This window comes from Streptomyces sp. CB01580 (genome assembly GCF_001905795.1).
Classification (GTDB): Bacteria; Actinomycetota; Actinomycetes; order Streptomycetales; family Streptomycetaceae; genus Streptomyces.
The window spans coordinates 55366-112844 of sequence record NZ_LIXJ01000021.1; the positions used below are offsets into that span (position 1 = coordinate 55366).

General features: G+C 71.9%; 47 protein-coding genes and 4 pseudogenes (3 of these 51 cut by a window edge). 35 read left to right on the forward strand and 16 right to left on the reverse strand.

What is annotated here, in order from left to right; translation table 11 throughout:
• The 3 genes from AMK22_RS26525 to AMK22_RS26535 form a co-directional block, all read right to left on the reverse strand.
• On the reverse strand, positions 1-42 hold the 5' portion of the coding sequence (locus AMK22_RS26525) for a PA14 domain-containing protein (RefSeq protein ID WP_073789043.1). It extends 2016 nt beyond the left edge of the window; only the first 42 of its 2058 coding nucleotides appear in the window; the start codon lies at positions 40-42; its stop codon lies beyond the left edge, outside the window.
• A 203-nt stretch (positions 43-245) separates the two neighbouring features.
• The gene (locus AMK22_RS26530; protein WP_073789044.1) at positions 246-1352 is read right to left on the reverse strand and encodes a hypothetical protein; all 1107 of its coding nucleotides are present in this window, start codon (positions 1350-1352) and stop codon (positions 246-248) included.
• A gap of 147 nt (positions 1353-1499) precedes the next feature.
• Complete coding sequence (locus AMK22_RS26535; RefSeq protein ID WP_073789045.1) at positions 1500-2168, reverse strand: DUF4232 domain-containing protein; 669 nt, start codon at positions 2166-2168, stop codon at positions 1500-1502.
• Positions 2169-2603: 435 nt separating this feature from the next.
• Here AMK22_RS26535 and AMK22_RS26540 point away from each other — a divergent pair, with 435 nt between their 5' ends.
• Positions 2604-2936: an SCO0607 family lipoprotein gene (locus AMK22_RS26540; protein ID WP_073789046.1), complete on the forward strand. Its 333-nt coding sequence runs from the start codon at positions 2604-2606 to the stop codon at positions 2934-2936.
• 24 nt (positions 2937-2960) lie between these two features.
• Here AMK22_RS26540 and AMK22_RS26545 read toward each other — a convergent pair whose 3' ends face one another.
• The 3 genes from AMK22_RS26545 to AMK22_RS26555 all read right to left on the reverse strand — a co-directional run bounded on the left by AMK22_RS26545 (position 2961) and on the right by AMK22_RS26555 (position 4375).
• Positions 2961-3551 carry an isochorismatase family protein gene (locus AMK22_RS26545; RefSeq protein ID WP_073789048.1) on the reverse strand — a complete coding sequence of 197 codons (591 nt, stop codon included), beginning with the start codon at positions 3549-3551 and terminating at the stop codon, positions 2961-2963.
• A gap of 274 nt (positions 3552-3825) precedes the next feature.
• Complete coding sequence (locus AMK22_RS26550; protein ID WP_073789050.1) at positions 3826-4113, reverse strand: hypothetical protein; 288 nt, start codon at positions 4111-4113, stop codon at positions 3826-3828.
• Positions 4114-4138: 25 nt separating this feature from the next.
• On the reverse strand, positions 4139-4375 hold the full coding sequence (locus AMK22_RS26555) for a hypothetical protein (protein ID WP_073789052.1): 237 nt from the start codon (positions 4373-4375) through the stop codon (positions 4139-4141).
• Positions 4376-4705: 330 nt separating this feature from the next.
• Here AMK22_RS26555 and AMK22_RS26560 point away from each other — a divergent pair, with 330 nt between their 5' ends.
• From AMK22_RS26560 to AMK22_RS41180, 8 genes and pseudogenes are all read left to right on the forward strand, one after another.
• Entirely contained in the window at positions 4706-5938 is a 1233-nt protein-coding gene (locus AMK22_RS26560) for an ATP-binding protein (protein ID WP_073789054.1), read from the forward strand.
• A complete protein-coding gene (locus AMK22_RS26565; protein WP_073789056.1) occupies positions 5935-6339 on the forward strand; it encodes a roadblock/LC7 domain-containing protein in 405 nt (134 codons plus the stop codon). Before AMK22_RS26560 ends, AMK22_RS26565 begins: the two co-directional genes overlap by 4 nt.
• Complete coding sequence (locus AMK22_RS26570; RefSeq protein ID WP_073789058.1) at positions 6336-6710, forward strand: DUF742 domain-containing protein; 375 nt, start codon at positions 6336-6338, stop codon at positions 6708-6710. Before AMK22_RS26565 ends, AMK22_RS26570 begins: the two co-directional genes overlap by 4 nt.
• Positions 6685-7275 (forward strand): GTP-binding protein, encoded by a 591-nt coding sequence (locus tag AMK22_RS26575; RefSeq protein WP_073789060.1) that lies wholly within the window; start codon positions 6685-6687, stop codon positions 7273-7275. The genes AMK22_RS26570 and AMK22_RS26575 overlap by 26 nt, the downstream gene beginning before the upstream one ends.
• A 203-nt stretch (positions 7276-7478) precedes the next feature.
• Positions 7479-8879, forward strand: a complete 1401-nt coding sequence (locus AMK22_RS26580) for a cytochrome P450 (protein WP_079186414.1) — start codon at positions 7479-7481, stop codon at positions 8877-8879.
• A 782-nt stretch (positions 8880-9661) separates the two neighbouring features.
• Positions 9662-10792 carry a cytochrome P450 gene (locus AMK22_RS26585; protein WP_073789062.1) on the forward strand — a complete coding sequence of 377 codons (1131 nt, stop codon included), beginning with the start codon at positions 9662-9664 and terminating at the stop codon, positions 10790-10792.
• A complete protein-coding gene (locus AMK22_RS26590; protein WP_073789063.1) occupies positions 10789-11610 on the forward strand; it encodes an enoyl-CoA hydratase/isomerase family protein in 822 nt (273 codons plus the stop codon). Before AMK22_RS26585 ends, AMK22_RS26590 begins: the two co-directional genes overlap by 4 nt.
• Before the next feature lie 222 nt (positions 11611-11832).
• Positions 11833-11970 (forward strand): annotated as a pseudogene (locus tag AMK22_RS41180) (RNA polymerase subunit sigma); the annotation flags it as partial.
• Between the two features lie 287 nt (positions 11971-12257).
• On the opposite strand, the gene AMK22_RS26600 reads toward AMK22_RS41180, so the two are convergent.
• Entirely contained in the window at positions 12258-12710 is a 453-nt protein-coding gene (locus AMK22_RS26600) for a VOC family protein (protein ID WP_073789065.1), read from the reverse strand.
• Positions 12711-13120: 410 nt separating this feature from the next.
• On the opposite strand from AMK22_RS26600, the gene AMK22_RS26605 reads away from it, so the two are divergent.
• From AMK22_RS26605 to AMK22_RS26615, 3 genes are all read left to right on the forward strand, one after another.
• On the forward strand, positions 13121-15445 hold the full coding sequence (locus tag AMK22_RS26605; protein ID WP_073789067.1) for an MMPL family transporter: 2325 nt from the start codon (positions 13121-13123) through the stop codon (positions 15443-15445).
• A gap of 197 nt (positions 15446-15642) precedes the next feature.
• Complete coding sequence (locus tag AMK22_RS26610) at positions 15643-17079, forward strand: histidine kinase (protein WP_073789068.1); 1437 nt, start codon at positions 15643-15645, stop codon at positions 17077-17079.
• Positions 17051-17752, forward strand: coding sequence for a response regulator transcription factor (locus AMK22_RS26615; RefSeq protein WP_073789070.1), 702 nt, complete (start codon positions 17051-17053; stop codon positions 17750-17752). Before AMK22_RS26610 ends, AMK22_RS26615 begins: the two co-directional genes overlap by 29 nt.
• Before the next feature lie 73 nt (positions 17753-17825).
• On the opposite strand, the gene AMK22_RS26620 is transcribed toward AMK22_RS26615, so the two are convergent.
• Positions 17826-18920 carry an ion transporter gene (locus AMK22_RS26620; RefSeq protein ID WP_079186407.1) on the reverse strand — a complete coding sequence of 365 codons (1095 nt, stop codon included), beginning with the start codon at positions 18918-18920 and terminating at the stop codon, positions 17826-17828.
• 225 nt (positions 18921-19145) lie between these two features.
• Between AMK22_RS26620 and AMK22_RS26625 the strand changes: the two genes are divergently transcribed.
• Both AMK22_RS26625 and AMK22_RS26630 read left to right on the forward strand, forming a co-directional pair.
• Positions 19146-19943 carry a VOC family protein gene (locus AMK22_RS26625; RefSeq protein ID WP_073789072.1) on the forward strand — a complete coding sequence of 266 codons (798 nt, stop codon included), beginning with the start codon at positions 19146-19148 and terminating at the stop codon, positions 19941-19943.
• 215 nt (positions 19944-20158) lie between these two features.
• A pseudogene (locus AMK22_RS26630) lies at positions 20159-20785 on the forward strand (phosphoribosyltransferase); the annotation flags it as partial.
• 85 nt (positions 20786-20870) lie between these two features.
• Here AMK22_RS26630 and AMK22_RS26635 read toward each other — a convergent pair.
• A complete protein-coding gene (locus AMK22_RS26635) occupies positions 20871-21629 on the reverse strand; it encodes a polyprenol monophosphomannose synthase (RefSeq protein WP_073789076.1) in 759 nt (252 codons plus the stop codon).
• Positions 21630-22267: 638 nt separating this feature from the next.
• On the opposite strand from AMK22_RS26635, the gene AMK22_RS26640 reads away from it, so the two are divergent.
• Together AMK22_RS26640 and AMK22_RS26645 are read left to right on the forward strand one after the other, a co-directional pair.
• Positions 22268-23074 (forward strand): SDR family oxidoreductase, encoded by an 807-nt coding sequence (locus AMK22_RS26640; RefSeq protein ID WP_073789078.1) that lies wholly within the window; start codon positions 22268-22270, stop codon positions 23072-23074.
• A 173-nt stretch (positions 23075-23247) separates the two neighbouring features.
• On the forward strand, positions 23248-24096 hold the full coding sequence (locus tag AMK22_RS26645; RefSeq protein WP_073789080.1) for a GNAT family N-acetyltransferase: 849 nt from the start codon (positions 23248-23250) through the stop codon (positions 24094-24096).
• A gap of 195 nt (positions 24097-24291) precedes the next feature.
• Here the strand turns inward: AMK22_RS26645 and AMK22_RS26650 are convergent, their stop codons facing one another.
• Together AMK22_RS26650 and AMK22_RS26655 are read right to left on the reverse strand one after the other, a co-directional pair.
• The gene (locus tag AMK22_RS26650; RefSeq protein ID WP_073789143.1) at positions 24292-24564 is read right to left on the reverse strand and encodes a DUF1876 domain-containing protein; all 273 of its coding nucleotides are present in this window, start codon (positions 24562-24564) and stop codon (positions 24292-24294) included.
• 321 nt (positions 24565-24885) lie between these two features.
• Positions 24886-25599, reverse strand: a pseudogene (locus tag AMK22_RS26655) (alpha/beta hydrolase); the annotation flags it as partial.
• Positions 25600-26178: 579 nt separating this feature from the next.
• Here AMK22_RS26655 and AMK22_RS26660 point away from each other — a divergent pair.
• The 5 genes from AMK22_RS26660 (at position 26179) to AMK22_RS26680 (ending at position 31061) form a co-directional block, all read left to right on the forward strand.
• Complete coding sequence (locus AMK22_RS26660) at positions 26179-26688, forward strand: hypothetical protein (RefSeq protein ID WP_073789081.1); 510 nt, start codon at positions 26179-26181, stop codon at positions 26686-26688.
• 112 nt (positions 26689-26800) lie between these two features.
• Positions 26801-28273 carry a flotillin family protein gene (locus AMK22_RS26665; protein ID WP_073789083.1) on the forward strand — a complete coding sequence of 491 codons (1473 nt, stop codon included), beginning with the start codon at positions 26801-26803 and terminating at the stop codon, positions 28271-28273.
• 216 nt (positions 28274-28489) lie between these two features.
• On the forward strand, positions 28490-28960 hold the full coding sequence (locus tag AMK22_RS26670) for a cation:proton antiporter regulatory subunit (protein ID WP_073789085.1): 471 nt from the start codon (positions 28490-28492) through the stop codon (positions 28958-28960).
• A gap of 2 nt (positions 28961-28962) precedes the next feature.
• Complete coding sequence (locus tag AMK22_RS26675) at positions 28963-30222, forward strand: cation:proton antiporter (RefSeq protein ID WP_073789088.1); 1260 nt, start codon at positions 28963-28965, stop codon at positions 30220-30222.
• 383 nt (positions 30223-30605) lie between these two features.
• Complete coding sequence (locus AMK22_RS26680; protein WP_073789090.1) at positions 30606-31061, forward strand: tellurite resistance TerB family protein; 456 nt, start codon at positions 30606-30608, stop codon at positions 31059-31061.
• Positions 31062-31240: 179 nt separating this feature from the next.
• Here the strand turns inward: AMK22_RS26680 and AMK22_RS26685 are convergent, their stop codons facing one another.
• Complete coding sequence (locus tag AMK22_RS26685) at positions 31241-32311, reverse strand: PucR family transcriptional regulator (protein WP_073789091.1); 1071 nt, start codon at positions 32309-32311, stop codon at positions 31241-31243.
• Positions 32312-32592: 281 nt separating this feature from the next.
• On the opposite strand from AMK22_RS26685, the pseudogene AMK22_RS26690 reads away from it, so the two are divergent.
• From AMK22_RS26690 to AMK22_RS26710, 5 genes and pseudogenes are all read left to right on the forward strand, one after another.
• Positions 32593-33207: pseudogene (locus AMK22_RS26690) on the forward strand (hypothetical protein); the annotation flags it as partial.
• Positions 33208-33674: 467 nt separating this feature from the next.
• A complete protein-coding gene (locus tag AMK22_RS26695; RefSeq protein WP_073789093.1) occupies positions 33675-35888 on the forward strand; it encodes a hypothetical protein in 2214 nt (737 codons plus the stop codon).
• Positions 35889-36236: 348 nt separating this feature from the next.
• Positions 36237-41273, forward strand: coding sequence for a DNA repair ATPase (locus AMK22_RS26700; RefSeq protein WP_073789094.1), 5037 nt, complete (start codon positions 36237-36239; stop codon positions 41271-41273).
• Positions 41274-41395: 122 nt separating this feature from the next.
• On the forward strand, positions 41396-43426 hold the full coding sequence (locus AMK22_RS26705) for an NAD-binding protein (RefSeq protein ID WP_073789096.1): 2031 nt from the start codon (positions 41396-41398) through the stop codon (positions 43424-43426).
• A 189-nt stretch (positions 43427-43615) separates the two neighbouring features.
• Complete coding sequence (locus AMK22_RS26710; RefSeq protein ID WP_079186409.1) at positions 43616-44236, forward strand: 3'-5' exonuclease; 621 nt, start codon at positions 43616-43618, stop codon at positions 44234-44236.
• A gap of 73 nt (positions 44237-44309) precedes the next feature.
• Here the strand turns inward: AMK22_RS26710 and trpS are convergent, their stop codons facing one another.
• Complete coding sequence (gene trpS / locus AMK22_RS26715; RefSeq protein ID WP_079186410.1) at positions 44310-45413, reverse strand: tryptophan--tRNA ligase; 1104 nt, start codon at positions 45411-45413, stop codon at positions 44310-44312.
• A gap of 408 nt (positions 45414-45821) precedes the next feature.
• Between trpS and wrbA the strand changes: the two genes are divergently transcribed.
• The 4 genes from wrbA to AMK22_RS26735 all read left to right on the forward strand — a co-directional run bounded on the left by wrbA (position 45822) and on the right by AMK22_RS26735 (position 49248).
• Positions 45822-46439, forward strand: coding sequence for an NAD(P)H:quinone oxidoreductase (wrbA, locus tag AMK22_RS26720; protein ID WP_073789099.1), 618 nt, complete (start codon positions 45822-45824; stop codon positions 46437-46439).
• 280 nt (positions 46440-46719) lie between these two features.
• On the forward strand, positions 46720-47874 hold the full coding sequence (locus tag AMK22_RS26725) for an LLM class flavin-dependent oxidoreductase (RefSeq protein ID WP_073789101.1): 1155 nt from the start codon (positions 46720-46722) through the stop codon (positions 47872-47874).
• 5 nt (positions 47875-47879) lie between these two features.
• Complete coding sequence (locus tag AMK22_RS26730; RefSeq protein ID WP_391673887.1) at positions 47880-48560, forward strand: FMN reductase; 681 nt, start codon at positions 47880-47882, stop codon at positions 48558-48560.
• Between the two features lie 265 nt (positions 48561-48825).
• Positions 48826-49248, forward strand: a complete 423-nt coding sequence (locus tag AMK22_RS26735; RefSeq protein ID WP_073789103.1) for a universal stress protein — start codon at positions 48826-48828, stop codon at positions 49246-49248.
• A 197-nt stretch (positions 49249-49445) separates the two neighbouring features.
• Here AMK22_RS26735 and AMK22_RS26740 read toward each other — a convergent pair whose 3' ends face one another.
• Positions 49446-49856, reverse strand: a complete 411-nt coding sequence (locus tag AMK22_RS26740) for a hypothetical protein (RefSeq protein ID WP_073789105.1) — start codon at positions 49854-49856, stop codon at positions 49446-49448.
• A 184-nt stretch (positions 49857-50040) separates the two neighbouring features.
• Here AMK22_RS26740 and AMK22_RS26745 point away from each other — a divergent pair, with 184 nt between their 5' ends.
• The 4 genes from AMK22_RS26745 to AMK22_RS26760 are packed head-to-tail and all read left to right on the forward strand — an operon-like array spanning position 50041 to position 54488.
• Positions 50041-51051, forward strand: coding sequence for a hypothetical protein (locus tag AMK22_RS26745; RefSeq protein WP_242434143.1), 1011 nt, complete (start codon positions 50041-50043; stop codon positions 51049-51051).
• Between the two features lie 12 nt (positions 51052-51063).
• Positions 51064-52119, forward strand: a complete 1056-nt coding sequence (locus AMK22_RS26750; protein ID WP_073789107.1) for an NADP-dependent oxidoreductase — start codon at positions 51064-51066, stop codon at positions 52117-52119.
• A 23-nt stretch (positions 52120-52142) separates the two neighbouring features.
• The gene (locus AMK22_RS26755; RefSeq protein WP_073789109.1) at positions 52143-52439 is read left to right on the forward strand and encodes a DUF2630 family protein; all 297 of its coding nucleotides are present in this window, start codon (positions 52143-52145) and stop codon (positions 52437-52439) included.
• Positions 52440-52475: 36 nt separating this feature from the next.
• Entirely contained in the window at positions 52476-54488 is a 2013-nt protein-coding gene (locus AMK22_RS26760; protein ID WP_073789111.1) for an FUSC family protein, read from the forward strand.
• Positions 54489-54602: 114 nt separating this feature from the next.
• Here the strand turns inward: AMK22_RS26760 and AMK22_RS26765 are convergent, their stop codons facing one another.
• Positions 54603-55004, reverse strand: a complete 402-nt coding sequence (locus AMK22_RS26765) for an RNA-binding S4 domain-containing protein (RefSeq protein WP_073789113.1) — start codon at positions 55002-55004, stop codon at positions 54603-54605.
• Positions 55005-55665: 661 nt separating this feature from the next.
• On the opposite strand from AMK22_RS26765, the gene AMK22_RS26770 reads away from it, so the two are divergent.
• Positions 55666-57479 carry the 5' portion of a VWA domain-containing protein gene (locus tag AMK22_RS26770; RefSeq protein WP_073789114.1) on the forward strand. Its footprint extends 46 nt past the window's final position, so 1814 of the gene's 1860 nt are visible here — the first part of the coding sequence; its start codon is at positions 55666-55668; its stop codon lies beyond the right edge, outside the window.
• Positions 57459-57479, reverse strand: partial view of a sensor histidine kinase gene (locus AMK22_RS26775; RefSeq protein ID WP_073789151.1) — the 3' end only. It continues 1191 nt past the right edge of the window; 21 of the gene's 1212 nt are visible here — the last part of the coding sequence; its start codon lies off the right edge, out of view; it ends in the stop codon at positions 57459-57461. The two genes, AMK22_RS26770 and AMK22_RS26775, sit on opposite strands and share 67 nt — an antisense overlap.

The following is a 57479-nucleotide window of genomic DNA, read 5'->3' on the forward strand; positions in this document are numbered from 1 at the left end:
AGCGCAGGCCGCGGCGACCGTCGTGCCTCTGGGTCGGTTCATGCGTTCCTTCGGTGTGGATCGGCAGCCGAGAAATCCGGCCAACGACCATGACTCACGAAGTGGTTGCCTGGTTGTAGTGCTTGGTGTATTTGCCCCCGCGTCCCGGCAGGTGATCCTTCCCGAGGGGCTGCGGCCTTGTGACGTCGCCGGCCCGCGCCTGCCGCCCCTCGCCCCTTCCGGAACGCGGTTCGCGGGACGGGGCCTCAGAACGGGCGGGTGTACGGGTGCGCCAGCACCCGGTCGTGGATCTCGCGCAGCCACGGCCGTCGCACCGCCGGCAGCCGCGCCAACGTGTCGAGGAATATGTACGGGTCCGGGCGGAGGAATTGCCAGGGGCGTGGCGGCAGCGGGTCGTCGCGCAGCACACCGTCGGGCAGTCCGCCTGTCACGGGCACCAGGGAACGTTCGTCGTGGAGGGCGAGGTACGTCCAGACGTCGGCGGCCAGCGGCACCGTGTCCGCGGCGCCGGGCGGGGCCCACACCCGCCCGGTACGCGGATGCCGCGGGACCAGGGCGATGTCGGGGGCCGGGTCGGGGGAGGGCAGGCCCGGTCCGTCCAAGGTCAGCCTCCTCACCGAACGGCCCGGGACGGAGGGGGCGAGCCTCCTCGTCGGCGGGCCCGGTGGGAGCAGGGCGTCGAGAGCGTGACCGAAGGTGTCCGCGAGGAGACCGGCGGACATGGTCACCCGGTCGCCCGCCGAGGCCGCCAGCAGCTGGGCGAGGGACGCGCCGATCGCCGCCTTCCAGCGCGGGTCCCAGGCCCCGGACTGTTCGACCGGTGGCGTGCCGCCCTGCTGTTCCCGGATCAGCGTCTGCCAGTCGGCCGCCGGGCGGGGGTCCGGGCCGCCGTCGACGGGGACGCGGCGCACGGCGTGCGGAACGAGCCATGCCGTCTGCCAGTACGAGCAGTCGTCGACGCGGGTCGCCACCGCCCGCCCGCAGTTCGCACAGGCCACGTTCGGGCCGTCCCGCCCGTCCAGGCCCATGCAGGAGCCACCGAGCCGGTCCGGGATCAGGGCCGTGTCGCGCAGATCGCCCGGCGCGACGACGACCGCTCCGGGCTCCCCGAAGGACAGGCCGTGAAGCGGCGCGAACACGCCGCGGGCCGCCGCCTCGTCGGGCCCGATCTCGTTCCAGGGCCGCCAGGGCGGGCCGGAGGGCTCCGGGTCGACGGCGTACGTCCCCGATTCCATGAGGGCGGGGAGCAGTTGGTGCCCGTACGTCTGGCGGGCGTGGACGGGAAGGGCAACCGGTGACACGGGAGCGGTCAGGGCGACGCCGCACCGCGCGCACACGAACACGTCGGCCATCGGTCCTCCCCCTCTGCCGGACCGATTGTCACGGCCCGACGGAGAGGAGTCCACTCACCGGAAAGGAGTCCCGTCATCGCGAAAGCCCAGGCCGTCGGCCTGGGCTCTGCGTCATCGGGTACGCCGGTGGGCGGCTCGTGGCGCGGGTCAGCCGACCCTGCGGACCGGGCTGATCTCCAGCTTGGTGCCGTCCGGGTCGTCGGTCACGGGCAGGCTGCCGGCCGGCCAGGAGACGGTGACGGACTTGGTCTCGTTCGGCGGCGTGACCACGATCTTGGTCGGGCGGACACCGGAACCACCGGAGTTGTTGATGGGGAAGTAGATGTTGAAGGCCGCCAGGTCGCCCGTCTTGATAACGTCCCGACCCGTGGCGTCGCCGTTGCGATCCAGGGAGATCGAGGAACCGTCGGCCGTCTTGAGGTCGGCGCCGGCGAAGCCGTTCACGACGCAGTCGCCGCCGGTGTTTTTGAAGCTGACGGTCACCACTCCCTCCTTCTTGTCGGTGGTGTTGTCGGCGGCCTCGACCTGGAGCGCGTCGGTGCGGCAGGCGCCCGCCCCGGCGTCGCCCGTGCCCTTCCCGGCGGAGGAACCGGAACCGGAGGAGTCGGACGAGCCGGAGCCGGAGGAGCCCGTGGACTCCTTGGACCCCGAACCGGAGGTACCCGTCGAGTTCGAAGTTCCCGCGTTCTGGCCCGCCGTGGAGGCGGCCGGGGCGGCGGCACCATCGGCGTCGTCACCATTGCATGCGGTGAGCGAGAACGCCGCGGCCAGACCGACGGCGGCGACGACAGTCCTACGAGCACGCTTGCCGAACATTTCTCTTCCCTCTGCCGAATTGATGGACGCACCGATTTTCACGACAAGGAAATTTATACAGAGAATCCGGTCACGGAACGATCCAGGGTATGTTCGCGTTCTGTCACCAGAATTCTTCGGCGCGCCGACTTGACCTGAGCAGGGGTTTCCGCTGGTCGCAGCAAGGCAGCGTCGTCCTCGGCAGCCGTCGAAGGCCCGCCGACGCCGCCAAGCAAAGACTCTGGAACAGGAGGCCGGAATTCCTCTTTCGACTCTCGACCGAATATCCGTGGCATGTGAAATATTCGCGAAGCGATGTGTCGGATTTCGCGAACGAACCAGCCCTGGCACACACATCCCGCGCACATGCACGGATCCCGGCTGAGTATTCGGACTCACGATCGACCCTGCATCCGTCGGCCAGGCTGTTCCCAACCGTCCACAGGGAGACAGACCATGCGCACGTTCACCCGGCCCCGGCGCCGTCCCGCTTCCGTCGCGGGCCCCAGGCCGACCGCACTGACCGCACTGACCGCACTGACCGCTGCGGCGCTGCTCACCGGCTGTTCGTTCGAGGACAGCATCTGCAGCGACGGCGAGTACCCGGTCATGACCATCGGCGCCACCGGCAGCGCGTGCGTGCCGAACGACGAGCAGCCGCCCAAGGGGTACGTCCGCTACCCGGAGGGAAAGGTCCCGAAGCACGTCGACGACAAGTGGGACATGTACTGGCGAACCCACACCCTCGACACGAACGGCAAGATCATCACCGTTTCCGAGCCGGACTGATCGACCCGCCGGAATCGGCCGAGTTCAGGGAATGACGACGGGTTCGCCGCTCAGCACCACTCCCGCCCGGCGGAGCTCGTTCATCGCGGTGCCGGTGGTGTCGGCTGCCACGCCCGCGGTGTAGTCGAGCAGGACCCGTACGTCGAAGCCCTCCCGCACACCGTCCAGCGCGGTCGCCCTGACGCAGTGGTCCGTGGCGATGCCGACGACATCGAGCTCGGTGACGTCACGGGCGCGCAGCCAGTCGGACAGCGATGTGCCGTCTTCCGCCGCGCCCTCGAAACCGCTCTTGGAAGCGGAACGGGCGCCCTTGTAGAAGACCTCGTCCACTGCGCCGGAGTCCACGGCAGGGGCGAAGCCGGGGTGGAACTCGCCTCCCTCGCCGCCGACCACGCAGTGCACGGGGAAGGAGTCCACGAAGTCCGGCCGCTCGGAGAAGTGGTCGCCCGGGTCGACGTGGTGGTCACGGGTGGCGACGATGTGCACGTACCGCTCGCGGTCGCGCCGGACCAGTTCGGCAATGGCCGCGGCCCGGTCGGCGCCGCCCTTCACAGGAACGCTGCCGCCCTCGCAGAAGTCCTTCTGCACGTCGACGACGATCAGAGCACGGCTCATGGAAACGCCTTCCTCGGTACGGGTACGGGTACGGAATACGGGGGTCCGCGGGCTCGCTCGAAACTTCTGGGATTCCTCGGATCTCGTGAACCCCTCGGGCCCCTCGGGCCCCTCGGGCCCCTCGGGCTTCCAGCGGGAGCAGGCTCGGGGCGGCACTCCCGCCCGCTCATCGTCCCGCCCGCGACGGCACACGGGCGGGACGCTCGTCCTCTGTTCACCCGACCGGTCCCGCGCCGGTGCTCCACCGGTGCGCACCGGGTTCAGCGTCCGGCGGTCACGACGCCGTGACGAAACGGGAGGCGGCCCCCTCTCCGCGGTAGCGCTCCACCCGGAGCACCGCCTCCATCCACTGTCTGCGGTCCTCGTCCCTGGTGACGCCGCAGGCAGTGATGTAGTGCCGCAGCACGTCCGGCGGGCAGGCCCTGGTGCCGTTCAGTATGGCGCCGATCGTGCTGCGCGGGCCGTTCGCATGCCGGCCGGACGGGCCCGGTTCGGTTCCGGAGCGGGCGTCGTGCGGGCCGTCCGCCTCGCCAGGACCCGGCTCGCGGTCGGCGACGGACATCAGCCGTCCACCGGGAGAGCAGGAGTCACCGGCCCTCGGCCCGGGTTTCCGTTCCGGTGCCGCCCGGCTCCTCCTCGACCTCCCGGTCCGTCACGGTCGGCCGGTCGGCGGCGGCGACGAGGTCGGCGAAGGACAGGGGCCGGGCCGGTGGCCGGTCCGGGTCCGGCGGCGCAGCGGTCGCGGCGTCGGCGGCGAGCCCGTCGAGCGCCAGGTCGAGATGGCGGTGGAGGAGTCCGCCGTCGGCGTCGAGGCGGGACAGCATGTGCCCGGCCGTCGCCCCCACAGCGCGGGCCACGGCCGGGCCGGCCGCGCTGATGGGAGCGCCGGTTCCGACCCGTATGTGAACATTCCGCGCCAAGAGTGCAACTGGCAAGTCGGTCTTGACATTTACCCGAGAGCCCGATGCTAAGATCATCTTACTTCCAGTGGGCTGATGGCATGTGGGGGCATTCCGGGAGGAATGAATTCCTCGGCCCCGCTTTCGGAGGGGCCTTCCCCGCGTGACCCGACCGTGGCTCGACCAGCCCGGACCATGGGGCTCACGAGGGAGCGTCAAGCCGTTTCCACAGCCATGGCACTTGAAGTGAGTCTCATGACATTTGTACAGGGCCCGATCTTCTGGGCGCTGGTTGTCGTAGCACTGGTCGCCGTCGGCGCCGTTCTGCGGGCTCGTAAGACCAATATCGGGCTTCGCAGACAAAACTCCCAACTCCGTGGCGAGCGCGACGCGCTGCAACGGCAACGGGACGAACTCCACGCCGCCCACACCGGTCTGCTGCACCGACAGACCTCCGAACTCTCCGAGGTCCGCAAGGACGCCGAGGAGGAGACCAAGGCCGTCCTGAAGGCGGCCGTCCGTACCCTCCAGGGGCTCGCGGACGAGCAGCAGGTGGTCATCGAGAACGCCCAGAAGAAGTACGGCGACGACCCCGGCATGCTCGCCGACCTGATGGCCATCGACCACGCCAACAGCCAGCTCGGGCGCCGCGCCCAGGGCATCGCGGTGCTGTGCGGCGGCTGGCTCGGTCGCCGCGAGACCTCCGCCTCCGTCTTCGACGTGGCCCGCAGCGCCCAGGGACGCATCCGGCACTTCGACCGGGTCCGGGTCAACGGCCAGGTGAACTTCTCGGTGGTCAGCAAGGCCGTGGAGCCGGTCGCGGTGGTCCTCGCCGAGCTGCTGGCCAACGCCACCAACTACTCCGCCCCCGGCACCCCGGTCGAGATCAACATCCAGGCCGTGCCGAAGGGCGTCTGTCTCATCGTCGACGACGCGGGTCTCGGCATGGGCCAGGAGGAGAAGGACCGCGCGTCGGCCCTCCTCGCCCCCCAGGCCGCGATCAGCGTGTCCAGCCTGGGCATTCCGCCGCAGTTCGGGTTCGCCGTGTCCGGGGTGCTGGCCGCCCGCTACGGCTTCAAGGTCTCGGTGGACTCCGTTTCCCCCTATGGAGGTGTGCGCGCGGTGGTCCTGCTGCCCGACGAGCTGCTCACCGCCGACGCGCCCGCTCCCGCGCCGGCCGAGGCGGCCCCGGCCGTCCACGACCCGGGTGTGTCGACGCTGCCGCGCCGCCCCGTGGCCGCACCGGCCCCGACCCCGCTGTTCCCGCCGGCCCCCCAGTCGGCCACCGCCCCTCAGCCCGCGGCGCCCTTCACCACCGCGGGTGGTCTGCCCAAGCGTCGTCGCAAGAGCCCGGTGTCGGTGGTGCCGTCGACCGAGCCCGCGCCGGTCCGCAGCAACGAGGAAACGGCTTCCCGTCTGGGCGCGTTCCAGCGTGGAACCCGGTCCGGACGTGACACGACGACGATGGAAGGACCCGAGATCCAGTGAACCCCGATCTTTCCTGGGTGCTCAACGATGTGCTCCAGGTACCCGGAGCGCGGCACGCGATCCTCGTCTCCGCCGACGGTCTGCTGCTGGCCAACTCCAGCGAGATCGGCCGGGACGACGCGGAGACCGTGGCGGCGGCGATGAGCTCCATGCAGTCGCTGAGCCGCGCCGTCGCACCGTTCATCGGGGCCCAGACCCCCGGGCGCTGGCGCCAGACACTTCTGGAGTACGAGCACGGCTGGATCTTCCTGATCGCCGCCGGGACCGGTGCCTACCTGGCCGCGGCCGCCGCGGCCGACGTGGACATGGAAGCCATGTCGTTCCGCATGCAGCAGCAGGTCACCGCGCTGGGGAAGGCGATGACCACTCCTCCCCGCCTGAACGCCGGAAGCGACATATGACGGCCCCGGGCGAGGAGCAGTCGGTCAACAGCGGGTTCGTCCGTTCCTACGTCATCACCGGAGGACGCGGGCTGCCCAACGCGGAGAACCTCTCCCTCGTCACCCTCGTGACCATCGCCCCCGACCGGCAGCCGCCGCCGAACCCCAGCCCCGAGGTCAGGGCCATCTGGGAGCTGTGTTCGGGCGGGTATCTGTCGGTGGCCGAGGTCGCGGGCCGTCTGGGGCTGCCCGTCGGAGTGGCGCGTCTGCTGCTCAACGATTTAGCGGAACAGGGTCATCTGATGCGCCGCAAGGCGCCGCCGCCGGCTCAGCTCGTTGACAGGAAGATCCTCGAAGAGGTGTTGCATGGACTCCACGTCCGGTTCGGCTGAGAACATCTATGTGTCGGACGCGGTGCGGCGTGCGGCGAAGATCCTCGTCGTCGGACACTTCGCCGTGGGCAAGACGACGCTCATCGGCACCCTCTCCGAGATCACTCCGCTGCGCACCGAGGAGCGGATGACGCAGGCCAGCGAGCACGTCGACGACCTGCGCGGCGCGCCCGACAAGGTCACCACGACGGTCGCGCTGGACTTCGGCCGACTGACCCTCAGCGACGAACTGGTGCTGTATCTGTTCGGTACGCCGGGCCAGCAGCGTTTCGTCGAACTGTGGGAGGACATGGCGCGCGGCTCGCTGGGCGCGCTGCTCCTCGTCGACCCGGCCCGACTGGCCGACACCTTCCCGGTGATCGACCTGGTCGAGACGTACGGGCTGGAGTACGCGGTCGCGGTCAACAGCTTCGACCCGTACTCCCAGCATGCCGAGGAGGAGCTGCGCGAGGCCCTCGACCTGCTGCCGGACACCCCGGTCGTCTACTGCGACGCCCGGGACGAGAAGTCGTCCGCACAGGCCCTGATCACGCTGGTGCAGCACCTTCTCGCGCGCGTGGCCTGATCCGGCCACCGGTGCCGGCGGGCGTCCCCGCCACCCGTCGCGGTGGGCGTCCCGCCGCGTGGCCGGCCCGCCGTCCGGCGCCTTTGGGCCCGGACAGCGGGCCGGCCCCCGCTCCGACCACCGCCCTCCGATACGGGTGGCCGAGCCCCCATCTCCGTCCGTCGTGCGGGCCCATCGGCCCGCGTTCACATCGAGGAATCAACATGGACTCGTCGCCGGGAGCCACCCCGTACAACGCCCCCAGCGGGTGCCCGATGCACGGTGAGCGCCAGACGTCGCTCTACGGGCCGGAGTTCGCGGCCGATCCGCAGCGCGTGTACGACGCGTTCCGCGCACACGGGCCCGCCGCCCCGATCGAGCTGGCCCCCGGCGTGGACGCCACCCTGGTCGTACAGCACGAGGCCGCGCTCCGGGTGCTGCAGAACCCCTCGTACTTCGCCCGCGACTCACGGCGGTGGGCGGCGCTCCGGGAAGGGCGCATCGCGCTCGACAGCCCGGTACTGCCCATGATGGCGTACCGGCCGAACTGCCTGTTCACGGACGGTACCGAGCACCTGCGGCTGCGCAAGGCGGTCACCGAGAGCCTCGCCCGGCTCAACACCACCCGGCTGAGCCGGGACGTCGAGCGCATCGCCGACTACCTGATCGACCAGTTCATCGAGCGCGGCTCCGCCGACCTGCTGGGCGACTACGCCAAGCTGCTGCCGCTGCTGCTCTTCAACCAGCTGTTCGGCTGCCCCGGCGACATCGGTGACCGACTGACCCGCGGCATGTCGGGGATCTTCGACGGCGAGGACGTGCTGCGGGCCAACGCGGAGCTGACCGAGAGCCTGATGGAGCTGGTCGCCCTCAAGCGGCGGCAGCCCGGCGAGGACATCACCTCCTGGCTCATCCAGCACCCGGCCGGTCTGCGGGACGAGGAGCTGAAGGACCAGCTCGTCATGCTGATGGGCGCGGGCATCGAGCCGGAGCGCAACCTCATCGCCAACGCGCTGCTGCTCCTGTTGTCCGAGGACACGGGCAGCGCGCAGCGGCGCGGCACCGGGATGCTGGTCGAGGACGCCCTCGACGACGTGCTCTGGAACAACCCGCCGATCGCCAACTACGCGACGCACTACCCCGTCCAGGACATGGACCTGGGCGGCGTGACGCTGAAGGCGGACACGCCCGTACTGATCAGCTTCGCCGCCGCGAACACCGACCCGGCGCTCACCGACGCCCGCCAGACCCTGAGCAAGGGCGCCCATCTGGCCTGGGGCGCCGGCCCGCACGTCTGCCCGGCGAAGTCCCCGGCCCAGCTCATCGCCCTCACCGCGATCGAGCGGGTCCTCAACAGCGTTCCGGACCTGACCCTCGCCGTACCGGCCGCCGGCGTCGAATGGCGGCCGGGCCCGTTCCACCGCGCCCTGGTGTCGCTGCCCGTGCGGTTCAGCCCGAGTGCGCCGCGCCGGGTCGCGAACGTGCCGAGCACCGCGGGCACTTCGCCCGTGTCACCTCGTATCTCCCCCCTTGACGACGTCACCACGACGCGCCACGACACCGGGGAGCCCCATAAGAGGAACAAGGGCTGGTGGAGTTCCTTCCTGGACGTCTTCCGGGTGTGAGCGCGGACGACGGGGAGCGGACCGCGCCTAGTGCCGTGACCGGCAAGGTTTGCCCGGAAGGAGCGGCGTCCGGTGCGTGCGATCGCAAGGCGGCCGAAAGCCCTCGGATGGGGTCTCCCCTGCTCGAACGAAGTCGAGAGCTTGGGGAAGGGCTACGTGGGCTTTCGGCCAACGCCGAAGGGGGTCCCCCCTGGCCCTTAAGGCCTTGGGGGAGTGCGTGCCGGGCGGTGCGACGGGGCAAACGTTGCCGGTCACGGCACTAGTGCTGTGACCGGGCGCCGAGCGGTCCGCTCCCCGTGATCCGTGATCCGTGATCCGTGATCCGTGATCCGTGCAATGGTCGTGATCCATGCAACGGTCCGGGTTCGCGCAACGGTCCGTGATCCGCGGTACGATCCCGCGATCCGAGTCCGGATACCGGTCGGAAACTTCCGGCCGTCGGCTTCCGAAAAAACTCGGCTCCCGACGACCGGAATCAGCCGAATTTCGCGCATAACTTGCCTTTCCTGAAAAGGGCATTGGGCACCACTCTGCATATGACAAGAGGCCACAGGGGCATTTCTCTGTGATAGGAGCAACAGGCACGGGGGCTTGGCGAACATATACGGAGGGGTAGGTTCTGGCCGTAACCATGAGCCCGGATCAAGGAACTCTGTGTGAGCGCTGCAAGTGGTACCGAAAGGCCCGCCGACGACCGCCGTGCCCTCATCTCTCTGATACGGCGTCTCAAATCACCGGAGGGACAGGCGGATCCCTACGGCCTGCTCGCCGAGGTGAGGGCCATGGGGGACGTCGTGCGCGCCCCTTGGGACGCGTACTTCGTCACGGGCTTCGACACATGCAGTGAGGTGCTCCGCGGCCGCAACTGGCTGGCACCGGACTTCGCCTGGCAGGAACGCCAGGACGACCCCGAGCGCTGGGGAGCGGTCGCCACGCAGGAGATGACCAAGACGCTCTCCCGCCTCAACGCCCCGGAGCACACCTGCCAGCGCCGCAGCCTCGGCAACCTCTTCGACCGCTCGACCATCCAGCGGCTGACCCCGGTCATCGAGGAGCACAGCGCCCGCCTGCTCGACGACCTGGCGGAGAAGCTGCGCTGGGGCGAGGCCGACTTCGTCAGCACGGTCAGCGAGCAGCTGCCCATCAGCACCATCGGCTCCTGGCTGGGTGTCCCGGCCGCGGACCACCCCCACATCCTGGAGATCACCCACAACCAGGTGCACGCCCAGGAACTGCTCCCCACCAAGAGCGAACTCGCCGTGTCCGCCGAGGCGACCGGGCACCTGCGCACCTACTTCACCGAGATGGTGCGGCAGCGGCGCGCGGAGCCCGGCAACGACATCCTGACCGGCTGGATCCACCACTGGGACGCGCGGGAACCCGACCGCGAGACGGCCGACGAGATCCTCTACCGTCTCACCATGTTCGTCACCATCGCCTCGCTGGAGACCACCGCGACGCTGCTGTCGGCCATGGTGGGGCTGCTGCTCGGGGAGCCCGGCCGGTGGACGTGGCTCAGGGAGAACCCCGGGCACATCGACGCGGCGGTCGACGAGGTGCTGCGGTACGACCCGCCCATCCAGATCAACACCCGGGTCGCCGCCGAGGACACCGTCCTGGCCGGTGTCCCGATCGCGAAGGACAGCATGGTCCACGTCATGTACGGCGCCGCCAACCACGACCCGCGGCGCACCGAGAACCCGGACGCCTTCGACATCGAGCGCCGCGGCACCCACCTCACCTTCGGCGGCGGGGTGCACTACTGCCTGGGGGCGGCCCTCGCCCGGCTGGAGGCCCGCACGCTCCTCATCCAGCTGCTGGAACGTTTCCCCACCCTGCGGGTCACGACACCGCCCGTGTACGCGTCCCGGCTGGTCTTCCGGCGCGTGACCTCGATGGGCGTGTCGATATGAAGCTCTCGCTCTCGGAGCGCCTGTCCGGGTACCGGCGGCCGCGCACGGTCCGCACCCTGCGCGAGGGCCCGGTCCTGCGCGTGGAACTCGACCGCCCCGAGTCGGGCAACGCCGTCAACGAGGAGATGCTGGACGACCTGCTCGCGATCCTGACCGCTCCGGACCCCGAGGTCCGGGTGCTGGTGCTCGGCGCGGCCGGGGACGACTTCTCCCTCGGCGGGGACCGCAACGAGTTCGCGGACTGGCTCGAGGAGGACCAGGAGGGCCGGGGCATCCGGATCGCGGGCGACAAGGCCCGCCGCGTCTGCGAACTGCTCTCGACCAGCCGGATCGTCACCATCGCCCGGGTCCAGGGCAAGGCGATCGGCGCGGGGATGGCCCTGGCGCTCGCCTGCGACCTGCGGGTCGGTGCCGAAACCGCCAGTTTCCGGCTGCCGGAACTGGCGCTCGGCCTGCCCACCGCCTGGGGCGGCATGCTGCCGCGGCTGATCCATGAACTGGGCGCCGCCCGGACCCGGGAGATCATCCTGACCGGACGGCCCATCGGCGCCGCCGAGGCGTACGAGCTGTCGGTCCTCCAGCGCGTCGTGCCCGAGGACGAACTCGACGCCGCCGTCACCGCATGGGCCAAGCCCGTCGCGCGCCGCCCGGAGTCCGCGGTACGGATCACGAAGGCCCTGCTCAACTCGTACATGGCCGCGAACCGGATGGCCGATCCCGCGGTCCTGGACTCCGAGCTCATGGCCGCGGTCGCCGCCGCGAGCAGGCGGGCCCGGGACGCCGGGGAGAGCGCGACGGGCGCGGTGCCGGTGCGCTGAGCCCCTGCACAACGTCCGTGCGGCAGTGACGCCGTACCGCGTCCGTACGACATCTGCGTGACGCCGTACCGCGTGCGTACGACATCCGCGCGGCGCCCGCATGACGTCGTGGCGCGTCCGTCGCGCGTCCGGCGCGTCCGCACCGCATTGTGACATGAGTCACCGACGAGTCACTGGAACCTCCCCCGCGGCGCCGGACAGCCGGGGGAGGTGAGCACACACATGCGTACCCGGACAAGGGCCGGAAACCCGAGCCCGTTCGCCGAGCTGTTCGACGGCTACGCCCGCTCCGTGTACAACCATGCCTTCCGGCCGACCGCCGACTGGGCCACCGCCGAGGACGTGATGGCCCAGACCTTCAGGGCGAGCGCAGCGTCCAGGTGCGGGGCGACGGCGGGGACAGCGGCGTCGTCAAGCGCGGCACGGTGACCTTCACCAGCGCCGTCATGAAGCGGGCCGTCGTCGACGACATCAAGCAGGTTCCGGCCGACGGCAGCTGAGTCCGGCCACACCTCGGTCGGGCCGCGGCCGAAATGTGGCCTCGGCCCGACCGGCCCCGTCCGCAGGACGTCCGCCGGAGCCGTTCCCGGCCCGCGCGGGACGTCCGGCGGCGAGGACGTCCTGCGGCGGACATCCCGCGGCAGGCGTCAAGCCGCGCAGAACTCGTTGCCCTCCGGGTCCCGCATGAGCCACCAGCGCCCGGCGGGCCCCTTGTCGACCTCCTGGACACGGGTCGCTCCCAGGCCCTCCAGCCGGGCCACCAGGGCGTCGAGGCCGCCGGGTTCGCCGTGGACGTCGATGTGCAGACGGTTCTTGCCGGACTTGCCCTCGGGCACGTCCTGGAAGAGCAGCCGTCGGCCGCGCCCCACCCCGCTGGTCTCGTCGAACGGGTCCTCGGGGTGGCGGATCGCGGCGTAACCGCGGAAGGTCCTGCGCCCGCCGTGCTCGACGATCGCGTTCTCGTCGATCCGGCCCGCGGCCAGCAGTCGCTCGACCAGAGCGCTGGGGTCCTCCACCTCGTATTCCAGGGCCGCGGCCCAGAAGTCCGCGAGAGCCGACGCGTTCGCGCTGTCGATGACCAGCTTCCAACCCAATGCCATGTAACCGATTTTATTGGTTACACCGTGCCTCCACAACCGGCTTCGAACCGGACTCGAACCGGTTTCACCGGCGCCCACCGATTCGCCTCGTCATCCTGTGCGCCCGTCGGCCGTCCTGCGCGAGGGGGAGGACGGACATGCCGCGTACTGCGGCGACAGTACGCAGGAGTCCATGCAGGTGAACGACGACGATGACGCCCCCGTTCACGAAGGATCGAGGTATTCCTCCGGCCCCGCCGTGCGCCCGACGTGCCACCGGCGTGCACCGTCACGCCCGGTCACGGGCCGTGCGCACCGGTCCGCGTACGGCCCGCACACGGCCCGCGCGCGGCACGTACGGCTCACGCGTGGCCGGAGCACGGCATCCGTGCCGCCGATCCGTCGCCCGAACCAGACTGGAGCGCCTCTTCGTGGCTACCTTCCTCTACCGGCTAGGCCGCTTTTCCTTCCGGAGGCGACGACTGGTCGCCCTGCTCTGGGCGGTGGTCCTGGCCGCCTGTGCGTTCGCGGCGGCCAAGGCGCCGACCGCCCCCGAGGACGGGTTCTCGATGCCCGGCACGGAGTCGCAGAGGGCGTTCGACCTGCTGGACGAACGCTTCCCCGGCCAGAACTCCAACAGCGCCGACGCCCGTATCGTCTTCGTCGCCCCCGAGGGCCAGAAGGTGACCGCGGGCACGAACAGGGCGGCCGTCGAGCGGGTCGTCGCGGCCGTGGCGGGCGGCCCGCAGGTCAAGGCCGCCCTCGACCCGTTCGACATGGCCGGGGCCATCAGCGAGGACGGCCGCACCGCGTACTCGACCATCACGTACGACGTGCAGAGCGTCGACCTCACCGACGCCACCACCAAGGCGCTGGAGGACGCCGCGGAGGACGGGCGCAAGGCCGGACTGACCGTCGAACTCGGCGGCTCGGCCCTCCTGCCGGACTCCGAGGTCGGCGGCTCGACGGAACTCGCCGGCATCGTCGCCGCCGCCGTCGTCCTGCTCGTCACGTTCGGCTCGCTCGCCGCGGCGGGGCTGCCGCTGCTCACCGCGATCGTGGGCGTGGGCGCGGGCGTGGCCTCGATCATCGCCGCCGGGATGTCCACCACGACCACCACGCTCGCCATGATGCTGGGGCTCGCGGTGGGCATCGACTACGCCCTGTTCATCGTCTCGCGCTACCGGTCGGAACGCGCGGAGGGCCACGATGCCGAGGAGGCCGTGGCCCGGGCCGTGGGAACGGCGGGTTCCGCCGTGGTCTTCGCCGGTCTCACCGTGGTCATCGCCCTCGCGGGACTGTCCGTCGTGAACATTCCGGTCCTCACCAGGATGGGCCTGGCCGCGGCGGGCACCGTCGTGATCGCCGTCCTGGTCGCGATGACGCTGCTGCCCGCGCTGCTGGGCTTCTTCCGTACGGCGGTGCTGCCGCGCGGCGACCGGGACGCGTCCAGGAACGGGCGCGCACGCCGCGGGCGCCGCGCCGGGACGTCCGGGGCCTCCGGGAGCACGAGCGGTACGGACGGCACGGACGGCGCCGCCCGGCCCAGCATGGGCACCCGCTGGGCCCGCCTCGTGATCCGCCGCCCCCTCGCGGTCCTCGTGCTCGGGGTCCTCGGTCTCGGCCTGATCGCCGTACCGGCGCTCGATCTCCAGCTCGGCATGCCCGGCGACGAGTCGCAGCCCACCTCCAGCACCAAGCGCCGTGCCTACGACGCGCTGGCCGACGGCTTCGGCCCCGGCTTCAACGGGCCGCTCACCGTCGTCGTCGACGCCAAGAGGTCCGACGACCCGAAGGCCGCGGCGGCGCACGCCGCGAAGAAGCTCGCCGCCACCGACGGCATCGTGGCCACGACGCCCCCCGCCTTCAACAAGGCGGGCGACACCGCGGTCCTCACCGCCGTGCCCGCCACCGGGCCGAGCTCCGAGAAGACCACGGACGTCGTCCACACCATCCGCGACAAGGCGCACGGCCTGGAGGCCGACACCGGCGCGAAGATGCTCGTCACCGGCACGACGGCGGTGAACATCGACATCTCGCAGAAGCTCTCCGACGCGCTGGCGCCCTACCTCGCGCTCGTCGTCGGTCTGGCCTTCCTGCTCCTGATGATCGTCTTCCGTTCGCTGCTGGTACCGCTCAAGGCGGCGCTCGGCTTCCTGCTGTCGGTGGCGGCGGCCTTCGGCGTGATCGTCGCGGTCTTCCAGTGGGGCCGGCTCGCCGACGTCCTCGGCGTCGAACAGACCGGACCCATCATGAGCATCACGCCGATCTTCCTGATCGGTGTGGTCTTCGGCCTGGCCATGGACTACGAGGTCTTCCTGGTGACCCGGATGCGCGAGGCGTACGTCCACGGCGAGCGGCCCGGCCAGGCGATCGTCACCGGGTTCCGGCACAGCGCCCGGGTCGTCGTGGCCGCGGCGGTCATCATGATCGCGGTGTTCGCCGGGTTCATCGGGATGAGCGAGGCGATGATCAAGATGATGGGCCTGGGCCTCGCCGCGGCCGTCTTCTTCGACGCGTTCGTCGTCCGCATGACGATCGTCCCGGCCGTTCTGGCCCTGCTCGGCGACCGGGCGTGGCGGCTGCCCCGGTGGCTGGAGAGGGTCGTGCCCCGGGTGGACGTGGAGGGTGAGCGGCTGAGCCGTAGCGGTCCCGCGGCCGTGCGCGCCGAAGCGAGGGCGGCGGGGACGTGGCCGGCGGAAGCGGAGCCGACGGGCACCGAGAAGGACTCCGAGCACGGTCCCGTGCGCGTATGAGACCTCCCCGTACGGAGCCGGCTCCCCGTACGGGACCTCGTACGCCCTCGGGGCGAGACACGCCCTCGGAACGGGATGAGGCGCGGGGTGCCCGGAGGCCGTCCGTCGTACGTCACGACAGACGACTCCGGACACCTTGCGCAAAACGGACGGCCGCGTCGGCGACCATGGTGGGACCGAGAAGGAAAGAAGAGCGCATGTTCACCGACTGGCGGCTGTGGGCCCGGCGCCACCCCCGGGCTGTCGACGCGGCGGTGGCCGTGCTGCTGTGGGCCTTCGCGGTCTTCTCCAGCACCGTGACCGACGCCCGGATCGTCCGCGGCCCGGCACCCTCCTTCGCCCTGGCGGCCACCGTGCCGTCCGCCGTCCTGCTGCTGGGACAGCGCACCTACCCGCGCACCGTGGTCGTGGTGACGACGCTGTGCGGCAGCGCCCTGGGCCTGATGGGCAACGACATGGGCTTCGACCCCTCGCCAAGCCTCACCGGCGCGGCCCTGGTGGCCCTGTTCCAGCTGGCTCTGCTCACGGACCTCCGTACGACCTCGGTGTACACGCTGGGGGCGGTCGCCACCCTCGCCACCGTCTCGGTCGTCTGGGGCGACGGCGCGCTGCTGCGGCCGGACCGGATCGGCATCCTCTCCTGCGTCTTCCTGGCGGGTGCGGTCGGCGAGTCGGTGCGCAGCCGCCGCGACTACGTGGCCGCCGTGGAGGCACGGGCCGAGCTCGCGGAACGCACCCGCGAGGAGGAGGCACGCCGCCGGGTGAACGAGGAACGGACCCGGATCGCCCGCGAGCTGCACGACATCGTCGCGCATCACATCGCCCTCGCCCACGCGCAGGCGTCCACCGCCTCGTACCTGCTGCGCAACCGGCCGGAGCAGGCCGGGCAGATGATGGACCAGCTCGCCGGGACCACCTCCTCCGCACTGCGCGAGCTGAAGGCGACCGTAGGGCTGCTGCGCAGCGAGGACGACCCCGAGACACCGCTGGAGCCCTCTCCCGGCCTCGCCCAGCTACCGGAGCTGATCGCCTCGTTCGAGCAGACGGGTCTCACCGTCCAGGTGTCTGTGGAGGGCACGGTGCGGCCGTTGTCGCCGGGCGCGGACCTCACCGCGTACCGGATCGTGCAGGAGGCGCTGACCAATGTCACCAAGCACGCGGGGTCCGCGACGGCCTCGGTCCGGCTGGGCTACTCGCGCCGGTTGCTCACGCTCACCGTCACCGACGACGGACACGAGCCGCAGCCGTCGGGCACGCCCGGGTACGGCCTCATCGGCATGCGTGAACGGGCCCTGTCCGTCGGCGGCCGGCTGTCCGCCGGGCACCGGGCGGCCGGTGGTTTCGAAGTGACCACGGAGCTCCCCCTGGAGTCGCAGACCGAGCCGGAGAAGGACGCGGAGACGGCGACGGGCGCGACTGCGGCCACGAAGGCGACCGCGGGGGCGTCCGTGGCCACGGAGGCGGCCACGGAGACAGAGGCAGAGGCGGCCCCAGAGGCCGGGCCGAAGGTGGACACGGCGATGGACACGTCGGCGGGAGCGGGGTGGGCACGGCCCGAACCTCTCCGGAACGATGACGACACGGACGGGACGGGAGGACTGCACGGTGACGATCCGGATACTGCTGGCCGATGACCAGGCACTGCTCGCCGGGACCTTTCGGCTGCTGATCGAGGCGAACGACGACATGGAGGTCGTCGGCGTCGCGGCGGACGGCCGCGAGGCGGTGGAGCAGGCCCGCGCCACGCTGCCGGACGTCGTCGTGATGGACATCCGCATGCCGGGACTCGACGGCGTGGCGGCGACGGAGCTGATCTGCCGCGACGAGACGCTGCGCGGAACCCGCGTCCTCATCCTCACCACGTTCGAGATCGACGAGTACGTGACCCGGGCCCTGCGCGCGGGCGCCAGCGGGTTCCTCGGCAAGGGCGTCGCCCCCGGGGAACTCCTGGACGCCATCCGCACGGTGGCCGCGGGGGACACCCTGCTGTCGCCCACCGCGACCAAGGCCCTGATCGGCCGATACCTGGCCCTGCCCGAGGGCAGGGTCGCCGCGCCCGACGTGCTGGGCGTCCTGACCGCACGCGAGCGCGAGGTCGTGGCGCAGGTGGCCGAGGGCCTGTCGAACGACGAGATCGCCGGGCGGATGCACGTCAGCCCGCTGACCGTACGCACCCATGTCGGGCGGGCGATGACGAAGCTGGGGGCCCGGCACCGGGCCCAACTCGTCGCGATGGCCTATCAGTCGGGGCTGGTGCGGGTGGACCCGCCGCGGCCCGGCGACGACTTCCGGAACGCGGGGCGCTGAACGCGGGCCGACGAGCACGGGCCGACGGACCACGTCCGATGAGCCTCCGTTCCGCGGCCCGTGCCCGACGGCCTCACGGCCGCGGACGCCGCCCGCCCCACGGGCCGGATTCCGCGACCCCCACGAGTTCTCCCTCCTCCACGCCCCGGCAGCCGCACCGATGCCCGGGCCGCGCGAGGTTCGCCTCGATGCCGTCCAGGGCCCGCCGGAGCACGGCGATCTGCGCCCGCAGGGCCTCGGTCGCCTCGACCGCGTCGACCACCTCGACCGCCTCGGTCGTCGGCCCGACGGCCCGGGACATCGTGGCGGCACCGGACGCCGTGGCGGCCACGGAAGCCGGGACGGCCTCCGAATCCGTGGCGGGCCCGGGGATCGCGGTGGCATCGGGGATCGCAGCGGTACCGGAAGCCGCGGCGTTCTCCTCCCTCTCACGCGTCATCTCCAACTCGCGTGCTTCTTCCAGCGAGTTGATGACGACACCGATGAGGAGGTTGACGAGCAGGAACGAGCCGAGCAGGACGAACGACGCGAAGTACACGATCGTCCAGCGGGAGATCTCCAGCCCTTCACGGACCGCGTCCCCGAGACCGTCGAGGGTGATGAGGAGGAACAGGCTGAGCGCCGCACGGCCGAGTGAACCGAAGTGCTCGGGGTTGTCGTCCGCGAAGAACACCCAGCCGACCATGGCGTACACGTACAGCAGGAGCGTGCCGATGAGCAGGAAGCTCAGCGTGCCGGGCAGGCTCTTGCCCACCGCCACGATGACGATGCGCAGTTGGGGCAGGAAGCGCGCGGCGCGCAGCACCCGGGCCAACCGCAGCAGCCGCAGCACGGTGGCGTTCTCTCGGGCGAACGGCAGGAAGGCCAGGGCGACGACGAGGACGTCGAACATGTTCCAGGGGTCCCGGAAGAAGTCCCCGGGCCGGTCGGCGTGGGCGGCGCACCGCAGCAGGATCTCGACGGTGAACGCGCAGAGAAAGGCGTACTCCGTCGCCTTGAGCGCGCCGTGCCACTGCTGCACGACCCCGCTGTAGGTCTCGATACCCAGCAACGCCGCGTTGGTCACGATGAGGCAGAACACGGTGCCGGTGAAGGCCGGGGAGTCCACGATCCTGCGGCCACGCACGGCGATCGCGTGCCGTAAGGGTGCGGCGACCTGTTCGGACATGGTGTGACTCGGCTCCTCGCATCCTCGCAGGTGCGTTGCCCCCGCGGGCCGGTCCGCTCACCGGCCGAAGTGGATCTTAGACCGACCGTTCGCGGCCGGTACGGGCGTCTCCGGCGCGCGGCCCCGCGGCCCGATCGCTAGCGTGGGACTGCGGACGAACTCGTTGATAACGGGACAGACGCATAGAGAGCGGATGAACCCACAGAGGGCGAAGGAGCCGGAGCCATGGCTGTACGAGCGGAGGGCACACCGTGCTGGGTCGACGCGATGTTCCCCGACCTGGAGGCGGCGAAGAGCTTCTACGGTGATGTGCTGGGCTGGACGTTCGGCGAGTCCGCGGAGGAGTACGGCAACTACACGCAGGCGTACGCCGACGGCAGGGCGGTCGCCGCCGTCGTGCCCCCGATGCCCGGCCAGGAGGGCCCGGCGGCCTGGTGCCTGTACCTCGCCTCGCCGGACGCCGCCGCCACCGCCGCGAAGATCCGTGACAACGGCGGAGAGACGCTGATGGACCCGATGCAGGTCGGTGAGTTCGGCACGATGCTGCTGGCCCGCGACCCCGCGGGCGTCGTCTTCGGCGTGTGGCAGGCGGGCTCCCACGAGGGCTTCGAGGCCCATGGGGTGCCCGGCACGTTCTGCTGGGCCGAGGTCTTCACCCGGGAGCCCGGGAAGTCCGACACCTTCTTCTCCGCCGTCTTCCCGTACTCCATGGCGAAGATGGAGGACGAGCACGTCGACTTCAGGCTGTACAACATCGGCGACGAGACGGTCATGGGACGGATGCGGATGGGCGACGACTTCCCGCCCGAGGTGCCGTCGCACGTGAACGTGTACTTCACCGTCGCGGACTGCGACGCGGCCGTGGCGAAGGCGACCGAGCGCGGCGCGGTCCTCCGGTTCGGCCCGATGAGCATGCCCTTCGGCCGCTTCGCCGCGCTGACGGACCCGCAGGGTGCGGCGTTCTCCGTGATCGACATCCACACGACCGAGGGCGAGATGCCCAAGATGTCCCCGGTGTCCTGACCTGCCCCGACGGCCCGGTCCGGCCTCCCCCGGTGGTTCCGCCCGAGTCGCGGACCCGTCGCGGATCCGTGCCGGGCCCGAGTTGCGGGCCCGTCGCGCATGGGGTTGTTTCGAAGGGGGAGGCGGGCGCGTGCCCCGCGTGGTCCCCGGCCGCCCGGCCGGGTTCCCGGCTCCCCCGGTCGGTTCCCCGGCTCCCCGGTTGGGGGTGACACACCGTGCTGTTCGTCGACCGCGTGGACGCGGGACAGCAGCTGGCCGAGGCGCTCCGCCATCTGGAGCGCGAGAACCCCGTCGTCCTGGGGCTTCCGCGCGGCGGGGTCCCGGTGGCGTTCCAGGTGGCGCAGACGCTCGGTGGTCCGCTCGATGTGATCGTGGTCCGCAAACTCGGCGTACCCCATCACGAGGAGGTGGCGTTCGGCGCCATCGGCGAGGGCGGGACACGGGTCCTCAACGAGGAGGTGGTCAGCCGTCTGCGGTCCGGGAAGCAGGATCTCGCCGCGGTCGAACGGGTCGAGGCGGCGGAGCTGGTGCGCCGCGCACAGGCGTACCGCGCGGGCAGGCCGCGGATACCGGTCGAGGGCCGGACCGTGATCGTCGTCGACGACGGTGTCGCGACCGGCGCCACGGCCGAGGCGGCCTGCCGAGTGATACGGGCCCAGCACCCGGCCCGTGTAATAGCGGCGTTTCCGGTGGCGCCCCCGGACGCGGTGACCCGGCTGCGGGAGTGCGCGGACGAGGTGGTGTGCCTGTCCGTGCCGCCCCTGTTCTACGCCGTCGGCGAGTGGTACCGGGACTTCTCGCAGACCTCCGACGACGAGGTCGTCGCCCTGCTGGCGCGCGCCCGGTACGGCGGACATGTGACGCCGGGCAGCGACGGCGACGGCTGACGCCCGGGTCCGCACGCGCCGGGCGGGCCCCCGACCGGATTCAGCGGCCGTTCTTGCCGAACAGGAGCTTCCACGGCGCGAGGGCGGATTCGATCTGCACTCCCAGTCCGAGTTTCGACTGACCCGCGACCCGTTCCTCGAATCGGATCGGCACCTCGACGATCTTCAAACGGCGCCGGACCGTACGGTGGTTCATCTCCACCTGGAAGGAATAGCCGTTGCTGCGCACCGAGGACACGTCGATCGCCTTCAGGGCCGACGCACGCCATGCCTTGAAACCCGCGGTGGCGTCCCTCACCCGCAACCGCAGGATCGCGTTGACATAGAAATTCGCCCACGCGGAGAGCGCCTTGCGGTGCCAGGGCCACTCGGTGGCGAGCGAACCGCCCGCCACATAGCGGGAACCGATCACCACGGCGGCGTCCTCGGCGAAGAGCGTCTCGATCATCACGGGGAGCCGCGACGCGGGATGGGACAGATCCGCGTCCATCTGGACCACGACGTCCGCGCCCCCGTCGAGCGCACGCGTCATCCCCGCGACGTAGGCGCGGCCCAGCCCGTCCTTCTCCTTGCGGTGCAGCACCTCGACCACTCCGGCGGGGTCCGCCGCCAGCTCGTCCGCGACCGCGCCGGTGCCGTCCGGCGAATTGTCGTCCACCACGAGAATGCGCAGACCGGGCAGTCCCAGACCGGTCAGGAGATCCACGAGGACGGGCAGGTTGTCCCGCTCGTTGTAGGTGGGCACCACCACCACGATCTTCGGTGAGTCCTTCGCCCCGGCGCTGTCCTCGTGTCCCATTTCCCGCTTCCCCGTGTCCCTTTCCCGTTTCCCCGTGTGCTGCGTTGCGCGACCCGTAATCCGCGACCCGCGTCACACGTCCCCGTGATCCCCCCAGGCTTTTCCCGACCCCGTCCTCGGATTCTCCTCGGAGTCTCCTCGAACTCTTCGCGCGATCTCCGGGTGCTTCTCCGCACGGGATCGCGCGAGCCTAGCATCCGGGGATTCCTCGGGCCGGTCGCGGAAAGCTCCCGGAATTCGTCGCGCCTTTCCTCCGGACGTCCGCCGGTGCCATGGGTCCGCACACGCCGGAAAGAGGGACGAAGCGGTCACGACCAAGGCCACGCCCAACAGCCGCACCGCACTCCACCCCGACGGCGGGCGGCCGGGCCGTCGCGCACGTGGTGCTCGGCCGGGACCGTCGCGGGCAAGGCGCCCGGATCGCGGACACGGGCGCAGGCACGGCGCACGGCCGGCCTCCGGCGGCGGTCCGCTCCGTACAATCCGCGTACGGAACCAGGGCACGGCCCACGCGAGGACCACGGCGTGGCCGTGCGACCGCGTGACCGCCCGGCCGACGGAACCCGCGCGCACGACGCACCCGATGCGCCCGGCAGCCCCCGCCGCGACCGGTGTCCCCGAGAGCGAGAGGTCCCCCCGTGGCCGTAGACGACACCACGCCGCAGCCCCACGACACCGCCCGGCCACCGCGGGACACGGCTCCGCGCCCCCGCCCCGTCACCGTCGTCACGGGTGGCAGCCGCGGCATCGGCGCCGCGACCTGCGTCCGCCTGGCGTCCGACGGGCACGACCTCGTGCTCGGCTACGTGCGCGACGCCGATGCCGCGGAACGGACCGCCGACGCGGTCCGGGCCGCGGGGGCGCGCTGCCTCACGGTGCGCGTGGACACCTCCGTGGAATCCGATGTGGAACGGCTCTTCGACCTCGCGGCCGCACGGCTCGGCCCGGTCACCGGCCTGGTGAACAACGCCGGTGTGACGGGCCCGCTGGGGCGGCTCGTCGACACCTCGACGGACACCCTGCGCAGGGTCCTGGACGTCAATCTCCTCGGCGTCCTGCTGTGCTGCCGACGCGCCGCGAAGGACATGGTCGCTGCCGGGGCGGGCGCGATCGTCAACGTCTCCTCGGCAGCCGCCACCCTCGGCAGCCCCGGCGACTTCGTCCACTACGCGGCCACGAAGGCGGCGGCGGACGCACTGACGGTGGGACTGTCCAAGGAGCTGGGGCCGGACGGCATCCGCGTCAACGCCGTCGCCCCCGGAATGATCGACACCGAGATGCATGCCGAGGCGGGCGACCCGGACCGGGCGCACACCGCCGCGGCCGGGATCCCGCTCGGCCGTCCGGGCACGGCGCCGGAGATCGCGTCCGCCATCGCCTGGCTGCTGTCGGGCGAGGCGTCCTACGTGACCGGAGCGGTGCTGCGGGTCGCGGGCGGACGGTAGCGCCGCGGGCCCGGGAGAGCGCCCCCTCCCGGCGGTCGCCGACCACGGCCCCGACGGCCCACGGCCACCGCCCGTCCGACGACCGGTGTTCCTGCCCGACGACCGCCTCACCCGGACGGACGGTGGCGGAAGAACCACCGTTGAACCGATCACCCCGGGGGTACAGGTGCCCCGTGCCGAACTTCGAGATCACCACCGCGAGCGCCGACGACCTCGTCATGCTGGCCGACTGGGCCCACGCGGAGAGCTGGAACCCCGGACTGACCGACCACCACGCCTTCTACGCCGCCGACCCGCGCGGCTTCCTGATCGGCCGGCTCGACGGCGATCCGGTCTCCTGCGTCTCCGTGGTCCGCTACGGCACCGGATTCGGGTTCCTCGGCCTCTACCTCACCCGGCCCGAACTACGGGGCCAGGGCTACGGGATCCGGACCTGGCGGGCCGGTATGTCCCGGCTCCAGGGGCGCAACGTGGGGCTGGACGGTGTGGTGGCCCAGCAGGACAACTACCGTAGATCCGGGTTCCGTTCCGTCTGGACCAACATGCGCTACGAGGGCCGTCCGGCCGATGTGCCGTCCGCGCCTCCCGGCACCGCGCTCGTCGACGCCCGCGGTATCCCGTTCGATCAACTGGCCGCCTACGACCGGCGTTTCTTCCCCTCCGAGCGCGACAGCTTCCTCGCGTCCTGGATCGCCGGACCGGCCCACGCCCCGCTCGCCGCCGTCCGTGACGGGGAGTTGCGGGGCCTCGCCGTGCTGCGCCCCTGCCGCACGTCGTCCCGGATCGGCCCGGTGTACGCGGAGTCCCCCGAGGTGGCCGGTGCCCTGATCGGCGCACTCGCGGCCGGTGATCCGAACACCCCGGTGGCGATCGACGTGCCCGACGTCAACCCGGCCGCCGTCCGGCTCGCGCGACGGCTGGGCCTCACCCCGTCGTTCGAGACGGCCCGGATGTACACCGGACCGTCACCGGACGTCGACCATCCCGGGCTGTACGGCATCACCAGCCTAGAACTGGGCTGAGGCACCACGTCGACGGACTGCGCGCGGCCGACGGCGGGCCCGTCGACAGCACACACCGACGAGCCCACGCCGTACGGCCCATGTCGGAGAGCCCACCCCGCAGGGCCCCACCTCCTCAAAAGCCCCGGCGACGCTTTGCCGCAGCGGGACCCCGGCGGGCGCGCGCCCGGGGTCCCAAAACCCCCGGCGCCCGACTCAGGTGAGCGGGTGCGATGTCCGGCCGGACGCCTCGTCGATCTCGTCGTGCGCCTTCGTCAGCATCTTCATCGCCAGTTCGTTGAGTGCTCTGGCTCCCGCGATCTCCTCGCCGACCCTCGGCTGTTCCTTGTCGGAGGGGTGACGGCTCGCGTACCCGTGTGCGCGTACCTCGGCCCCGTCCGGCAGTCTCACCAGAGCGGCGGCGCGGGTGCGGTGACTGTCCTCCTCGAATTCCAGATCCACATGCCACCCGACAGCTGTGTGCATCATCTCGATCACCTCCCTACCAGAGTGCGCCCGTTCCACCGCCCCTGCACCACGGCACACCCCCCGCGAACAGGCTGTACGAACGTCGCGGCTTCCGGGCCGGGAGTCGGGGGTCTACCGGTTCCCGACGGACGAGCCGGGGTCGGCATCGGCACCGGAGTCGGGGACGGCACCGGAATCAAAGGCGGGGCCGCTTCCGTCGCGGCGCGCGGGTGCTGCGCAGGTCGGACGGACGAAGGCCGAACGCTCCGGGGCTGTGGGCCGGCCGGGGACGAACAGGCGGCCCGGAGCGCCGGAGTCGAGGATGGACCCGTCGGGAGCGAACCGGTCCAGGTCCAGGGTGCCGTGCGTCGCCGGGGCGGCCGGTGGGAGCCGGAGCGCCGTCGCGATCTCCTCGGGGAGCGGGTCGAGGCCCAGCAGGCCGGTGACGATCCGGGTCGTCAGCGTGTGCCAGGCGCCGGCGCGGCGCAGCATCGCGTGGTCGCTGTTCCGGATCGCGACCAGGCAGGAGCGGGCCCCGGCGCGGCGGGCGCGGGCGGTGAAGGACCGGGATTCCCCGGGGCTGGTGACGCGGTCGCGGGTGCTGTGGAGGAGGACGACGTCACGGTCGGCGAGCTGGGCGACCGGATCGTCCGCCGGACACCAGGGGGCCAGTCCCACCACCCCGCGTACCAGCGGATGCCCGGCGGCCCGGAGGGCGGCGCGGGCGCCCATCGAGTGCCCGACCAGGACCACCGGGAGCTCGCCCGCCTCGCGCCGCAGGGTGTCCAGGGCGCGCAGCGTGTCGTGGAGCGGGTCCTCCCGGGAGCCGTTCCAGCCCTGATGGGCGTATCGGGCGGTGCGCACCAGGACGTCCCCGGCGCCGCCGCCGTCCATGGCTCCGTCGTCGCGGGCGGTCGCCCGGCCGACGGCCCGCGCGAACGGCCGCATCCGGACGGCGGGCAGGTTCAGAAGGCCGGGCGGGGGCGGGCCCAGGCCCGTCTCACGGCCGCCGTGCAACAGGAGCACAGCAGCGGCCGGCGGTCGACTGCCGGTCATGCGCACCTCCCTCCTCGTCTCCGCGCGTATGCCTGTGCGGTACCCCGCTCCCTGTCGAGCATGCGGCACGCGCGGCCGTGTCGCCGGACCGTCGGAGATCGCCGGTCGGACGGACGCCTCGGGCCGCCGGTCCGAGGCGCCATGAAAGCGCGACACCGCGACTGTCCACAGCCTGTGGACAGACAGTCGCAAGAGTCCGACCCTCGGGCGCTTGCCCCGTACGCCGCCGGGAAACGGCCCGCGCGGGGGCCGCACCGACGCCCGGCGATGGTCCGGCATCCGGCATAAAGAGACCGTAAAAGTTTTCCGGCTTCCGGCAATGTGTTTCGGCCGTCCCGTATGGGATCATCCAGCTAGCGACCGGAAAGGTTCACCGGCTCGCGACGACCGGCACGGCACCTCGCCGCGTTGTCACATCACCCGAGTACGTCCCGTACGAGGGCGATCCTCCGCCTTGCGATGCACCGCACCGGACGCCGCGAGCTTCCCGGCAAACCTTTCCGGCCACAGCACTAGTTCGACGGAGATGTTCGGGGGAAGCATGTTCGGAGGATTTCGAGGACCGAGAGAGGTGATCGCGTGACCCTGTTTCTCGGTCTCGGTATCGCAGGGGTCGTCCTGCTCGTCCTGTCGCTGGTCTTCGACGGCGTTCTCGAAGGTCTCTTCGGCGGTGTGCTGGACGGTCTCTTCGACGGGCTCCTGTCCCTGCCCGTCATCGCGGGGTTCCTGTCGATGCTCGGCTTCGGCGGCGCGATCGTGCTCGGCACCACGGGCGCCGGTACGGTCGTGGCGACCATCTGCGGCGTACTCGCCGGAATCGTCGCGGCGTGGCTCACCTGGAAGTTCAGCCGGGCGCTGATGCGTGATCAGACCAGTGTCACTCCGCGCGGGGAGGATCTCGTCGGCACGTCCGGGTCGGTCGTCACGGCCATCCCGGCCGACGGCTACGGCGAGGTCCTGCTGCGGCTGGCGGGCCAGCCGGTGAAGCTGGCGGCGAAGAGCGCGGTGCCGGTCGGACGCGGTACGGAGGTCTGGGTGGAGGCCGTGCTGTCCACCACCTCGGTCGCCGTGCGGCCCGTCGAGCACTGACCCCACCGAACCGGGACACCATCCGTCGGACCACCGCGGCCACCACCGCACCACAAGCACCACAACCCGCAATCGAACTGCCGTCCCGCAGGGAGGCAGGGGGGACACCCTTATGAGCCCAGTCGTGACCGCAGTCGTCGGAGTCGTCGTACTCCTGGTACTGCTCGCCCTCGTCGTCATCACCCGCTACAAGGTCGCGGGGCCCAGCGAGGCGTTCATCATCACCGGACGCCGGGGCAAGAAGTCGACCGACCCGGTGACGGGCCGCACCAGCATCGACAACAGCGGCCAGAAGGTCGTCGTCGGCGGCGGTGTCTTCGTCGTCCCGTTCGTCCAGCAGAAGTTCACCCTCGACCTGTCCAGCCGGCACATCCCGGTGGCCGTGCGCGGGGCCGTCACCCTGCGCGGGGTGAAGTCCAACCTCGAAGGCGTCGCGATCGTCAAGGTCGGCGGCAGCGAGGAAGCGATCCGGGCCGCCGCCCAGCGGTTCCTCCAGCAGCAGGACGGCATCGTCGGCTTCACCCAGGAAGTGCTCTCCGGCGCGCTGCGCGCCATCGTCGGCCGGATGTCGGTCGAGGACATCATCCGGGACCGCGCCGCGTTCGCCGGGCAGGTCGCGGAGGAGGCCGAGGCCAGCCTCTCCGGCCAGGGCCTGATCCTGGACGCCTTCCAGATCCAGGACATCACCACCGAGGGCTCCTACCTCGAAGACCTCGGCCGCCCCGAGGCCGCCCGTGCCAAGCAGGAGGCGGACATCGCCGAGGCGAACGCCAAGCGCGCCTCGGAGCAGGCCCGGCTGAAGGCCGCCGAGGAGATCGCCGTCGCCGAGCGGACGTTCTACCTCAAGCAGGCGGAGATCAAGGCCGAGACGGAGGCCGCTGCGGCCAAGGCCAACGCGGCGGGCCCGCTCGCCGAGGCGGCCCGTCAGCAGGAGGTCCTCGCGGAACAGGAGAAGGTCGCCGAGCGGCAGGCCGCGCTGACCGACCGCGAACTCGACACCAAGGTCCGCAAGCCCGCCGACGCCGCCCGCTACCAGGCCGAGCAGGAGGCGGAGGCCCGCCGGATCGCCCAGGTGAAGGAGGCCGAGGCGGACGCCGAGCGCGCCCGGCTGACCGGTCAGGGCGAGAAGCTGCACCGCTCGGCCCTCGCCGACGCCGTGCGCATCGAGGGTGAGGCGGAGGCCGCAGCCATCGGCGCCAAGGGTGCGGCCGAGGCCGAGGCGATGCAGAAGAAGGCGGACGCCTTCGCCCGGTACGGCGACGCGGCCGTGCTCCAGATGCTGGTCGAGGTGCTGCCGAACGTCGTCGCCAAGGCGTCCGAGCCGCTGAGCGCCGTCGACAAGATGACCGTGATCTCCACGGACGGTGCGAGCCGGCTGTCGCGCACGGTCACCGACAACGTCGCCCAGGGCGTGGAACTCCTCAGCTCCACCACGGGCGTCGACCTGGCCGCGCTGCTGAAGAACCTCAAGGGCACTGCGGCCGCCCCCGCTTCGGACGGCGTCGCACCGTCCGGCGCGTCCGCCCGTCCGACGGGCGGGGCCGATGCCGCCCCCGCCGACGGGAAGATCGAGATCACCGACTGACCGGGCCCGTCCCGTACGCGCCTGTATGTGCCCGGCCGGTATCGCACCGGCCGGGCACACGCATGTCAGGAACCCCCGCGCCCGTCGCCCACCGCTCGCGCGTCCCGCCCCCGCACCGGCGCGCCGGAGGCGGCGGAACCCTCCGGATAGGGTAATGCGCGGATAAAGAGATCACCAAGAGTGTCGACATGTCGCCACGTCCCTCAGGAGGAAGCCATGGGAACCCACCGCACCACGCTGCCCGGAGTCGGTGTCCAGTACGACTACACGACCGAGTCGGGTCAGCACATCTCCGTCGTCGTGCACCACGACGGGCGCCGGTTCATCGGCTTCTACGACCAGGACGATCCTGATTCGTGCCGTCTCTCGGTACCGCTGACGCCACAGGAGGCGACCGGCCTCGCGCACCTCATCGACGCGGCGCCGATCGACGCGGTACGCACCGAGGGCATCGACCTGGTCACCGAGCACATCCCGCTCGGGACGCGCTCCCCCTACGGCGGACGGCTGCTCGGGGACACCCGGGCGCGCACCCGCACGGGGGCCTCGATCGTCGCGGTGCTGCGGACGCACAGTGCGCATCCGTCGCCCGGGCCGGACTTCCGGCTGGCCATCGGGGACACGCTCGTCGTCGTCGGAACCAGGGAGGGCGTCGATGCGCTCTCCGAGATCATCGCGGAGGGCTGACAGTGCATGACATGACCGCTTTGCTGGTGGAGCTCGGCTCCGTCATTCTGGGGCTGGGAATCATCGGGCGGTTCGCCGGGCGGATAGGACTCTCGCCCATTCCCCTGTATCTGCTGGCGGGGCTCGCCTTCGGGGAAGGCGGGCTCCTGCCCCTCGGCGCCAGTGAGGAGTTCACCGCCGTCGGCGCCGAGATCGGTGTCATCCTGCTGCTGCTCCTGCTGGGCCTGGAGTACAGCGCCTCGGAGCTGGTGACCAGTCTCAAGACCCAGTACCCCTCCGGGGCCGTGGACTTCCTCCTCAACGCGACCCCCGGAGCGGTGGCCGCGCTGCTGCTCGGCTGGGGACCCGTCGGAGCAGTCGCGCTCGCCGGGGTCACGTGGATCTCGTCGTCCGGGGTGATCGCCAAAGTGCTCGCGGACCTCGGACGGCTCGGGAACCGGGAGACGCCCGTCATCCTCGGCGTCCTGGTCATCGAGGACCTCTCGATGGCCGTGTACCTGCCGCTGCTGACCGCGATACTCGCGGGAGTGGGCTTCGCCGGAGGCAGCATCGCCCTGCTCATCGCGCTCGGCACCGTCGGGTTCGTGCTCTACCTGGCCCTGCGTCACGGACGGCTGATCAGCCGGGCCGTGTCCTCCGACAACCCGGAGATGCTGCTGCTGGTCGTGCTCGGGCTGACGGTCCTGGTGGCCGGCGTGGCCCAGGAGTTGCAGGTGTCCGCGGCCGTCGGCGCGTTCCTGGTCGGGATCGCGCTCTCCGGTGAGGTCGCCGAGGGCGCGCGCAAGCTGCTCACCCCGCTGCGGGACCTGTTCGCCGCCGTCTTCTTCGTGTTCTTCGGTCTCTCCACCAACCCGGCCGAGATCCCGCCGGTGCTGCTCCCGGCCGCGCTGCTGGCCGTCGTCACGATCTTCACCAAGATAGCCACCGGCTGGTACGCCGCCCGCCGGGCCGGAATCGGGTCGAAGGGACGCTGGCGGGCCGGCGGAACGCTCGTCGCCCGCGGCGAGTTCTCCATCGTCATCGCCGGACTGGCCGTGGCGACCGAGCCCCGGATCGGGCCCATCGCCACCGCGTACGTCCTCATCCTCGTGATCGCCGGACCGCTCGCCGCCCGCTGGACCCAGCCGATCGCGGCCAAGGTCCTGAGCCGACGCGGCCGTTCCACCGGTGCGGGCACCACGAAGAACACCGCGGATGCCACGAACACCGCGAGCGCCACGGTCCCCGCCGCGCGGGAGGAGATCCCGGCCTCCGCCGACTAGTAGTGCTTGGTCAGGTCGGTGCGAAGGTGGCGTCGTCCGCCCGAAGGGCCGGACGGGACTTTCGAAACACGCCCCGGCGCCGTGACCGGCAGTGTTCGCCCAAAAGGACACCAGGTCCCGCCCAGCACCCCGACCGACCGCATCCACCGCCCCGGCCGCCCAGTCGACGCCCGTACTCACACGGCGTCGCCGGGCGGCCGGGGCGCTTCGCAATCGGGGCACTTCGGACTCCGGGGCACTTCTCCCGACAGCCACTCGTTGCACTCAGTGCTGCACACGGAACATGGAGAACACTCCGGGAAGCACCCGCCTGCTAACTTCTACACGCCTGTAGAGTTCAGTTGGTTCCGGCAACACAACGCAACGCAACGTATGGAGACGACATGGCACTGTGGGATCGGATCAAGGAATCCGCTTCGTCGATGCAGTCGCAGCTGGAAGCGAAGAAGAACGAGCTGAAGAGCGGGGCGTTCCGTGATGCGAGCATGGCCATGTGCGCTCTCGTCGCGGCCGCCGACGGTTCCGTGGACCCGTCCGAGCGCCAGCGTGTCGCCTCGCTGATCGCCTCCAACAACGTTCTGCAGAACTTCCCGGCGGACGACCTCCAGCGTCGCTTCAACGACTACGTGAACAAGCTCACCGCCGACTTCGACTTCGGCAAGGTCTCCATCCTCCAGGAGATCGGCAAGGCGAAGAAGAAGCCGGCCGAGGCGCGTGCCGTCGTCCAGATCGGCATCGTCATCGGCGGCGCCGACGGCGACTTCGACGCGTCGGAGCGGGCCGTCGTGCGAGAGGCGTGCTTCGCGCTCGACCTCCCGCCGCACGAGTTCGACCTGTAGGGCCTGTCTCCGGACCGGCCCTGGTCCTCAACCCCCTTCCCGGCGGACCGGTCACCCCGGCCCGCCCGCGTACCGCCGGACGACCACGGACCGGACGAGCGCCGGTCCGCGTCCGGCAGGCCGGGGGTGTTCAACTCCCCCGATGAGCACCCCCGGCCGCTTTCCCCCCGGCGCCCGCGTCACAGCTCTTTGGCCGGCCAGTCCAGCAGCCGGGCGCCGATCACCGCCGTCTGCAGCGTGTAACGGTGCATCGGGTCGGCCGGATCGGCCCCGGTCAGCTGGTGGATCCGCTCCAGACGGTAGGTCAGCGCCCGCACGCTCAGCGACAGCCGCCGGGCCGTCTCGGCGGCGACGCAGCCCGCGTCGAAGTAGGTGATGAGCGTGTTGAGCAGGGGCTCGGCCCCGCCGCGCGCCCGCTGGAGCGGGCCCAGCTGACCGCGCACCAGGTCGGCCATGGCCTGCCGGTCCCGGGTCAGCACCGGATAGACCAGCAGATCGGCGGCGTACAGCACCGGATCGTCCAGGCTCATCCGCTCCGCGAGATCGAGCGCGTCGAGCGCCTCGTCGTAGGAGTGGACCACGCCCCCCGGGCCCGGATGCGGACGGCCGACCGCCACCCGGCCGCCGTCCGTCGCCGCGTGCGCCTGCTTGGCGAAATAACGCAGCACATCGGGCTGGCTGGCCGGCGCGATGCAGACCAGCCGCCCGTCCTTCGTCGTGATCAGGATCTTCCGGCCGCTGAACCGCGCGAGCAGCGCCGACTCGACCGTGCGGGGCACGGAGTCGGTCTCCGTGTACGCCTCCGGGCCGGTGGCCACCGCGACCGCGTGGGCGCGGGAGAGCCGCAGCCCGAACCGGGTGGCGCGCTCGGCGAGCCGGCCCAGGTCGCTGCGCCCGTACAGCAGGTCGTCGATGAACTCCCGGCGCGCCGCCTCCTCGCGCCGCACCGTCATCCGCTGGGCCCGTTCGAAGCCCTCGGCGAAGGCGTCGACGGCCTGCTCGACCGCGGCCAGTACGGAATCGGTCGTCGCGGCGTCGGCCGAGGGGCCGCACGGCCAGTCGGCACGGGTCGCCGCGAGATGGAAGCCGACCAGGGCGCGTATCTGGAAACCCGCCTCGGCGGCCCGGCGCCCCGTGGCCCGACGAGCCTCCAGCTCGTCCCGGGTCAGCCGACGGCCGGTGGCGGCGACCTCGGCCAGGATGCGGACATACTCACCCAGATATTCGTCGGGAATCTCCGGCGCAGCCACACGTACCCCTCACTTCATGACGAGACTCTGACACTCATCCAACACCACGCGACACTGCCGGTGCCCGGCATCAAGAATGTATAAAGTTTGCCGGATTCCGGCAGTGCTATCCCGAGGCCCCGAATGGCACGATCGACCCAGCACCACGGGGGAACACGGGGGAACACGGGGGATGCACGGGGGATGGCCCGGCCGTCGCGGCACCGCCATGCGCGGGCCGCGACCGCCGGGGTCACCCATCGCCGTCACCGGACCCCGCCAGGACAGACAGGGATGGACCGATGCAGGAATTCCTGAGCGCGGCGACTGCCTTTCCAGCCGTACTGTTCGGAACCGCGCTGGCCGTGGTCGTCTTCTTCTGGCTGCTCGTGCTGGCCGGTGCCGCCGACCACCAGTCCTTCGACGGGGACCTGGACACCGGCCTGGCCGGGATCGGCGGAGTGCCGGTCACCGTCTCGGTGTCCGTGATGGTCGTCGTCGGCTGGTTCACGAGCCTGACCGGTACCGTCCTGCTGCATCGCGGCGGGGCCACCGGCACCCTCCGCGCGGTGCTCGCCTGCGCCGTGCTCGTCGGGTCGCTCCTGATCGCCTGGACCGTCACGCGGGCGCTGGTGAGTCTGCTGCGCCGCCGCCTGCCCGAGGTGCCTCCTCCGTCGCGGCAGGACTTCCTCGGCCGGGTCTGCACGATCCGCACCGGTTCCGTGAGTTCCGACTTCGGCCAGGCCGAGGTCGTGGCGGACGACGGTTCCACCGCGATCGTCCAGGTCAGGCTGTTGAGTCCGCCGGACGGGTCGCTGCTCGTCGCGGGCAGCGCGGGGCTGCTGTACGCGTACGACGACGACGGCGAGTTCTTCTGGGTCTCGCCGTACGACAGGGCCCTCGATCCGGGCCCGCCGGGACGGCCCGAGCAGCCGGAGCAGCCGAAAGGGCTTGAACGGCTGAAGCGGTCGGAGCGCCTGGAGCGGCCGGAACGGCCGAGGTCGCAGGTTCCGCCGGGGTCGCGCCGCGCCAGGCGCCCGGTCGCCCGGCCCGGGGCGCGACCTGCCACGCACCAATCCGGCTGACAGGTCGGCCGGTCGTGCGGTCAGCCGCTGCGCCGGCGCGCCCGATCACGCCGGTGCCCGCCCCGAGGGACGACGCGCGGGGTGTCTCGCGGAACGCCGTGGCCGACGACCACCGTCCAGCGCCGGACACGTTCCGACGGCCCCGAACCGGACTGATCGTGATTGAACGTGACTGAACGAAAGAACGAAAGGGACTGACCGGGACTGAACGGGGCCGCACGGGGCTCCCGGCCACACGGGCCGGCCCGCCCCTCCCCCTCTCCTCCGTCCGCCTTCCGCACCAGCCGTCAAGGACTGCCATGGATGCCATCACCGTGGGCTTCGGCGTACTCGTAGCCGTCGTCCTGCTCATCGCCGTCGCCCTTCTCCTCGTCATCAGCCGACTCTTCCGCAAGGTCGAGCAGGGCAAGGCGCTGATCATCTCCAAGACCAAGAAGGTCGATGTCACCTTCACCGGGGCCGTCGTACTGCCGGTGCTGCACAAGGCCGAGAGCATGGACATCTCGGTGAAGACCATCGAGATCCGCCGCACCGGGCGCGAGGGCCTGATCTGCCAGGACAACATCCGCGCCGACATCCACATCACGTTCTTCGTCCGGGTCAACAAGACCGTCGAGGACGTCATCAAGGTCGCCCAGTCCATCGGCACGGGACGGGCCAGCGACGAGGCCGCGCTCCAGGAGTTCTTCGGCGCGAAGTTCGCCGAGGCGCTCAAGACGGTCGGCAAGCAGCTGGACTTCGTCGACCTTTACACCAAGCGCGAGGAGTTCCGGGACCGGATCATCCGGGTCATCGGCACCGACCTGAACGGCTACCACCTGGACGACGCGGCGATCGACTTCCTGGAGCAGACGCCCATGGCGCAGCTCGACGGCGCCAACATCCTCGACGCGCAGGGCATCCGCAAGATCACCGAGCTGACGGCGATCGAGCACGTGCGCACCAACGAGTACCAGCGCACCGAGCAGAAGGAGATCACCCGGCAGGACGTCGACGCCCGGGAGACGATCCTGGAGCTGGAGCGCCGGCAGGCCGAGGCCGAGATCAAGCAGCGCCGTGAGGTCGAGACGCTGCGGGCCCGTGAGGAGGCCGCGACCGCCAAGGTCCAGGAGGAGGAACGGCTGAGCGCCCAGGCCGCGTTCATCCGTACCGAGGAGCAGCTCGGCATCCAGCGCGAGAACCAGGCCCGGGAGATCGCCGTCGCGCAGAAGAACCGCGAGCGGGTCATCGCCGTGGAGAACGAGCGCATCGAGAAGGACCGGCTGCTGGAGGTCATCGGGCGCGAGCGGCAGACGGAGCTCGACCGGATCGCCGCGACGAAGGAGGTCGAGGCCGAGCGCCGCGAGGTCGCGGACGTCATCCGGGAGCGCATCGCCGTGGACCGTACGGTCGCGGAGCAGGAGGAGTCCATCAAGACGCTGCGGGCCGTCGAGGAGTCGGAGCGCACCCGCAGGTCGGTCATCATCGCCGCCGAGGCGGAGGCGCAGGAGAAGCTGGTCAAGGACATCAAGGCCGCCGAGGCGGCGGAGGCCGCGGCCGGCCACCTGGCCGCCGAACAGCTCACGCTCGCCGAGGCCCGGCTGAAGACCGCGGACCTGGACGCCCAGGCGAAGCTGCGGCTCGCGGAGGGTGTCCAGGCGGAATCCGCCGCTCCCGGCCTCGCGGAGGTCCAGGTGCGGGACGCGGCCGCCGCCGTCATCGAGAAGACCGGTCTCGCCGAGGCCGAGGCGGCCTCCGCGCGGCTCAAGGCCGAGGCGGAGGGGGCCAGGCTCAAGGCCCTCGCGGAGGCGGAGGGCACACAGGCCCAGGCGACGGCCGACGCGGCGATGATCGGCGAGAAGCTGAAGGCCGAGGCGGCCGGGCTCACCGAGAAGGCGGCGGCGATGGCGGCGCTGGACGACGCCTCGCGCGGGCACGAGGAGTACCGGCTGCGGCTGGCCGCGGAGAAGGAGATCCGGCTGGCCGGGCTCGACGTGCAGCGGCAGGTCGCGGAGGCTCAGGCGACGGTGCTGGCCACCGGGCTGGAGAACGCCGACATCGACATCGTCGGCGGGGAGTCGGTCTTCTTCGACCGGCTGGTCTCCTCCATCTCGCTGGGCAGGAGCCTGGACGGGTTCGTCGAGAACTCGGACACGGCGAAGGCTCTGGCCGGGCCGTGGCTGGACGGCACGTCCTCGTTCACGGACGACCTGACCCGGATGGTGGGTTCGGTGACCACGGGGGACGTGCGGAACCTGACGGTGTCGGCGCTGCTGACGCGGCTGATGCGGGCACCGGGGGCCGGGATCGCGCCGGAGCAGGTACGTCAGCTGCTGTCCGCAGCCCGGGAGTCGGGCCTCGCGGACCTGCCGGTCGCCGCGCTGACGGGGGCCGTCGGCGCGGGTGTCGCGGGTACGGCCGCCGGAAGCGGGTCCGAGGCCGGGACCGAGGCGGCAGTGAACGCTCCGGACGCCGGGGCGCACGGCGCGGACGCGGACGCGCGCGCGGCGCGGAACGGCGCGCCGGTCGCGTAGGCACGCTCGTCCGGATCGGGCCGGTTCCGCGGGCACCGCGCCCGCGGCCCGGTCCGGGCGCCGCGAACGGCCAGGAACCCGTCCGGGCAGGGCGACAGGGCCCTGCCCCGGACATCCCCGGGCCCGTCCGGTGACCGCCGAACCGTCCCCCGGCACCGGACGGGCCCACACCGCACCACCACCCCCAGCTCCACCCCGCTCCTCGGCCACCACGCCCCGCCCCACCACGGAACCGCCTCCGCGCCCCACAGACCTCACACACCGCGCCACCGGCCCCCACCCCACCGGCCGTACCACCACCCCCACGGGCGCCCCGGCACACCGCACACCTCACAGAAAGCCGCACGCATGGACACCGACACCACGACCGCACCGTCGGCCGGCGGCCCCGTGGACGCGGGGACGTACGACGTGCTGCGCCGTCGGCTCCACGACCGGGCCGCCGATCTCGCGGCCCGCGCCGAGGCGCTCAACGTCCGCCGCACCGAGGAGTTCGGCTCGACCGGACTCCACCTCACCGGCACCGAGCGGATCCACACCGCCCAGGCGTGCGTGCCCCGCGACCTGGTGGCCGTGGGCGGGCGGCTCCTCTTCGGCTTCGAGCGGGGCCCCGGGGCGGCGGCCCCGGCCGAGGTGAACGACGTACTCGCCCTCTACGGGCCGGAGTTGGCCGAACCGGACCCGCATCCGGGGCACGACGGCGGCGTGCTGGACGACGAGGGCTTCGTCCGCGAGTTCACCACCCTGCACCGCTACTACCGCGACGCCCGCCTGCTGCGGCTGCGCCGCGTGGACGGGAAGCTGCTCGCCGTCTTCCGTACCGGCGAGAACGCCGACGGCATCCGGGTGCTGCGCTGGGCGCTCGGCCCCGACGGCTCGCCCGGCGCGTTCCTCGACGCGCGCGGCGACCGCGACCACGTCTTCCCGCCCTCCCACGACTTCACCTGGACCGTCGCGGGACGCGAGTCCCACGTCCCGGGCCGGCACCCGCACATCGCCGTCGGCGGGGACGCGGACGGACCGGGCGGCGCCGTCCTCTTCGTCGACACCCTCGGCGGCACCCTGACCGTCAAGACCGTCGACGACACCGACACCCCCGACGGGATCTACGAGGAGCCGGTCGCCGAACCCCTCCAGTCCCTCGCCGACGCCGACGTCGAGCACGCCACCGTCGGACCGCTGGTCCTGCTCCGGGTGCGCCCGTACAACGAGGAGAACTGGCGGTACCTGGTCTTCAACACGCTGCTCGGCAGCGTGACACGGCTCGACGGCATCGGGCCCGCCTGCCACCGGCTCCCGGAGGACCAGGGGATCATCTTCCCCGGCGGCTACTACCTCACCACCGGCACGGCGAAGACCTTCGACATCGCCGAACCGCTCACCGACCCGGTCTTCGAGGGCGCCGTCCGCTCCCCGAACGGGGAGGACGTGCTCTACGCCTTCCGCTCCCCCGACGACGGCCGCGGCCTGCTCCTGCCCTACAACCTGATCCGGCAGGAGGTCGCCACCCCGCTCCAGGGGCGCGGCCACGCCCTGCTCGACGACGGCACGCTGATCCTTCTGAAGGCCGGTGCCGGGGGCGACGAACCGGCCCGCGTCCACCCGGTGCAGCGCTGGCGGACCCCGTACGTCTCCGACACCCACGCCGCCTCCCGCCCCGCCGGGACCGGCCCGCTCGCCCGGATCGGCAACGCCGATCTGGTGCGCGGCGTCTCCGACCTGCTGGCGCTCGCGCACAGCACCGAGCAGATCACCGGCACCACTCCCACCGCCGCCGGATACGCGCAGCTGGTCGCCGACTGCACCCGGGCCACCGACCGCTACCACTGGCTCGCCGATCCCGAACTGGGCGGACTCCACGCCCCGTTGGCCGAGCTGCGGGAGACCGCTCAGCAGATCATCGGCGAGTTCGAGACGGTTCGGGAGCTGACCCGGCAGGCCGCGGACGCGCTGACCGGGACCGCCGACCGGATCACCGCGCTCGTCCGCCGCGTCCGCGGCGAGGCCCCGCGCTCGGCCGCCGACTGGGTCGGCCAGCTCACCGAACTCAGGCGTGCTCAGGGCCACTTGGCGACGCTCGCGGAGATGCGGTACGCGGACACGGAGCGGATCGCCGAACTGACCGCCGCCACCGCCGAGGACATCGAGTCGGCGGGACGGCGCGCCGTCGCGTTCCTCGCCCGGGACGACGCGTTCGCCGACCACCACGCCGACATCGCCCGTCTGACCGACGAGGCGTCCGCGCTCACCACCGTCGTCGACGCCGCCGCCCTGGGCGACCGGCTGACCGGAATGACGGAGGGCCTGAACACCGTCACGGACGTCGTCGCCGGGCTCGACATCGGCGATGCCACGGTCCGTACGTCCATCCTGGAGCGGATCGCGGAGGTCCTCGGCGGGGTCAACCGGGCCCGGGCCACCCTCGACGCGCGCCGCCGCGAGCTGCTGGAGCACGAGGGGCGGGCCGAGTTCGCCGCCGAGTTCGCCCTGCTCGGGCAGGCCGTCGCCGGGGCCCTGGCCGCCGCCGACACACCGGACGCCTGTGACGACCAACTCTCCCGGCTGCTGCTCCAGTTGGAGAACCTGGAGTCGCGGTTCGCGGAGTTCGACGACTTCCTCGCCGAGCTGGCCGAGCGCCGCACGGAGGTGTACGAGGCGTTCTCGGCCCGCAAGCAGACGCTCCAGGACGCCCGGGCGCGCCGGGCGGAGCGGCTGGCGGACTCGGCGGCCCGGGTCCTGGAGACGGTCTCGCGGCGGGTGTCCGCCCTGCCCGACCCGGACGCCGTGCACACCTACTTCGCCTCCGACCCGATGGTCGCGAAGATCCGCCGCACCGCGGACGAGCTGCGCGAACTCGGCGATCCGGTGCGCGCCGAGGAGCTGGACGGGCGATTGCTGGCCGCCCGGCAGGAGGCCGGACGGGCGCTGCGCGACCGGGGTGAGCTGTACGCGGACGGCGGTTCCGTGATCCGGCTGGGCCGACACCGGTTCGCGGTGAACACCCAGCCGTTCGACCTGACGCTCGTCCCGCACGGGGAGGAGCTGGCGTTCGCGCTGACCGGCACGGACTACCGGGCCCCGGTCGGTGACCCGGACTTCGCGGCGACCCGCCCGTACTGGGACCAGACGCTGCCCTCCGAGTCACCGCACGTCTACCGCGCCGAGCACCTGGCCGCCCGGCTCCTCGACGAGCACGGCGCGGACGCCCTGACCGCCCTGGACCCGGCCGAACTCACCACTTTGGTAAGGGAGTCGGCGGCAGCCGCGTACGAGGAGGGCCATCAGCGAGGGGTGCACGACGAGGACGCCGCCGCGATCCTCACCACCCTGCTCGAACTCCATGCCGGGGCCGGGCTGTTGCGTTTCCCGCCCGCCGTACGGGCGGCGGCCCAGCTGTTCTGGGCGTACGGGACGGACGAGGCCCGGCGCACCTCCTGGACCCGGCGCGCCGTCTCGCTGGCCCGCGCCCGGGAGACGTTCGGGCTCGCACCCGCCGTCGCGGCCCTCCAGGAGGAATGGGCACACGCCATGGGCGCGGCCTCGCCCCTGCTCCCCGGCTCGGGGACCGGTGCCGAGGCACCCGACCTCGGGGCGGTGGCCGCGTACCTCTTCGAGGAGCTGACCGGCGGACCCGACGGCTTCGTCACGAGCGTCGCCGTCCGCACGTTCCTGGACAAGTTCCGCCGCGCCGTGGGCTCGTCGGCGTACGACGAGGACCTGGCCGCCCTCCGCGACGACCTCCCGGCCCGCCGCCAGCTGGCCGAGGGCTGGCTCGCCTCGTACGCGGCGGCGAGCGGCACCGGCATCGAGCCGGGCGACCTCGCGGAGGCCGTCGCCGTGGAGCTGTGCCCCGAGCCGGTGCTCGCCCGCTACGACTGCGCGGCGCCGCTCGGCGCGACCGTGGACGGCCTGCTCGGCACCCATCCCCGCGTCGACCGGGGCCGGCTGACCGTACGACTGGACGAACTCCTCGCCCGTACCGCCGAGTTCCGCGCCACCACCGTCCCCGGCTTCCGCGCCTATCAGCGCCTGCGCACCGAACTCGTGGCCACCGAGCGCGCCCGGCTGCGGCTGGACGACCACCGCCCGCGCGTCATGTCGGCGTTCGTCCGCAACCGGCTGCTGGACGAGGTGTACCTGCCGCTGATCGGCGACAGCCTCGCCAAGCAGCTCGGCACCGCCGACGCCGACCGGCGCACCGACTCGCAGGGCCTGCTGCTGCTCGTGTCGCCGCCCGGCTACGGCAAGACCACGCTCATGGAGTACGTCGCCGACCGGCTCGGGCTGGTCCTGGTCAAGGTCAGCGGACCGAACCTCGGCCACGACGTGACCTCCCTGGACCCGGCACAGGCGCGGACCGCGACCGCCCGCCAGGAGATCGAGAAGATCAACTTCGCGCTGGAGGCGGGCAACAACACCCTGCTCTACCTGGACGACATCCAGCACACCTCGCCCGAACTGCTCCAGAAGTTCATCCCGCTCTGCGACGCCACCCGCCGCGTCGAAGGCGTACGGGACGGCGAGCCGCGCACCTACGACCTGCGGGGCAAGCGGTTCGCGGTGTGCATGGCGGGCAACCCGTACACCGAGTCGGGGGCGCGGTTCCGGATCCCCGACATGCTCGCCAACCGGGCCGACGTGTGGAACCTCGGCGAGGTGCTGACCGGCCGCGAGGACGTCTTCGCGCTGAGCTTCGTCGAGAACGCGCTGACCGCCAACCCGGTGCTGGCCCCGCTCGCCGGGCGCTCCCGCGAGGACCTGGCGCTGTTCGTGCGGCTCGCGTCCGGGGACCCCGCGGCCCGCCCGGACCGTCTCGAACACCCCTACGCGCCCGCCGAGGTGGAGCGGATCACGGCGGTGCTGCGCCATCTGCTGACCGCCCGGGACACGGTGCTGGCCGTGAACGCCGCGTACATCGCCTCCGCCGCGCAGACCGACGAGTCCCGCACCGAGCCGCCGTTCCGCCTCCAGGGCTCGTACCGCAACATGAACAAGATCGCCGAACGGATCGTGCCGGTGATGAACGCGGCCGAGCTGTCGGCGGTCATCGGCGACCACTACGCCGGCGAGGCGCAGACACTCACCACGGGCGCCGAGGCCAACCTGCTGAAGCTCGCCGCGCTGCGCGGTCTGCTCACCGGCGAACAGGCCGCGCGCTGGGCCGAGATCACCGCCTCCTACGTGCGCACGCAGACGCTCGGCACCGCGGACGACGACCCCCTGGGGCGGGCCGTCGCCGCGCTGGGGCTGCTCGCGGAGCGGATCGCGGCGGTGGAATCGGCGATCGTCCGGGTCGCCGACCCGCGCCATGTCCTCACCAACCCGACGGCCCGGCACGCCTCGCCCCGCCCGGCGCCGCGCCCCGCGCCGCCCGAGGACCGGTGAGCCGCCCGGAAGCCGCCCGTCGCCGACCGCGCCGCCCACCGGCCGCGTTCCCCCGAAGACCATCGCACGCATGAGATCACCGAACGCGCCGAACCGGTCGAGACAACGGAGGTGTGCAAGGCATGCTGGGGCACGTGCCGACACTTCCCCATCAGACCCAACGGACCACCTCCGGCGGCCACATGGTCGTCTGCGGTGACGACGCGCTCGCCCGCCGACTCGCCGTGGAACTGCGGTACGTGTACGGGGAGCGGGTCACCCTGCTCCTCCCGCCGGGACGCGACGCGGGCCACGCCGATCTGCCGCTGACCGGGCGAGGACGGGCCGCCTCGCTGTTCGGCCGGATGTCGGCGGCGATGAACCGCAACCTGGGCGGTCTCGGCAACGGCGGCGGCCTTTCCTCGGACAGCGACGGCTCCGGTGTGATCACCCTGGACGGCTCCGACACCAACGCCGGGGTCGAGGCGGTCCGCATCATGGAGGCCGCCGAACCCTCCTACGAGACGTTCGAGGAGGCCGGCGTCGAGTCGGCCGCCGCACTGGCCCTGGTCTACGAGGACGACGAACGCAACATCCGCGCCGCGCTGACCGCCCGCCGCCTCAACCCCCGTCTGCGGCTGGTGATCCGGCTCTACAACCGCAAACTGGGCCAGCATCTGGAGACCCTGCTGGACCAGGCGGCCGCCGTCGCCGCGCCCGGCCTCGACCCGGCCGCGCTGGACGCCTCGACCACGGTTCTGTCCGACGCCGACACCGCCGCGCCCGCCCTCGCCGCCACCGCGCTCACCGGCTCCAGCAAGGTGATCCAGGCGGAGGGCCTGCTGCTGCGCGCCGCCGAGCGCACCCCGCCCGAGGACGGCCGGGCCGCCGACCCCGGTCTGTGCACGCTCGCCCTGCTGTCCTCCACCACCCATGACCCGGCGGGCGCCGAGGGCTCCGACAGCAGCGGCGACGAAGGCCCCCTGCTCCTCCCGGACGCCCGGCAGGTGGCCGCCGCGACGGGCCGGGGCACGATCGTCCTGGAGACGGTGAGCCGGGCCGACCCCGACGCGCCCCCGCCCCGGATGGCGGGCAGGGGCGCACCGCTGAGCCGGATCTTCTCGCGACGGCTGCGCTGGTCCGCGCTGGGCGTCGGCCTGGCCGTGGTCGCCCTGGCCGTCGCGCTGACGCTCACCACCGACGACACCCCGCTGCACGCCGCGTATCTGACACTGCTGGACCTGTTCGCCATGGGCGACCCCGCGACCGACGATCCCAGGGCCCGCCAGATCATCCAACTCCTCTCCGGAGTAGCCGGGTTGATGCTGCTCCCGCTGCTCGTGGCGGCGGTCCTGGAGGCGTTCGGCTCGCTGCGCACGGCGTCCTCGCTGCGCCGCCCGCCCCGGGGCCTGTCGGGCCATGTGGTGCTGCTGGGCCTGGGCAAGATCGGTACGCGGGTGCTGGTCAGGCTGCGCGAGCTCGGCATCCCGGTGGTGTGTGTGGAGGACGACCCGGACGCGCGCGGCATCCCGGTGGCCCGGCGGCTGCATGTGCCGGTGGTGATCGGGGACGTCACCCAGGAAGGCGTGCTGGAGGCCGCGAAGATCGACCGCTCCCGCGCGCTGCTCGCCCTGACCAGCATCGACACCACCAATCTGGAAGCGGCCCTCTACGCCCGCTCGGTGAAGCCGGACCTGCGGGTGGCGCTGCGCCTGTTCGACGACGAGTTCGCGACCGCCGTCTACCGCACCCTGCGCACCGCCCACCCCCAGGCCGTGACGCGCTCCCGGTCCGTCTCCCATCTCGCCGCCCCGTCCTTCGCGGTGGCCATGATGGGCCGTCAGATCCTGGGCGCCATACCGGTGGAGCGCAAGGTGATGCTGTTCGCGGCGGTCGAGGTGGCGGGACATCCGCAGCTGGAGGGCCGCACGGTGCAGCAGGCGTTCCAGGCGGGCGCCTGGCGGGTGCTGGCCCTGGACGCCACACCGCCGGAGGACCGCCGCCCGGACCTGGCCGCCCCCGTCGACGGCGGCCCGGACCATCCGTCGGGGCTGGTGTGGGACCTGCATCCGGGGTACGTGCTGCGTCCGCAGGACCGCGTGGTGATCGCCGCGACCCGGCGCGGCCTGGCCGAACTGCTGCGCAGACGCCGGGTGTCGTCGGTGCGGACGTAGCCCGTCCCCGCCGAGGTGCCCCGCCGGGTGTCGATGCCACGCACGTAGCCCCGCCCCCGCCCAGGTCCGGACACCCGGCGCCGTCCCGAACACCGGAGCCCGGGCACCCGGACGCGCTCCGGATCCCGGAACCCGGACGCGCTCGAAATCCGCATGCCCGGGCACTCCCCGCCACCTACCCTCGTCCCCATGGCTGCCGAACCGGATCTCCTGAACGTGATCGACGTCGAGGCGACGTGCTGGGACGGCCAGCCACCGCCCGGCGCGGTCAGCGAGATCATCGAGATCGGGCTGACCGTCGTCGATCTGCGCGCGGCCGATGGGGTCTCGCCTGCTCGAACGGGGTCGAGAGCCCGGGGAAGGGTCGCCCGGCACCGGATCCTGGTCCGCCCGGCCCGGTCGACCGTCAGCGCGTTCTGCACGGAACTGACCGGCCTGACCGCGGCCGAGGTGGGCACCGGCGTCTCCTTCGCCGAGGCGTGCGGGCTACTGGCGTCGGAGCACGAGGCGGGAATCCGGCCCTGGGCGAGCTGGGGCGACTACGACCGCAACCAGTTCACCCGCCAGTGCCGGGCCACCGGCACCCGTTACCCGTTCGGCCGGCACCACACCAACGCCAAGCTCCCCTTCACCGCCGCCCACGGCCTGCGCAAACGCCCCGGCATGGCGCAGGCCCTGCGGATCGCCGGCCTTCCGCTGGAGGGCCGGCACCACAGCGGCGCCGACGACGCCTGGAACATCGCGGCCCTGGTCCTGGACACGGCGGCCCGGGGCTTCTGGCCGAACTCACCGGATTCCCCTATGAGTTGATGCATCGACAGATATCTGCCGACCGGCCGCGGGGCAGGGCGCCCATGAGCCAGGGCGCCCATGGGGCAGAGGGCTACAGCACCCCACCCATCGCGCCCCGCACCTCGTCCAGCGTGGCCCCGGCGATCTCGTTGGCGCGCACGTTCCCGGCCCGCAGCACGGACCGCACATGGCCCATGTCCCGCGCGTACTCGGCCCGCCGTGCCCGGATCGGCGCCATCCGTTCGTTGACCGCCTCGGTCACGGTCCGCTTGAGCGCGGCGGCGCCTGTGCCGCCGATCTCCTCCGCCAACTCGTGCGGGTCGCGGTCCAGGCAGAGCGCGGCCAGCAGGACGAGCGAGGACACCCCGGGCCGGTTCTCCGGCTCGTAGGTGATGTGGCGCTCGGCGTCCGTTCTGGCGCCCTTGATCAGCCGCGCCGTCTCGTCGGCGGTGGCGCCGAGCGCGATGGAGTTGCCCCGGCTCTTGCTCATCTTGGTGCCGTCGGTGCCGAGCAGCAGCGGTGCGGCGGAGAGCAGCGCGTCCGGCTCCGGAAAGACCTGCCCGTACCGCTCGTTGAAGCGGCGGGCGACGGTCCGGGTCACTTCGAGGTGCGGCAGCTGGTCCCGCCCGACCGGCACCAGATTGCCCTTGCAGAACAGGATGTCGGCGGCCTGGTGCACCGGATACGTGAACATCAGGCCGCTCACCGCCGACTGCCGGGAGTGCGCGATCTCGTCCTTGACGGTGGGGTTGCGGTTGAGCTCGGCCACGGAGATCAGGCTGAGGAAGGGCAGCATCAGCTGGTTGAGCGCGGGCACGGCGCTGTGGTTGAAGATCGTCGAACGCTCGGGGTCGACGCCGACGGCCAGGTAGTCCAGGACCATGGCCTCCATGTGCTCGGTAAGGCGGTCGGCGACGTCCCGGTCGGTGAGCACCTGGTAGTCGGCGATGATCACGAAGACGTCCACCCCGAGGTTCTGGAGCCGGACCCGGTTGTGGAGGGTGCCGAAGTAGTGCCCGAGGTGCAGCGGTCCGGTGGGCCGGTCCCCGGTCATCACCCGGAACCGTTCCGGGGCCCGCCGGATCAGCTCCTCCAGCTCGGCGGTGCGTCGCAGGGCGGCGGTGTCGGTGGCGGAGGCGTCGGCGGGCACGGCTTCGACGACGGGCGCGTCGGCGGTGGCGGTGGCTGCGTTCATGGGGCTGTCTCTCCTCGCTGATGCTGCGGTACTGGCTGGGTGGAGGACGGCCCGCCGGAATCCACCGGCATCCGCACCCGTACGAGGCAGAGAGAAGGGCCGTCCGATTCGAACGGCCCTGGTTTCCGTGCGCGTGGAGTGGCCGCTCCTAGAAGGAGCGCCACCAATTCCGGCACGGTGCGTAGGTCATGGCCCGATGGTAACGCGCCGGTACGCCCGGCAGTACGGGAATGGCCCACATGCCCCAGCCCGCGCCCCAGCACGTCGGCCAGGGCCCCCTGGCGCATCGACCAGGGAGTTTCGTTGAAGCATGAACCAAATGGTTAAATGATGGCCGCCCCGTACAGGCGCGGGTGACCGCCCGGCTTGTCCTGTATGTCTCGCATGTACTGAACGGAGATGTGTCCCATGTCTACCGCAGTGAAGCTCGCTGTCATCTACTACTCCTCCACCGGCTTCAGCGCCGAGATCGCCAAGGAGATCGCCGAGGCGGGCACCAAGGCCGGTGCCGAGGTGCGCCTGCTGAAGACCGCCGAGCTCGCGCCGGAGGCCGCCATCGCCTCCAACGAGGCATGGGCCGCGCACGCCGCCGCCAGCGCCGGCATCCCGGTCGCCACGCCGGACGACGTCGAGTGGGCCGACGCCGTGATCTTCGGTACGCCGACCCGCTTCGGCAACGTGTCCTCGCAGCTCAAGCAGTTCCTGGACACCCTCGGCGGTCTGTGGGCCCGGGGCGCCCTGGCCGACAAGGTGTACAGCGGCTTCGTGACGACCGCCACCACCCACGGTGGCCAGGAGTCGACGCTTCTCGCCCTGTACAACTCCATCCACCACTTCGGCGGCCTGGTCGTCGCCCCCGGCTACACCGACGCGGTGAAGTTCGTCGACGGCAACCCGTACGGCACCTCCCACGTCGACGCCCAGGGCAACAACCCGATCGGCGACCAGACGCGCGACGCCGCGCGCCACCAGGCCGAGCGCGTCGTCAAGATCGCCTCGGCCCTCAAGGCCGGCCTCGGCGCCTGAGCCACACCCGGTCCCGGCGCCCGAGCCGCACCCGCCCCCTGAAGCGCCCGTCACCCGCATCGCGGCGACGGGCGCTTCGGCGTATGCGCGCGGGAGGGCACGCGCCGCCCCCGGCAGGCCCCCACGGAACGGAGACCCGCGAAACGCAGACCCGTGAAGCAGCGACAAACGGAACAGCGGCCTGCGGAACAGCGGCACACCCCCTCGGAATAGCCCAGGAGCCCGTCCCGTTGTAGGGTGTGCTCACGTAGTTCAACGTTCAACAAACCGGAGGCGGGCCATGGAGTTCGGGATCTTCACCGTCGGGGACGTCACCACGGACCCGACCACCGGCAGGACACCGACCGAGAACGAGCGGATCAAGGCGACGCTCGCGATCGCGCAGAAGGTGGAGGAGGTCGGGCTGGACGTGTTCGCGACCGGCGAGCACCACAACCCGCCGTTCGTCCCGTCCTCGCCGACGACCACGCTCGGCTACATCGCCGCCCGCACCGACCGCATCATCCTGTCCACGTCCACCACGCTGATCACCACCAACGACCCGGTGAAGATCGCCGAGGACTACGCGACGCTCCAGCACCTCGCGGACGGCCGCGTCGACCTGATGATGGGCCGGGGCAACACGGGCCCGGTCTACCCCTGGTTCGGCAAGGACATCCGCCAGGGCATCCCGCTCGCCATCGAGAACTACGCCCTGCTGCACAAGCTGTGGCGCGAGGACGTCGTCGACTGGGAGGGCAAGTTCCGTACGCCGCTGCAGTCGTTCACCGCGACCCCGCGCCCGCTGGACGGCGTCCCGCCGTTCGTCTGGCACGGCTCGATCCGTTCCCCGGAGATCGCCGAGCAGGCCGCGTACTACGGCGACGGCTTCTTCCACAACAACATCTTCTGGCCCATGGAGCACACCAAGAAGATGGTGAACCTCTACCGCCGCCGGTACGCGCACTACGGGCACGGCACCGCCGAGCAGGCCGTCGTCGGCCTCGGCGGCCAGGTGTTCATGCGGAAGAACTCGCAGGACGCGGTACGGGAGTTCCGCCCGTACTTCGACAACGCGCCGGTCTACGGGCACGGGCCCTCGCTGGAGGACTTCACCCGGGAGACCCCGCTGACCGTCGGTTCCCCGCAGCAGGTCATCGAGCGCACCCTGACCTTCCGCGAGGCCGTCGGCGACTACCAGCGCCAGCTGTTCCTGATGGACCACGCGGGACTGCCGCTGAAGACGGTCCTGGAGCAGCTCGACATCCTCGGTGAGGAGGTCGTCCCGGTGCTGCGCAAGGAGTTCGCCGCCCTGCGGCCGGCCGGGGTCCCGGACGCCGCGCCGCTCCACCCGGCCGTCGCCGCCACCCGTGGCATCGCGGCCGACGCCCCCGGTGCCGACGGCACCACGACCCGCACCCCTGTCACCGCCGCCACCGCCGCGAAGGAGGTCTGATCACCGTGTCCACCACGCCCGGCACGCCCACCCTGCCCATCACCGAGCCGCTGCGAATCGTCGCCGTGTCGGCGGGACTGAGCAGCCCCTCGTCGACCCGGCTGCTGGCCGAACGGCTGGCCGGCGCGGCCCGCGAACGGCTGCTGGCCGAGCAGGACCGCACGGTCGAGGTCCGGCTGATCGAGCTGCGCGACCTGGCCGTCGACATCGCCAACCACCTGGTGACCGGCTTCCCGCCGGCCGCCCTGGACGAGGCGATCAAGGAGGTGACGGAGGCCGACGGTCTGATCGCCGTCTCGCCCGTCTTCACCGCGTCGTACAGCGGGCTGTTCAAGTCGTTCTTCGACCTGATCGACAACACCGCGCTCACCGGCAAGCCCGTCGTCGTCGCGGCGACGGGCGGCACCGCCCGCCACTCGCTGGTCCTGGAGCACGCGATGCGTCCGCTCTTCGCCTACCTGCGGGCCAGTGTCCTGCCGACCTCCGTGTACGCGGCGTCGGAGGACTGGGGCTCGTCCGGCGACGAGTACACCGAGGGCCTGCCGTCCCGCATCCGGCGGGCGGGCGGCGAACTCGCCGCCGTGCTCACGGGCGGCCGGGCGGCCTCCAGGGCACCGAGGACGCTCGGGCTCGACGACGAGGTCATACCGTTCGAACAGCAGCTCGCCGACCTGCGGCTGGACTGATCCGTTCGGTCGGCCCGTTCCGTCCCCCGGTCCGGGCCGACCGTCCCGGGACGAACGGCCCGGGACCATCGGCCCGGTCGGTCCGGACGGTTCGGGCCGAACAGCCGGACAGCCGGGACCGACAGGCCCGCGCCATCAACACATCTGTCCTGTTTGATTACATTGGCGTGAAAGATGCGTCATGCGAAAGCGGCCCGCACCGGGTGTACGAGGTTTCTTCGCGTGCCGCCTCTGCGCACTGAGCCGAACCGAGCTGGAGGCAGAGATGGGCAGGATCGTGGTGGGCGTTGACGGCTCCGAGTCGTCGATCAAGGCGCTGCACTGGGCCGTACGCCAGGCGGAGCTGACCGGCGACACGGTGGAAGCCGTCAACAGCTGGGAGTACCCGGCGACCAGTTGGGCGTCCATGATGCCCGGCATGCCGGAGGACTTCGACCCGCAGGCCCTGGCGACCGTGTCGCTCACCGAGGCGCTGGAGGAGGCCCTGGGCGCCGAGGGCGCGGCCAACGTGACCAAGGTCATCGTGATCGGCAACCCGGCCCAGTCCCTGCTGGAGCGGGCCAAGGGCGCGAACCTGCTGGTCGTGGGCGCACGCGGGTACAGCGGTTTCAAGGCGACGCTGCTCGGCTCGGTCAGCCTCCACGTCACCCAGCACGCGCCGTGCCCGGTGACGGTCGTACGCGACTGACGTACCACCGCGACATAGCTGGTACGCCGCACGCGAATCACCACGACGATGTCACCACGACGGCGTGATGACGAATCATGACGGCGACGGGCCCGCACACATTTCCGTGCGGGCCCGTCGTCGTGCCGGTCATGCAGGTCGTACCGGTCGTGCCGGATGGCACCCACGGTGGTACCGGGGGACCCCGGCGGCGGATGTCACGCTCTCTCGTGCGTGTAGAAGAGGTAGAACGCCGTGACGAACATCCCGAGGCCGACCGACAGCCCCAGCGCCGACGACCGCAACACGCTCGACCCGGTCAGCCCCACCAGCAGCCCGATCGCCGCCCAGGTCAGTGCCCCGTAGGCCACCGCCCGCATCAGGGGGATCATGCCGCGCTGGAATCGGCCCAGCACGAAGCAGAGTGCCCCGAGGACCACGGCCGTGATCAGGCCGTACCAGAACTGCCGGCCGCCGCTCGCGCCGTGGTTGCGGAGGATGAACGACGCGTACAGGCCGTACGCCGCACCCAGTACGACGGGCATCGCCCAGGCGAGCGTGCTGCGCGGACGCGCGTGCGCCCGGCCCCGGGACCGGCCGCGTGTCGGACTCGCTACGTGAGTGGCCATGGCGGAGAACTCCTTCCGTCGCCGCCCCTCCAGGACACGACGCCCCTCTTCGCCCCGGGGCGCACCATCCTCTTTTCCCTCCAGAGCACACCCGGCCACTCCACCCGGCAACTCGGATGGCCCAGAGCCCGGGACACGGGGCCGTCGTACGGGATTTCCTGGAGGGGTGCGGACATATCTTTCGATGACGCTGTCGGTCGTGGTGCCGGTGCTGCTCGCCGTGCTCGTCCCGCTGAGCGCGCTGTCCGCCTGGGTGGACCTGGAGATCGACGACACGGACAGGTACGTCGCCGCGGTGGCCCCGCTCGCCTCCGACCCGGAGGTGCGCACCACCGTCGCCGACCAGATCACCGACGCGACGATGCAGCAGATCGACGCCGGGCCGATCCACGACGTCGTACGGAACTTCCTGCACCAGGCAGTGCTGTCCTTCACCACCACCGACGCCTTCCAGGACGCGTGGAACGCCACCAACCGCACCGCCCACGAGGCCGTCACCGCCGCGCTGAACGGCAACACGGGCGAGGCCGTCACCATCGATCTGGCGCCCGTGACCGAGCGGATCAAGAAAAACCTGAAGGCGGACGGGATCCCGTTCGCCGACCGGATCCCGGTCCAGCACACGGAGATCACGCTCATCTCCGCCGAACGCGCCGACCAGTTGCGCCAGACCTTCCGCCTGCTGCGTGCCGGAAGCGTGCTGCCCGCCGTCGGCACGGTGGTGTTCGCCGTCCTGACCGTGGTCGTGGCCGGGATCGCGGCCCGGACGCGCGCCGGGCGGCCGGGAGGCGAACACGGCGCGGCGGGCACCGGTGACGCGAGGAACGCGAGGGACCGGGCGAGCACACGGGGCACAGCGGGCACGGAGGCCGCGCTCGCGGCCACGGCGCTGGTCGGGCTCGGTTTCGCGCTGGGGGCGGTGGTGCTGCGCGTGGTGGTCGCGATCGCCCGCAACCGGGTGCTGGCCGGGGTGCCGGCCGGTCAGACGGGCGGTGCGGCGGCGGTGTACGACGCGCTGACGGGCTCGCTGCGCACGACGGCGTGGACGGTGCTGGGCGCGGGGCTCGCGGTGGCCCTGTGCGCGGTGCTCGCCCGGCGGGGCGGCGTCCCGGCCGGGCCGTGGCGGGCTCGACGTGCGTCGGCGGACGGGCCGGGACACAGTGGTTCCCGTGACTGCCGTATCGGGGACGACTGAGAGGTCATCCACATGCGAGCGATAGCCGTCAGCGCGTTCCGGGCCGCGCCCGAACTGGTCGAGTTGCCCAAGCCGGAACCGGGGGCCGGGGAGATCCGGGTCAGGGTCGAGTACGCCGCGCTCAACCCCTGCGACTGGCAGACCGTGCCCGGCTCCACCGAAACACCCGGCTCGACCGAAACACCTAGCTCCCCCGTCACACCCGGCTCCTCCCCCGTCACACCCGGCTCCTCCCTCGACGCACGCGGCTCCCCCGGCGCCGCCGCCCCTGGCGCACCCGCCCCCGCCCCTGCCTTCCCCCTGGTCCTCGGCGTGGACTTCGCCGGACGGGTGGAGAAGATCGGCAGCGGCCCGAACCGCTTCCGGGTCGGCGACCAGGTCTTCGGCCGTACCGCCGGCCCCGCCGTCGGCGGCACCTGCTGCGACTACCTGACCGTGCCGCAGGAGTCCGCCGTCACGCTCGTCCCGCCCGGCCTCCCTCTCGAGGTCGCGGCGGCGCTGCCGTCCGCCGGGATGGCCGCCGCCCAGATCCTGGAGACCGTGGCGCTCCGCGGCCACGAGAGCCTGCTGGTCGTCGGGGCGGCGGGCGGCGTCGGCAGCTGCCTCACCCAGCTCGCGGCGGCCCGGGACATCCGCGTGATCGCGGCCGTACGCGGCGACGAGCGCAGGCGCATGGCCGCCCTGGGCGCCACCACCACCGTCGACACCCTGGCCCGCCCCCTCGAAGAGGCGGTACGGGAGGTCTGCCCGGACGGCGTCGACGCGCTCGTCGACCTGGTCTGCGCCGCGCCGGACGCCTTCGCCGCGCATGCCGCGCCGGTACGCGCCGGGGGCATCGCCCTCAGTACCCGCGACGCCGCCGCGAGGGCGGCGCTCCCCGTCGGGGTGACGGGCATCGACTTCCGGCTCGAACCCACCCCGGTCCTGCTCGACATCCTGGCGGCGGGTGCCGCCGACGGCGTACTGCGCGTGCCCATCGACGCCGAACTCCCGCTGGAGAGGGCGCCGCAGGCCCTCGACCGGAACCGGGCGGGCGGCGCACGCGGCAAGACCGTGATCGTGCTCTGAGCCCGGCCGTCGCAGGAGGCACCATGAACAACGAGATCAACAAGGACAACAAGGACAACAAGCGCAACAGGAACAATGAGGAGCGCGACATCATTGATGACATCGGCGCCCTCGTCGCCGAGGAACGGACCCTTCGTGACCGCTCCTCGCGGGAGATGGGCCTCGCCCCGGACGAGAGGTCGCGGCTGCACGCGGTCGAGATCCGGCTCGGTCAGTGCTGGGATCTGCTCAGGCAGCGCCGCGCACTCCGGGAAGCGGGCGAGGACCCCTCCACCGCGAGGATCCGGTCGGCCGACGAGGTCGAGGGCTACCAGAGCTGAACACGCCGGACCTGAACACGAGGCAGAGGGGAATCATTGACCCAGACGGAGACCGGGAACGGCCGCAGGCACACGACTCCACCCACCTGGCTGCTGAGCGGGCTCCGCCCCCAGTCGTCCGCCCCCGTGCCCTGGGCCGCGGTCGTCCGCGCCTCCATCGCCCTGGCCGCACCGCTCGCCGTCGGCTTCGCGCTCGGCCGGCCGGCGTACGGCGCGCTCGTCTCCATGGGCGCGCTGTCCGGCGTCATCGGCGACACGGCCGACGCGTACCGCATGCGCATACTCAACATCGCCGTACCGCAGTTCTTCGGCGCGCTCGGCGTCATGCTCGGGACGCTGGTGTACGGGACGGGGTGGGGGGCGGTCGCCGCGCTGACGGTGGTCGGCCTGGTCTCCGGGATGATGTCGACGATCGGCGCGGTCGCCTCCGTGTCCGGGCTGCTGCTCCTGCTCAACGCGGTGGTCGGCGCCGGTCTGCCGATGCCGGAACCTTGGTGGGCGGCCCCGCTGCTGCTCACGGTCGGCGGTCTGTTCGTCCTCGCCCTGACCCTGCTGGCCTGGCCGCTGCGGCGGAAACTGCCGGAGCGGGTCGCGGTCGCGGGCACCTATCTCGCGGTCGCCGATCTGCTGGCCGCCGCGGGCGGCGACGCGTACGACGAACGGCGCCAGGCCGTCACGCAGTCCCTCAACACCTCGTACGACCTGATCCTGGCGCGCCGGGCCCGCTATCACGGCCGCAGCAACGCCATGGTGCGGCTGCTCGCCCAGCTCAACGTCGTCATCCCGCTCGTCGAGGCGGCGCCCGCGGTCCATGTGCGCGGGATCCGGCTGCCGGACGCGATCCCCGAGGCGGTACGCGAACTGGCCGCCGCCGTCGAGGAGAGCCGTACGGGCCGCCCCGGACTCGGCCTGCCCGCCCCGGACTCGCCCGCGACCCGGGCCGTGGACAGCGCACTGAGGCACGCCGCGACCGTCGTGCACAAGGCCGATCCCGACCCGTACAACGTCGACGACCGGCTCGGACGCCCCGCGGCGCTCGGGGTACGCGTACGGCGGACCGCTCGCAGCGTGCTGTTCACCGGGGCCTCGTGGCGGTACGGGCTGCGGCTCGCCCTGTGCGTCGGCCTGGCCCAGGCCCTGACCTCGCTGGTCCCGGTGCCGCGCTCCTACTGGGTCGCGCTGACCGTCACGTTCGTCCTCAAGCCGGACTTCGGCTCGGTGTTCTCGCGGGCCGTGCTGCGCTCGGTGGGCACGGCGGCCGGGCTCGTGGTCGCCGCGCCGGTACTCGCCGCGGTGCCGATCGGCTGGTGGGACGTGCCGGTGATGGTGCTGCTCGCGGCGCTGATCCCGGCGTTCACGGCGAAGGGTTACGCCTTCCAGACCGCGGCCATCACCCCGGTCATCCTGCTCCTGTCCGACCTGCTGAACCACGAGGGCTTCGACCTGGTCTGGCCGCGCTTCCTGGACAGTCTGATCGGCTGCGCCATCGTGCTCGTGGCGGGCTACCTCCTGTGGCCGGAGAGCTGGCACGCCCGCGTCGGGCACCGGCTCGCGGACGTGGTGACGGACATCGCCGACTACGTGGCCTGCGCGTTCGAGCCGGAAGCGTACGGCGGGGGAGGCGGGAGCCGGGCGAGCGCCCAGGGCCCCGGGAGCAGTGGTGCGGGCGACCGGGCGGAGCGTCTGCGGGCCCGGCGCCGCATCTACCGCGATCTGTCGGTCGTACGGTCCGAGTTCCAGCGCGCGCTGACCGAACCGCCCCCGGTCGGCGCCCGGGCCGCCGCCTGGTGGCCGCTGGTCGTCGCCGTCGAGCGCATCGTGGACGCGACGACGGCGGCCCGGGTCCGGGTCAACCACGGAGCGCCGGAACCACCGGCGGAGGAAGTGGCGGAGGTCCGGCGGCAGTTGATGGAACTCGCCGACGGGATACGGTCGAGCGAGGTCCTGGTGGAGGTGCGTGCCGAACTGCCGGGCGACGAGAAGGGGGTGCTGGCCCCCCTGCGCCGGGAGGTGGCGGCGGCACGGGCCATCGCGTCCCCCCAGCCGTAGCCGTGGTCGTGGCCCCGGCCGCGGACACGGCCGCAGTCGTACGAACGGTCCGGGCCATGGCCGCACGGTCACGGTCCGGACCATGGCCGCACAGTCAGGAGCCGGGGCCGCCGCTCACCTCATGGAATCGCCGCCCCGCAGCCGGTCCATCTCCCGCCGGTCCCGCTTCGTCGGCCGCCCCGCGCCCCGGTCGCGTACCGGGACCTGGATCGCCGCCTCGCGCGGCGGCGGGGGCGGACTGTTGTCGATGAAGCACTCAACCGCCACCGGTGGGCCGACCCGCTTCTTCACGATCTTCGACACGACCACGATCCGGTCCCGGCCCGCGTGCCGAAGCCGTACCTCGTCGCCGACGCGCACCGTCTGAGCGGGCTTGGCACGCTCACCGGCGACCTTCACATGCCCCGCACGGCAGGCGGCAGCGGCCTGCGAACGGGTCTTCGTCAACCGGACCGACCAGATCCAGACGTCAACCCGGGCACTGCCCTCCGCCTGCGGCGCCTCACCGGAAACCATGTGTCCGACTGTAGTGCGGCGCGGGCGTCGGGTCAGGCCGGATCATTCACGAGGTCCCGGGCCTCAGCCGAAGTCGTCGATGACCTCCGACATGTTGTAGCTGTACAGCTCGTGCTTGCACGCCCCGCGCTTGCTCGGCGCATGCTCGCTCAGTGACCACAGCTGCGGCGCGAAGCCGTCACCGCGCCCGTGCGCCAGGTAGAAGTCCTCGGGCCCGAACGACGACTGCAGGATCTACACGTTCGCCGACTTGGAGTCGGCGGCCCGTCCGGAAAGCAGCGCTCCGCCCGCGACGGCACAAGCCGCAATACGTGTTCGACGAGAGGGTTTCCCCATATGAAGGCCCTTCTTGGCAATGCGGGTGAATAGCGGACAACGGTGCACCTGACTTCCCGCCACATGCACCGGCCGCTCACGTCGACAAGGCAATTCGGGCCCCACGTCAGTACATTTGAACGAAGCACATCAGGCCCGTACGGCATGCGCACAGGGCTCGTTCGGGGCTCGGCGGGAGATCGTTCGCCGATCGGTTTTCTCACGGGCGGGCCGTGCCGACGAAGGGCCGGATCCGGCCGCTAACCTTACATATCCGCCCTGGCCAGGGATCAATTCCCGCAGGTCGGACATTCATCGCACCCCACTCACGCGAAAGGCCTCGCCCATGGGCATTCGGAGCTTGCTGCGCAAGGTGTTCGGCCGTGACCGCGCGGAGCAGGACGCGCCGACGGCCACGGTCCCGCCCCAGACCGAACGCATCGCGCCCGCGGAGTCGGAGCCGGTCGCGGCACCGGCGGACGAGCCGGCCACGGCGCAGGCCCCGGCGCACGCAACCGACCCGGCCCCCAAGGCTTCGATCCCGGCCCCCGCCTCGCCCCGGTCCGCCGAGAGCGACGGCAGCACCGGCCTGGCGTCGGACCTGGTGGCGGCGGCCTTCGACAAGGCATCCATCCCCTCGTTCCCGTCGCAGGGTTCGGCCTCGAAGCCGAAGTCGGACGAGCCGAAGTCGGACGAGCCGGAACCGGTGTCGGAGCCGGTTTCCGTGTCGGAGCCGAAGCCTGAATCGAATTCAGAGCCGGTCGCGGTGTCGGCGTCGGCGGCGTCGGCGGACGAACCGGAGGCCGCGGAGCGGAAGCCCGCAGCGGAGGCGGTCGCGGAGATCGCGGAAGCAGATGCCGCGGAGGCGGTGGTCACCGAGCCGAAGAACGACGAGGCCGACGAGGCCGACGAGGCCGAGGCTGTCGCCGGGTCCGAGCCGACCGTCGCGCGGCCCGAACCCGAGCCGGTGGCCGCGACCATCGCAGAGACCGCCGCCGAGACCGAGCCGGAACCACTCAAGGACGAGACCGAGGCCGAACCCGAGGCCGAGGCCGAGCCCAAGGCCGAGATCGAACCCAAGGCCGAGGTCGAACCCAAGGCCGAAGCCGAACCCGAGGCCGAACCCGAGGCCGAACCCGAGGCCGAGGCCGAACTCATCGTCGAGGCCGAATCCGCCGTCGAGGCCGCCCCGGTCGTCGAGACCCCCGCCCGGCCCGAGGTCGACGCCGAGCCCGAGCCCGAGCCGCTCACCACCGCCGAGGCCCCCGAGTCGACGCCGGAGACCGAGCCGCAGCCGGCCCCCGAGGCCGACGCCACCGCGGCTCCCGGGCCCGAAGCCGTCGCGATCCCGGCCGAGCCGGAACCCACCCCCGAACCTGCCGCCACCACCACGGCCACCACCACCGCCGCCCCGGACGCCGCACCGGCCCCCTCGTCCGCTCCCTCCCCTGCCCCCGAGCCGGAGTCCGCCCCGGAGTCCGCCGCCTCGACCCCCCTCGCTGCGGCACCGGCCCCCAAGCCGGCCCTCTCGCTCGCTCGCGTCAAGACCCGTGCGCCTGGCCTCGTCGGCGCGTACAAGGCCGCCCAGGCCGGGCTCAAGGCGCACGGGCTGACCGGCCTGCGCGCCACCGTCTACCTCGTCCTCGACCGCTCCGGCTCCATGCGCCCGTTCTACAAGGACGGCAGCGCCCAGCACCTCGGCGACCGCGCCGTGGCCCTCGCCGCGCACCTGGACGAGACCGCCACCGTTCAGGTCGTGTTCTTCTCGACCGACATCGACGGCACCGGCACGGTCGAGCTCGCCGGTCACGAGGGCCGCATCGACGAGATGAACGCGGGTCTGGGCCGCCTCGGCCGTACGAACTACCACCGCGCCGTCGAGGAGATCGTCACGCACTACGAGAAGTCGGAGGCGACCGGTCCCGCCCTGGTGGTCTTCCAGACGGACGGCCCGCCGGACGCCAAGCAGGCCGCGAAGCAGGCGCTCGCCGACGCGGCGCGGCTGCCACTGTTCTTCCAGTTCGTCGCGTTCGGCGAAGAGGACGCGAAGGGCTTCGACTTCCTACGGAAGCTGGACGCCCCGAACGCCGGGTTCTTCCACGCGGGCCCCGCCCCCCGCGAGGTCCCGGACGCCACCTTCTACCGCGAGGTCCTCGCCGC

What these genes read in the sequence shown, in the direction of transcription:
- AMK22_RS26530 (WP_073789044.1), bottom strand. Translation starts at nt 1,352, where the DNA reads ATGGCCGACGTGTTCGTGTGCGCGCGGTGCGGCGTCGCCCTGACCGCT.
- AMK22_RS26535 (WP_073789045.1), bottom strand. Translation starts at nt 2,168, where the DNA reads ATGTTCGGCAAGCGTGCTCGTAGGACTGTCGTCGCCGCCGTCGGTCTG.
- AMK22_RS26540 (WP_073789046.1), top strand. Translation starts at nt 2,604, where the DNA reads ATGCGCACGTTCACCCGGCCCCGGCGCCGTCCCGCTTCCGTCGCGGGC.
- AMK22_RS26545 (WP_073789048.1), bottom strand. Translation starts at nt 3,551, where the DNA reads ATGAGCCGTGCTCTGATCGTCGTCGACGTGCAGAAGGACTTCTGCGAG.
- AMK22_RS26550 (WP_073789050.1), bottom strand. Translation starts at nt 4,113, where the DNA reads ATGTCCGTCGCCGACCGCGAGCCGGGTCCTGGCGAGGCGGACGGCCCG.
- AMK22_RS26555 (WP_073789052.1), bottom strand. Translation starts at nt 4,375, where the DNA reads ATGCTGTCCCGCCTCGACGCCGACGGCGGACTCCTCCACCGCCATCTC.
- AMK22_RS26560 (WP_073789054.1), top strand. Translation starts at nt 4,706, where the DNA reads ATGACATTTGTACAGGGCCCGATCTTCTGGGCGCTGGTTGTCGTAGCA.
- AMK22_RS26570 (WP_073789058.1), top strand. Translation starts at nt 6,336, where the DNA reads ATGACGGCCCCGGGCGAGGAGCAGTCGGTCAACAGCGGGTTCGTCCGT.
- AMK22_RS26575 (WP_073789060.1), top strand. Translation starts at nt 6,685, where the DNA reads ATGGACTCCACGTCCGGTTCGGCTGAGAACATCTATGTGTCGGACGCG.
- AMK22_RS26580 (WP_079186414.1), top strand. Translation starts at nt 7,479, where the DNA reads ATGGACTCGTCGCCGGGAGCCACCCCGTACAACGCCCCCAGCGGGTGC.
- AMK22_RS26585 (WP_073789062.1), top strand. Translation starts at nt 9,662, where the DNA reads ATGGGGGACGTCGTGCGCGCCCCTTGGGACGCGTACTTCGTCACGGGC.
- AMK22_RS26590 (WP_073789063.1), top strand. Translation starts at nt 10,789, where the DNA reads ATGAAGCTCTCGCTCTCGGAGCGCCTGTCCGGGTACCGGCGGCCGCGC.
- AMK22_RS26600 (WP_073789065.1), bottom strand. Translation starts at nt 12,710, where the DNA reads ATGGCATTGGGTTGGAAGCTGGTCATCGACAGCGCGAACGCGTCGGCT.
- AMK22_RS26610 (WP_073789068.1), top strand. Translation starts at nt 15,643, where the DNA reads ATGTTCACCGACTGGCGGCTGTGGGCCCGGCGCCACCCCCGGGCTGTC.
- AMK22_RS26620 (WP_079186407.1), bottom strand. Translation starts at nt 18,920, where the DNA reads ATGTCCGAACAGGTCGCCGCACCCTTACGGCACGCGATCGCCGTGCGT.
- AMK22_RS26625 (WP_073789072.1), top strand. Translation starts at nt 19,146, where the DNA reads ATGGCTGTACGAGCGGAGGGCACACCGTGCTGGGTCGACGCGATGTTC.
- AMK22_RS26635 (WP_073789076.1), bottom strand. Translation starts at nt 21,629, where the DNA reads ATGGGACACGAGGACAGCGCCGGGGCGAAGGACTCACCGAAGATCGTG.
- AMK22_RS26650 (WP_073789143.1), bottom strand. Translation starts at nt 24,564, where the DNA reads ATGATGCACACAGCTGTCGGGTGGCATGTGGATCTGGAATTCGAGGAG.
- AMK22_RS26665 (WP_073789083.1), top strand. Translation starts at nt 26,801, where the DNA reads ATGAGCCCAGTCGTGACCGCAGTCGTCGGAGTCGTCGTACTCCTGGTA.
- AMK22_RS26670 (WP_073789085.1), top strand. Translation starts at nt 28,490, where the DNA reads ATGGGAACCCACCGCACCACGCTGCCCGGAGTCGGTGTCCAGTACGAC.
- AMK22_RS26680 (WP_073789090.1), top strand. Translation starts at nt 30,606, where the DNA reads ATGGCACTGTGGGATCGGATCAAGGAATCCGCTTCGTCGATGCAGTCG.
- AMK22_RS26695 (WP_073789093.1), top strand. Translation starts at nt 33,675, where the DNA reads ATGGATGCCATCACCGTGGGCTTCGGCGTACTCGTAGCCGTCGTCCTG.
- AMK22_RS26700 (WP_073789094.1), top strand. Translation starts at nt 36,237, where the DNA reads ATGGACACCGACACCACGACCGCACCGTCGGCCGGCGGCCCCGTGGAC.
- AMK22_RS26705 (WP_073789096.1), top strand. Translation starts at nt 41,396, where the DNA reads ATGCTGGGGCACGTGCCGACACTTCCCCATCAGACCCAACGGACCACC.
- AMK22_RS26710 (WP_079186409.1), top strand. Translation starts at nt 43,616, where the DNA reads ATGGCTGCCGAACCGGATCTCCTGAACGTGATCGACGTCGAGGCGACG.
- trpS (WP_079186410.1), bottom strand. Translation starts at nt 45,413, where the DNA reads ATGAACGCAGCCACCGCCACCGCCGACGCGCCCGTCGTCGAAGCCGTG.
- wrbA (WP_073789099.1), top strand. Translation starts at nt 45,822, where the DNA reads ATGTCTACCGCAGTGAAGCTCGCTGTCATCTACTACTCCTCCACCGGC.
- AMK22_RS26725 (WP_073789101.1), top strand. Translation starts at nt 46,720, where the DNA reads ATGGAGTTCGGGATCTTCACCGTCGGGGACGTCACCACGGACCCGACC.
- AMK22_RS26735 (WP_073789103.1), top strand. Translation starts at nt 48,826, where the DNA reads ATGGGCAGGATCGTGGTGGGCGTTGACGGCTCCGAGTCGTCGATCAAG.
- AMK22_RS26740 (WP_073789105.1), bottom strand. Translation starts at nt 49,856, where the DNA reads ATGGCCACTCACGTAGCGAGTCCGACACGCGGCCGGTCCCGGGGCCGG.
- AMK22_RS26745 (WP_242434143.1), top strand. Translation starts at nt 50,041, where the DNA reads ATGACGCTGTCGGTCGTGGTGCCGGTGCTGCTCGCCGTGCTCGTCCCG.
- AMK22_RS26750 (WP_073789107.1), top strand. Translation starts at nt 51,064, where the DNA reads ATGCGAGCGATAGCCGTCAGCGCGTTCCGGGCCGCGCCCGAACTGGTC.
- AMK22_RS26755 (WP_073789109.1), top strand. Translation starts at nt 52,143, where the DNA reads ATGAACAACGAGATCAACAAGGACAACAAGGACAACAAGCGCAACAGG.
- AMK22_RS26765 (WP_073789113.1), bottom strand. Translation starts at nt 55,004, where the DNA reads ATGGTTTCCGGTGAGGCGCCGCAGGCGGAGGGCAGTGCCCGGGTTGAC.